This is a genomic window from Halopseudomonas sp. L-58, assembly GCF_056859475.1.
The window spans coordinates 1-50430 of record NZ_JBSXON010000074.1 but is presented as its reverse complement, the minus strand read 5'-3'; the positions used below and the strand labels follow the sequence as shown (position 1 = coordinate 50430).

The window sequence follows — 50430 nt, the reverse complement described above, 5'->3', positions numbered from 1 at the left end:
TATAGCCTTGGTCGACGACCAAGGCCGCTGCATCATGTTTGAACTCGACCGAAAAGGATCGACGTTGTTTGCTCATTGAACACCTCGCTGATGGCGATTCTACCGCCTAACTTGGTGTCCGGGATTAGTAGACCACTACAGGCAGACCATTCTGGGTCATACACCCCTTTGACGCTCAGTCCTTTACCACCGGATAACACGCATCGCCCCACAAGGTATTCGGGTTATCCAGCATGATCTCGATCACCAGCGGAACCAGCTGGGACAAAATGGCAACACAGTCACGCATCTGTTCTCGATTGACCTGACTATTCCAGGTCGCTCCACCGTGGATCAGTTGGTTGCGCAGGGTGTAGAGTCGGCTGAATACCACTGCGAGCACGGTTGCTGTGTCTCTTGACCCTAGCGCCGTTTTCGCTCTGTGTTTTCCGGCACTGAAGCGTTGCTGCCATTGATCGTGCGTGAGCTTGCCGCTCTGGTAGTCCCAAAAGCTTTGGAACACATATGGGTTGTCCAGCAGTACTCGGATGCTGTTCGGAAAAGCCTGCCACACCAGTTTCTCCAGTGTGTTGTTCTGGTCTAGCTGACAGAGTTTGTTGAGAAACGCTTTGAAGGTTTCCTGTTCGCTGAGGCGCAGGCGTTCGTCAATTTCGGTGGCGTAGGCCGCATTGAACGCGATCCACAGAAATATGAATTGGCCGTCCAGATCCTCGGCTTGCTCGGCGCGGTTGAGCCAGCTGAGCGAGCGGTGGGTGCGCAGGGCGAGGTTCTCGTTATGCGTATGGCGTTCGTCTCTTTGGCGCTGTTTCAGTTCCTTGTAGTTCATGCTTGTGTCTCCTCGGCGGCCTTGTAGCCATTCGCCTTTGCATAGGCCAACACCTTTTCCGCGTCTGCTGCCAAGGCGTCTCGCCACTCGGCAGGCTGCTTCACGTTGAATTCCGGCCCCAACCCGCGTATCCACCACAGGGTTTGTTTGTCGTTAGGCACGGTGGCGCGTAACTCAACCCAGTCCTCTGAGTTGGGCTCCGATAGTTGCTGGTCTGCGCTGATAGGCGTCTCTGAAAGCACCCGGGCCCGATCCTTGGTGATGTCGGCAATCAGTTGCACTGGTTGGGCATTTATTGGATAGCCAAAATTACCTCCTTGCACATAGTCCTGAATGCTGAAGTCTGGGTTTTGGCGGTATGGCTTGGCGCTCTGGGAGACGGTTTGAAATCGGTGCAGGACTAGTTGCAGTATGTTGTCACGGTCACCTACGGTGGCCAGTACGTAGCTGATTGGGCCACGGATAACCAAGCCTTGCGGGTGAACGGTGTAGTGCTTGAGCGTACTTTCATAGCGGTTGAAGTAGGAGACATCAATTGCATGCTGGTTGAGCAGAGCGTCGGATATCGCTTCCCAGATCCCAGGTGCAACCGTGGGGGCGATCAGCTCCTTGCCCTCCGGAATGCTGGCGACACGTTTTTCCCAGTGCGCCAGGTCGTTGGTCTGCAGATGATCCAGGTGCTGACGTGCTCGAGAGAAGCGGTGTCTGATATGACCCAAAGCGGCTGGTGGAAGCGCTTTGGTAAGGCTTTGTTCGGCCATGACCAATACCAGAGCTTCTGCGGTGTCCATCGCCGGAAGGTCGCTCGCAAACCCCGCCACATACTGCCAGCGGTAGGGCTTGCTGGAGGTGTCACAGACCAGCGGGTAGCGGACCGAGAGGTTTTGCAGGTCTCGCTGCAAAGTGCGTTCGGTGAATTGAAAGCCCTCTTCCTTTAGCTTCTCGTACAGCGTGCCGGTGTCGCGCTTTCCGGGCGCGCGCGGGATGAGATTCAGCAAGGCCAATTGGCGCTGCACGGTATCGTGTTTGCTCATGACAAATCCTTTTGTTTGATGGCTGCGACATAAATCGTCGCATGCTGTCGTTATGCTGTCACCTGGTAAATGCAAAGGAGCGCAGCATGACGGTATATACGCAGTGCGGGTCTCAATCAGGTGCTTTCACGCGCACAGACATGGAGCTGTCGTGCCTTGGCGATGACGACGTCTGTGGTCAACGCCAGTCGCTGTGGAGCTTAGCTGGGCAAGCTCGGTCTCAGCGCCAGACGATTCCTGCCGGGTTATCGTTGTCGGCCGAGAGGGTGCTCGGCTGCCTGCTGGCAGGTGCCGCTGGTGACGCGCTAGGAGCGCGGGTCGAGTTCATGTCATGGGATGAGATTCGTCGGGGGTTCGGTAACTGGGGCATCCGCTCCATGGCACCGATCTATGGTCGACGCGGTGCAGTGACCGATGACACTCAGATGATGCTGTTTACTGCAGAAGGGCTGCTGCGGGCCTTTGTACGTCAGCACGAAACCGGTAGCTGCCACGTGCCAGCGGTTATTCACCACTCACTCCAGCGTTGGCTGCTTACCCAGGGTGTCGAGCCGGCGTTGAGCCCGTGCCGTGATGGCTGGTTGATCGAGCAGTCTGCTCTGTGGTCACGGCGTGCACCGGGTAATACCTGCCTGTCCGCGCTGATGGACAGTCGGGTATTCGGTGAACCAGCGGTGAACGACAGCAAGGGCTGTGGCGGCGTCATGCGTGTTGCGCCCTGCGCCTTTTTGTTCAATGCGTTCGATGTAGCCAGCGAGTCAGCCCGGTTGACCCATGGTCATCCTACCGGCTACCTGGCCGCAGGGCTGTTTGCCGACATTCTGAACCGTTTATGGCGTCAGGCTCTGCCGTTGGCCGAGGCGACGGTGATTTCCCTGCAAGCGCATGGCGGCAAAGCCGGCATGCAGGAAACCCGCAGGCTGATTGAATACGTACTGCGTATGCACCAGCAGGGAGTGCGCCCTAATCCTGATCGTATCGCAGATTTGGGTGGTGGTTGGGTTGCAGAGGAGGCACTGGCTATCGGGTTGTGGTGCGCTCTGGCGGCCGAGAGCCTCGAGGATGGCATCATCATGGCGGTAAATCACAGCGGTGACAGCGACAGCACCGGGATGATTGCTGGCAACCTGCTAGGTTTGATTTTCGGCCCACAGGCTATTCCCGAACTTTGGCTGGAAGACCTGGAGTTGCGAGATGTGATTACGCGGATTGCTGTCGATCTGACGAGTATCCCCAACAGCTATGCGGAGGGTGTGGATCTAGCGAAGCAGAAGGTCGCGCGAGAGACGTACCCTGGGTGGTAATCACCAGTGGACATGGTGTCAGAACACGAAATTGTCATTGGGAGGGGAGAACAAATGCGCGACATCTTTGAGTTGGAAAAACATACCCAAGTCGACCGGGAGCAGTCCTACATTCGGTCTTATCCGCACCTGCTTGCGTGGTTTGCAGAGCGGGAGCGGCTGGCTGGCGCTGATGTTACCTGCGCCGCACATATGGTCTATGGCTGGATGCCGACGATCCTTGAGCTGCACGCTACCGATGGGTTTGGTGTTGATGATGCAGCTGTGCTGCTTAATACAGCTCGGAGTGAGGGGTGTTTGAATGACCAGGCGATTACCCAGTTGGCCGGGTTGGTCAATCACTCGGTTGTCGGCGCATCGAAACTGCTGCACTTCCTGTGTCCAGATACTTTTGCTATTTGGGACTCCCGGATATACCGCTTCCTGTACCAGAAGGCGCCGCACCAGTATCGAGTGAACAACGTCCGTGAGTATCAAGACTACCTTGAGTTGCTCAGGAATCTGCAGCGGGATGCTCGCTTCCCGGCTTTCCATGCATCGGTCAACGAGAAAATGGGGTATCCCGTTTCTGCTCTCAGGGCAATTGAAATCGTAATGTTTCAAAATGCTGTACTGAGCGAGATTCCTGCCTCTCTGGGTGATTTGTAGGCGGCTGTTTGAAGGAATTCGTCTGATGGATCCTTGTAAAACCAAGTTTGACCCAGGCTTCGAATCCCTGCGCCTTGGGATGCTGCTCCGGCAGTTTCCGGAGCTTGCGGATGGTCGCTGCGAGGTGCACTTTGCTGCCGATGAGGGGGCTCGCCTGAGCCATACGTCCTGGTCCACCGATGTTGCCTGGTTTGTTCAAGCAGGTGACTCAGGCTTCAAACACTACCTGATGGAGCTGCTGGATAGCCTAATTCGGTATCGTGCACAGTGCCGTCAATCTTGCTGGAAAAAGGGTATCGTGCGCATAAGCAAAGGCGCCATGAGCATTGACTGGCTAGTTGACGACGAATTTGAAAATGGATTGAGGACGTAACGAATGGATGCATTGAAACAGGAATACGTGCGCATTCTGCAGGGGCTGCAGATTGACCGGTTCAACCTGGCTGAGGACAAGTACTCGGGTGTGTTTCTGCCTGATCCGTTTGAGGAGTATTGGGCCGCTGAGACGAAAGTCATGCTGATCGGTCGTGAGACGGCAGGTTGGAATACTGATAACGACAAGAATACGATCAAACGGGCTGCTGGGCTGGGCAGTGTTACGGTCGCCCAGGTAGTAGATGAGTCCTTTGGACGCTACAGAACTCACTTCAAATTGAAGGGCAACAAGGTCGTCGATACGTCCAGAAGCCGTTTTATGCAGTATTACTTCCGGCTGGCTAGGGAGCTGGGTCTGGACCCCAGAGCAATGATCTACGCGAACCTGTTTGCCTGGGACTATGACAAGAAGAGCCCAAGAAATCGCCCAGCTAGCGAGTTCAATGAGATCGCATCAACGTCGCAGCAGTTACTTGCCGCGCAGATACGCCGTTTCAAGCCGCACTTCATTGTGTTCGCTTCAGGCATCAGAGGCGCTGATGGGCCCATTCGGAGCCTGTTTAATGATCATTTCGGCGGATACCAGACCGCTAAGGACAAGCTGCTTCCGGGCAAGCTCTGGGAGTTCGAGGCGGCCGGCGCCACCTGCTACCGCATAGCGCACCCGCGTGCTGAATATGGGCATGCGGAGTTTCGGGACCAGGTGATCGAACGCATCCAGGCCAGCGTTGCTTCGAGCGCATCGGCATAAGGGCTGTTACTAAGGCACGACATTGGTCTTGGTTATTGGTAGGAGGTATCGCGGCATGGGGATTCTGATTAAGTACCTTTTCAATGCCAGCATCCTGATGCTGCAGCTGGCGACCATGGGCTACGGGCTTTGGCTAGGTGTGACAGAGTCCTGGGGAATGGGGTTGTTCATGTTCGCCGTGGCGTTGTTGCTCGGCGCCGCGGCGTTCTCTGTACCCGACCTACCTGACCCACCGTCGGAGGCCTGATGACTGCGCAGATCGGTGACCTGCTTTTCTATCAGGGCGATCGGCTAACCATGTGTGACGCTCCACTCGGCGCCTACTTTCGGTTGGTCGGTGCGTATCCTGAGTTTGAACAGAGCTCCACTGCACTCATTCGCGGTTATGTCGCTACCTGGGAGCTGCTGGACGACAGGCTCTACTTGATCGCAGTCCAGGGCTGGCTGAGTGATGGGACTGATGCGTCATTGGAGTCCGTGTTCCCGGGGTATCCGGAGCGGGTATTCGCGCATTGGTACTCCGGTCGAGTCCGGGTCCCACGCGGCAAACTGCTGAAGTACGTGCATGCTGGTTATGCGAGTGTCTACGAGCGTGACCTGCTGCTCGACTTTGAGCGTGGCGTGCTTGTTGCCTCGACGGAGAAGCGCAACGGCGTATCGGATAACCCCAACGCTCCAGAGGGATATGGCGTGGGTGCGCTGACGGTGTTTACCAGGCCAGGCCCGCAGCAGGAGGCTGACGATTGACCTATCTCTACTTGTATCTCGGCATTGGCTTGCTGGTCGGGATTGGGTTCAGCGTTCGTGGCGCGCGTGCCTACGCTAAGGCCCCACCAATAACCGAGGTGGCAGCGCAGGCCCTTGACCCAGACTGGCAGCCGCCGAAGCGGCGCTGGTTACCCCTGATTCTGGTCAGTAGCCTGATTTGGCCGATGCTGCTCCTGCTTATTCTGGTGGATCGACCGTTAAAGCCGGCAGCCCCGATGCCCGAATTCGCGGTGACCTCACAGCATCTGCAGGAGGCTCTCTCCGTGGTCGAGATCGAAACTCGAGAACGGGTTTTCGATCCGCTTGGCGCGGCACCGGACCTGCCATTCGGTCACCTGAATACGGCCTGGCAGGATTTTCTCGTGCAGTGCGAGGAGGGGGCTGAGTTCAGGCGGTTCGCGGCTGATTGGGACGCAGGTTGGTGCAGGGAGCGGCGCGAAGGTTACGTCGAGATAGTTCAGGGTCAGCCGGGGCGGTTCTTTATGACGGTGTGCAAGACGCTGCCGGAGGAGTAACCGGCAGCAACCCGCGCTTAACCCCAGAGGTTGTTGCAAATGCGCTGCACCGCAGCATTGGCGGCCCTGCAGTCAAATACCGTCGGATCAAAGTGACCACCGGCCCAGGCCAGCGCCTCTTTGCCTTCGTCACTGTCTGGCCGAGCAATCGCCTGCAGAAAGTCCAGATACCCTGGTACGCCGCCCACATCCTCTGGCGGACAGGCGCCGGCACCATCGAGTACCTCGCACCAGGTGCCGGATACATCGCTCGGCTCCTGTGCTTCCAGCGCAATCACGTGTTGCCAGCTGTCGCCAAAGTCATAGGTGTAGCGCACACGATCCACATGCTTGAACGCCTTTGTCAGCTTGATGCGTCGGTCATCCTGCGCATCGCCCTGCAGGTCGGCAAACTCTGGGTCCAGCGGCGTATAGTGATTGAGGCCGACCTGAAACTCATGCAGGTGGCAGCTGTGCCAGCCGAACGCCGCCTGGATGAAGTGATGGAGCTTGCGTAGCGTGCAGTCGCTGTTTACCCGGATCCGACGCCATACGGGCGGCTCGATTTGCAGCGGCTCCAGTTGGATAAACAATGTGTACAGCGCGGGTTTGGTTGCCATCGGCGATCCTTGGGTTACTTGTAAAACCACGGCTGCAGCTGCTCGAGATTACCGACCACAATCTGCTGGGCTGTGGGCTTGGCGTGCACCTTGGTTGGGTCGATCTGGTAGCGCTGCAACACATACTGCACCAATGCGCCGCGGGTCTGGATCTCCAGTTGTCCGCCGATCATGCCGTAGTCCGCCTCCACGATGGCCCGCTGCTCAGCCTTCAAGCGTGAGTCTGGCTCAATGATGACGGCGACTCGGGTATTCCAGCCTGTATCCGCCTCGCGCGTATTGTCAGACAGGTCATCCATCAACTCAGGCACACCTCGGAACCGACTAAGCACAAAGTCGCGGTAGTCCCCGTTCTTCTCGCAGTAGGCGCGCACATGCCAGCGCATACCGGTAAATACCAGCGTGTGCGGTGCGATCAGGCGCGTCTCTCCATCGGGCGTGGTAAACGACACATACTCACATTCAAGTCGCTGACCTTCGCGACAGGCCTTCAGCAACGGCCGCAGCACCTCCGGACGCACCGACCTGTCCGGCACATCCAGCACCTCGGTATGGGCATAGGCCAATGCCAACCCTTCAATGTGCGGCGCGCGGTCGTGGCTTTGATTAAGCAAGTGCAGGTAGGCGCTGGCGCTGTCATCAATAAAACGCGGCTGGAAACGCTTGCTTGGTACATAGCCCTTCAGGCGCTTGTCGTACTCAAGGTTCTTCGGGGCATGCTCGGTGATATAGGTGTTGATGTCTTTGGACGCTTGCTGACGGCTGATGCCGAAGCTCTGCATCAGGTGCTGTGTGGTCAACCGACCTTCCCACCAGGCCACCGTCTCGATCAGACGATAGCGAAGGGCAAGATCCCAGCGGACGGATTCGGGGGTGTTGCTACGTTTCATGGTGTCCTTACCTGATTGAAAAGCTGACACATAAGCGTCGCTTGTGAAGATGTGTCAATCAAGATGGCATGTTGATTCGGGTTGATGCAAGGATGATTGCTTTGCCGAACAGCTCTCGTTGCCAGGTGGCGGCCTGGAATCGGCAAAACCGCTGCCTGCCTCAAGCTGCAACCAAGTAACCGACTAAGTAAGCGACCAAGTAGCGCACCTCTAGGAGCTATGAGTAAGTTCGCGCACGTGCCTGAAAACTTGACCTGTATGCATGACCATTATTGGTCTGTCAGCTAACGCGACATATCATCCAACTGTGCCCGCTGGGAGTGGGCAGGGATGGATCCTCGGTCAGGGATGACCTCATTTAACAACCGGGATGAGCATGCAGCTACGGCCAGCGTCAACTGCTTTACCCGTTGCCTTGCGGTAGTTAAAGTGATCTTCCTCAAATTTGCTAGTAGCAGTCATTGTGGCGTCAGATTGCGGCGCTGCTCGTATGCAACGAAACTTAAAAGGGACTTTATATGCGCATACTCATTGCGGCACTCTCCGGCCTATTGATGGCCTCTCAAGCGGCTTTTGCAGAGCAACCCAAGCTATTTAAAGATTGGGCTTACAAAGCCCCGATGGCCTCATTTAGCCAAGAGCTAGGCTTCTACGACTGTGCGGCAGATTTTGGTGCCAAGGCTGTTTGCATAGATGATGTCGAGTTTCTGGGGTACCCCTTCGGTGCTGTGCTGAGTCCGACGGAAGGCTCCCTGGCGGAGGTCATGCTTGTTGCCGAGTTTGACTATGACCTGTATGTCAAGCTCATGGGAGCCTTGGCAGGTGGGTTTACTCTCATATCGATGCGCGGCGCTAACGATCAGTTGGACCTGCTAGAAGCCCTTCAATCGAGCCGAAATACGCAACAGTTTCAGAGCCGCCTGAACGATTATGAAACCCTGGGACTCAGCCAGGGCCAGCTGACCTACACGTTCATAGAACAACCTGGTGATGTTGTTCGTCGGTTCAGCACAGCTAGTGCTGCTGCGTTTGCTGCTCCCGAAACAGCTCGGCTGGCTGAGCTGGTTGTATATGAGGACGAGTATGAGTCAACGCTACTGGTCAAGTTTGCCCTGCCGACACTTTCTCGCGAAAGTGCACGCGAAAGTATGCAAAGAATGCCCATAGAAGATTTCTGAGCGCTGTGCCCGTATGTCGCACTCGAACATAGGGGCGATTCACTGGGAGCTATTTTTGAAGGGTGGCGTGGAATTTGACTGCATCTTTAACCTGGTTGGACCTGACCTCAGCGGATCGCGATAAGGTTCGCCAAATCCTTGATCTGTTCAAGGAGCAGGGCACTGTTGACGAACTTGGCCTCGGTAGTCTCCGCGATGCCCTGTCTGATGCACTGTTCCCAGGGACTTCTGTACTGCATACACGTTTGCGCTATGTGCTGTTTATCCCGTGGATTTACAAGCGTCTCGAGCAAACGGGGAGTGGAGGGGATGTCGCCAGAACTGCGCGATCTAAAGAGGTGGAGTTGATCTCCCATCTTGCGGATCAAGGCAATGATGGCGTGATCGGCATCCAGGCGCGGGAATCCCTGGCTCGTCTGCCAAGCAGTGTGTATTGGGCCGCACTGTCGCGTTGGGGCATTTTCGAGCCCCGACATAGCCTGAGCTGGTATCACACCCATTTTGATGAGCTGCGCCGCCAGGTTCGACGCCCTGAGATATCGGCAGACGATCCTGGGTTGCTCTTGACTGGTCGGCATACTTGGCATCCCAGGTTGCCGCCAGCACCGGCTGGATTCCCTGTAGGAGCAGACTTTTCTCTTAGTCGTGAAGAGTCAGAGTTCGTTCAGGCTCAGATCCGTGCCAACTGTAATGGCTCTTTGCTGGGTTGGCTGGCTGATCATAATCTTGCCGAGCAGGCTCATAAGCTTTGGGACGTTCACCTGCCACCTGACGCTCCCTCCCAGATAGCTTCCACACTCGAGTTGGCTCGCCAGTTTTCATTGGTTATTGAAGGTGCGCCGCTCCTTTACAACCTGATGTTGGCGGAGAAGCGTGGTAAGACCAATCAGTCGGAAGCTGATATGGCAGCAGCTGACTACTACCGTCAGGAGTTTTCCGAATGGCTGGTTCTGGCCAAGGCAGACCTGCAGACCTTCCAGCCAGAGGTCTTGTGGGCTTTCGTGGTGCGTCAGCAGGCGCGTAGTCCGGAGCCTCAACGCCGTTTTGTAGAGCGTTGGTTGCAGTGTGTCAGTCATGGAGATGTTGAACGAGCGCTTAATGATCAGGGATTACGGTCCCTGATTGAAATGCGAGAGCGGCAGCTTAAAGGTCCCAAGCGGGCGCGACTTGCAAATGCCGGCCGGTTGGCAGATTGGAGTGGCCGTGTAGGTGTTGGTCGTATGGAGTTTCGCTGGAGTCAGGTGCGCCGGATGTTGATGGATCTACATGAGGGGCTGTCGCACTGATGTTGTCTCCCGATTCCCGTGCTGTGGCGATGGATTTGCTCAAGCCTCCACCAGGTTACCGAATTGATCGCACTGTACTGACGACATACAGCATGGATCTGGAGGTTCTGTTGGCTCTGCCGCTGGCAGTATTGGCTCAGACAGATGCTGGAGTAGAGCAGCTCTTGCTGGATCCGCTGATGTTGCTCGAGGCGATTCGCGAGGCAGGTGAGCGTATACAGGTGTTTGTCGACGAGGCCGGCATTGCCGTACCCGCCAACGGTCGGGCTCTATATGGGGCGTTGGAATCCAGCGTCCATCCGGTAAAAGCGCCTAACGGTGGGGTATTCCATCCCAAGGTTTGGGTGGCCCGTTTTGTTCGTGATAATGAACCACCGCTGATTCGTGTATCTGTAGCTTCTCGCAATTTAACCTTTGATAGGTCTTGGGATATTGCCCTGACGTCGGAGGCGACTCCTGGGAAAAAAACAATTGCAGCAAGCAAGCCGCTGTCTGACTTGCTGCGTCGATTGCCAGGGCTAGGAGATGAAACACTGGAAGACGCTGTCATTGCAGACATTAAGCACCTGGCGGATGAAGTGCAGCGGACCGCGTTTCCGGCGCCGGAGGGATTCGATAGCGGTCTTGAGTTTTATGTGTTGGGTCTTGGTAAGCAGAGGGCGCACTGGAGTCCAGTCGAGCAGGCAACCCGCATACTGGTCATAGCTCCCTTCCTATCTGACAAGGCACTGCAAAAAATCGCCAGGCTGGCATCGAGTGAGTCGCTGTTGGTTAGTCGTGCAGACCAGCTCTCGCAACTTGAAACGGACTTGGCCAACGATTGGAGCGTCGTACAAGTGCTGAGTTCGACGGCCGATGTAGAAGCAGAGGATGAATCTCAGTTACGGCCATTTGGCCTGCATGCCAAGCTGATGGTATTTGAGTGGGGGCATCGAGCCACCTGGTTTATCGGCTCAGCCAACCTGACTGATGCCGCTTTTACCGGGAGAAATGTTGAGCTGATGGCGTCGGCCTCAGGCCCTAAAGGACGTCCGGGGGGCAAAGGAATTGGCATCAATCTGTTTATGGAGTCGGGTTTTCAGAGTCTGTGTGAAGACTATCAGCCTGCTGAGTACGCGCCTGAGGAAGAAACAGCTCAAGAGGCCGCAACCAAGCTCAAACAGGCTCGAGAGGCATTGCTGGGCGCGGAGTTGCGTGTCAGCTGTCGACCAGCAGAAGGCGATTGGCAAATGGCCGTGCAGGGTGGGATTGCCCTACCTCAAGGCGTCACACTAACCGCTTGGCCCTTATCGGTTGAAGGGCATCAGGCTAAGGAGTGGCAGGACGGTGTCAGTTGGTATCTACCAATTGCCCGGCTGACGGCATTTATCGCTTTCAGCATCGCCGTGGATGGACATGATGAGAGACTCGATCTTGCCATCAAGCTGCCTGTAGAAGGGATGCCGGAGGAGCGGATCCATCATGTGTTACGCACCCTGATCGATAGCCCTGAGCGTTTCATGCAGTTCCTGCGGGCCTTACTTGGCGGGCTAGAGGAGATTGCCGGGCTCATCGGGGACAGTTCCGGGCAAACTTGGAATTTTGCCGGAGGCCAGGGACTCCGAGGTGAGCCATTGCTGGAAGACATGCTGCGCGCCGCCTCAAGGGACCCGCAGCGGCTGCTCCCGGTAAGACGGCTGATTGCTGATTTGCGCCAGTCGGAAGAGGGGCGAAAGATCGTGCCCGATGATCTTTATGTCGTATGGCAAGTAGTTGATTCAGTACTGAATGACATGGAAGCTCAATGAAACGACCAGATATCGACAGTGTTCTGGCCCCGCTGAAGACTTTCCAGCGGCGCACAGTGGAGCATGCTTTCTATCGCATGTTCCATGCTGATGACAGTACGGGCCGTTTCCTTGTTGCTGATGAAGTAGGCCTTGGTAAGACGCTGGTCGCCCGAGGTGTGATCGCTCGCGCAGTAGACAAACTCTGGCAGGATGTCGATCGGATCGACGTGATTTATATCTGCAGCAACCAGAGTATTGCCCGCTCCAATCTACCGAAGCTGCGGATCACCGGTGACAACCAGGTCAGTTTTTCCCTTGCTTCTCGCTTGACCATGCTCGCTACTGAGCTTGCCCCCCGTGAGGGGCAGCTGGGATTGGCTGGTAGCAAGCTGAACTTTGTCAGCTTTACCCCAGGTACCTCCTTTGACATGGGGCGTTCGACCGGGATGCGGGATGAGCGCCGGTTACTGTTTCACCTCCTCGACGGTGTAGTAATGCCACGAGTGGGGTTGATGAACTTACTCCAGGGAGCGGTCCAGAGCCGTGAGCGCTGGCGTCAGCAGCTCAATGACTGGCCACTGCCGCTGGAAGAGGGCATTGCTGCACGTTTCCGGGAGCGATTCCGGGATAGTGGGCGTCTGCAACAGGATGTAATTGACGCCGCAACCCGCTACTTCGCTCGTTATCGGGAGTCCTACCCGCCGGATGCTGGTCATTTGCGTCGACGCTTGATCGGTGAACTACGTCAGTTGCTGGCTGAGGTTTGCGTCGAAGCGCTGGAGCCGGACTTGATAGTGGTGGATGAGTTCCAGCGCTTCAAAACACTTCTGGATCCAGAACAGGCCGAATCTGATCCTTCGGCAGAGATTGCTCAGGCACTGTTTAGCGCTAAATCATCGGAGGGAGTCCCTGCGAGGGTGCTGCTGCTCTCCGCAACTCCGTACAAGCTGTTCACCACGGACGCAGAGATTGAGCAGGAGGACCACTATAAGGATTTCATTGCTACTACCGCCTTTCTGCTTGGGCATGACGAGAAGCGGGGCGCTCGTCTGAAGTCTGCGATTACCGAATTTGGTCGCGGGTTACGTCGTGCAGCTAGGGGAGAAACGGATCAGGTCTTGCCAGCGAAGCAGGAGCTTGAGCTCTGCCTGCGAGAGGTGATGGCTCGCACCGAGCGCGTGGCAGCCACAGAAGAACATGACGGTATGCTGGTCGAGCCTTGCAATACCGTAAAACTGCAGCCTGAGGATGTACGCCAGTATCTGTCGGCCGATGCGGTATTTCGTGCGGTAGGCGAGCGAGATCCAATGGTTTACTGGAAGTCCGCCCCCTATCTCGCCAACTTCATGCATCGCTACAAGGTGGACAAGCGGATACAGGATACGCAGCAGCGCTTCCCTGAAAAGCTGGCCAAGGTCATCACCGAGCACCAAGACAGCATGCTGTCCATTGATGCAGTTTCAAAGCTCGAGCCTGTGCCGGATGCGCATGCAAAGCTGCGTGACTTGCGAGAACGCTTGATCGACAGTGGATTGTGGAAGCTGCTTTGGATGCCACCGACCGTACCATACTGGCCGTTGGCTGGAGCCTATGAGGGACAGCATGGGCAGAGCAAGGCGCTGTTGTTCTCTGCCTGGAACATGGTTCCCGATGTAGTCAGTGGTCTGCTCAGCTATGAAGCCGAGCGGCGAATGCTGGGGCCTGATTTTGAGAGTTACCACGAACCGGATCGTCGCCAGAGCGCCCTGTTGCGCCTGACTGAGACAGGTGGGTCTCGAGCTCGGCATCGCCTGTTGCTGCTGCTTATGCCCTGTCTGACACTGGCAGATAAGGCTCATCCTCTTGCTGCTCCAATAGGTGTTGACCGGCGCGAATGGGTACGTGGTCAGGTGGCTGAGCTGCTCCAAACCTTGCCTGATCCTGAGGATGCTGCGGTAGATAATCGTTGGGAATGGGCGGCGCCGTTGCTGCTGGATCCTGGCATGCGGGAGTTTTTGTCTGACTGGCCGCATGACTGTGCAGCACCGGAGTATCGACCCAATCCTGAGTATTTGCCTGGCTACGTAGATGACCTGCTCTCCTTGGATATCAGCACCCTTGGACGCCGTCCTGATCACTTGCTTGAAACCCTAACTGATGTAGCGCTTGGCTCGCCGGCTGTGCTTGCTGCGCGCATGCTTGATGTGCCTGGATTGTCGCCGCTGGTACGTCGGGAGCTAGCTGCTAGGACCGCCTATTCATTCTGGCGTTTATTCAACCGCCCGGCATCGATTCGCCTTATCCGTCAGCTGGACTCCACCGGTTCTGATTCCAGCGATGAAGATGCCTACTGGCATCGTGTCTTGCGCTATTGCCGTGACGGGAACTTGCAAGCAGTTCTCGACGAAACCTGGCATCTAGTGTTCGAGCAGCATGGTTGGGCGGCAGGCCAGGAACTCAACTCCGTCTGCCGTGACTGCGTAGCCGATGTGGTGGAAATGGTAGAGCCACGGCCTTCACGAGTGCTGGCTCGCTGCTATCGGGTTAAGGGTAAACAGGTTGAGACGGAGGAGCTGCATCTGCGGATGATGTTTGCTCTGCGCTTTGGGCATTTGCAGTCAGAGGAGGGCGGTTTGACTCAGGACGCAGTACGAAAGGCCTTCAACAGCCCATTCCGGCCATTCCTGCTCTCGAGTACATCAGTGGGACAAGAGGGGCTCGACTTCCATCCGTGGTGTCATCGGATTGTTCACTGGAACCTGCCGGGTAATCCGGTGGATATGGAGCAGCGGGAGGGGCGGGTGCATCGGTATAAGGGGCACGCAGTACGTAAGAATGTTGCCGCCCGCTTTTCCTCCGAGTCACTGTGTAACTGGCGCCCCGGTCAAAACCTCTGGCAAGAAATATTTGTGCGGGCTGATCGGGAAGCGCGCGCGCAGGGCCGCAGCGAACTAGTGCCTTATTGGGTCGCACCGGGAGAGGCTCGGATCGAGCGCCATGTGCCGGCATTGCCTTACACCAGCGAGGTTGAGGCCTTCGCCAGGTTGAAACGCCAGTTGGCTGCTTACCGGGTGGTCTTTGGTCAGCCACGACAGGAAGAACTGCTTGATCTGCTCGATAGCTCCCAAGTATCGCAGGGACAGTTGGAGGCTTGGTCTATCGACTTGATGCCGACGGTGTGAGTCCTTCAATGCGACCTGAACCGCTCCGGGTTCTTCGGGGCATGGTCGGTGATGGAGGTGCTCATGTCCTTGGAGGCCTGCTGGCGACTGATACCAAAGCTCTGGATCAAGTGCTGCGTGGTCAGCCGACCTTCCCACCAGGCGATGGTCTCGATCAGACGATAGCGTAGGGCGAGATCCCAACGGACGGATTCGGGGGTGTTGCTGCGTTTCATGGTGTCCTTACCTGCTTGAAAAGCTGACACATAAGCGTCGCTTGCGAAGACGTGTAAATCAAGATGGCATGTTGGTTTGACTTGGCGCAAGTTTCATTGCGCTGTCAAACGGCCCTCACGAGCATCTGACGGCCTAGAATCCGCAAAATCGCTGCCCCACAGCAAGCCGCGACTAAGTAACCGACTAAGTAACCGACTAAGTAAGCGGCCAAGTAGCGCGCTCAAGAAGCGATGCGCAGGTTCCAGCATCCGCCTGAAAACTTGACCTGTATGCATGACCATTATTGGCCTGTCAGCTAACGCGACATATCATCCAACTGTGCCCGCTGGGAGCGGGCAGGGATGGATCCCCTCGGTCATGGATGACCAACTCTGTTTAGCTGTTCCTGGCAATACACCGCGGGAGACAACAACCGCTTTACCCTGTGCTTGTCGCTGGCTAAAGTGATGGCCATCACACTTTGCCGCAGGTCACAGGGGTGGACCGCTCGATGCAGTCTGCTGTTCTCCTCCTTGCACGCCTTTGGTAATACGATTTGTTTTGCTGCTAAGTCGCGGTGGCTCGCAGGAGTTCTGTTTTATATGGTCAAGGTCGCCCAGTCGTTGCTCAGTTACGGGCAGCAAATGCCAGCCAGGGGATGCGCGCTATGGCCGAATGACAATCGATGGATTGCGGGGGCGCAGAGATGACGGAGTTGGTGCCTGGTACTAAGGTTCGCCTAAGAGATAACCCCAGTCGATATGGTGTGGTGGGGGTAGGCTGCGAGGGCAGCGGACGGCGGCTGAGACTGCAGGTGCACCTCTTTGACGGGCAGGAAGATCACTTTCCGCCTAGTGCTCTGGAGCGGATGCCAGAGACCAATAGTCCCGAGGCTTGCTTCAGGTCAGGCGCGTACTCTCTGGTAAAGAATCTGCGAACGGCGATAACCCATCATCGTTTGAGTGGGCGTCTCGCCAACCTAATTTACAGCTTGAACACCACCAATACGGATTTCTATCCGCACCAGTTCAAGCCTGTGTTGCAGTTTTTGGAGTCGCCCAGCAACGGCATCTTGATCGCGGATGAGGTTGGGCTCGGCAAGACAATCGAGGCGGGCCTGATCTGGACCGAGCTTAGAGCCAGGTTTGATGCGCGCAGGTTGTTGGTGGTGTGCCCAGCGGTGTTGCGCAACAAGTGGCGTGACGAGCTCTTGAACCGGTTTGGTGTCAAAGCAGAGCTGGTTAATGCCGACGAGCTGCGACAGCGGTTGGAAACTGTCAGAGGTAAGCCGAGGCAAGAGTTTGCCCTGATCGCCAGCATGCAAGGGCTGCGTCCGCCCAGTGATTACGAGAACCTGCAAAACAAACAGGGTGCTGCCAAGCTAGCTAGGTTACTCGATGACACGGACATCTCTGGGGAGCCTTTGCTAAACCTTGTGGTGATAGATGAGGCTCACTATCTCCGAAACTCCAGCACAAAAACCAATCGGCTTGGCCACCTGCTCAGGGCGCATGCAGAACACTTGGTATTGTTGTCCGCTACACCCATCCAACTGGCTGACAGCGATCTATTTAGCCTGTTGAAGCTGCTTGACGAATCTGCCTTCCCGCATGAGTACCTGTTTGATCAGAGCATGGAGGTAACCCGTCCGATCATCCAGCTCCGTGACGCCGTGCTGGCCGGGAGTGTCAGCAAGCTGGAGTTTTGTGACGCCATTCGTGAAACCATGGCTAATCACTTTCTGGAGGATAACGCGCAGCTTGCGTCCATGCTCAAGAGGCCACCTACCGAGAAGGAACTGAAATCGCCGGATAGTCGCTCGGAGATCGCTGATCGACTGGATCGTGTGCACCCGCTTAGCAAGATCGTCACGCGCACCCTCAAGCGAGATGTGCAAGCGAACAGGGTGGTGCGCGAACCCTTTGCTATACGCGCGCCGCTAAGTGACGTGGAGCAATCGTTCTACGAACAGGTCACAGCACGGGTGCGTGAATACTGTCAGGAGCACGGTCTGCTGACGGGCTTTATCCTGACAACTCCCCAGAGGCAGATGGCCAGCTGTATGCCGGCGGCCTGTAAGGCCTGGCAGGAGAAGCTAAGCACTGGTCGGATTGCGGGGCTAGACGAAGCCATGTACGAGCTGGCAAGCGATGAGAGTGATGATGAGGTGGTGGAGCCCAGTGCCCTCGGTAGCCTCGTTACCCAACTTGTCGAGATAGCTCAGAGTGTTGGCAACTATGAGCAGCTGCGGTTGCACGATAGTAAATATCAGCTGCTACGTGATGAGCTGCGAAAGTACTTTGCCGCCCTGCCAGAGAAAAAGGTCGTACTGTTTTCATTTTTCCGCCAGACGCTCGCCTATCTTAAAGAGCGCCTGAGCGAGGACGGCATGTCATGCATCGTGCTTCAGGGGGGCGATGACAAAGATGAAGTCCTGCGAGCCTTCAAAGCGGATTCCGGCCCGCAGATATTACTGTCCTCCGAGGTCGGCTCGGAGGGGGTAGACCTCCAGTTTTCTTCGTTGCTGGTGAACTATGACCTGCCATGGAACCCGATGAAAATCGAGCAGCGTATCGGGCGTATCGACCGCCTTGGACAGCAGGCTGACAAAATCGTCATCTGGAATCTCATGTATTCCAATACGATTGATGAGCGAATTTATGACCGGTTGCTAATGCGACTGGATATTTTCACGCAGACGCTCGGCAGCATGGAGTCGGTGATAGGGCGAGTCATTAGCAACATCACCAAGGAGTTGTTCAGTCACCAGCTCAGTCCCGCTGAAGAAAACCAGCGTATCGAGCGAAATCAGCAGGCTCTAGCTGAGGTCAGGCTGCGGCAAACCCAGCTTGAAGCTGAGGCCCCAAATCTGATTGCGCATGGCGACTTCATCATCAACAAGGTAAATGCGGCGAAAAATCTCGAGCGCTACGTGCGTTCCGAAGACCTCTACGCCTACGTCACGGACTATGTTCTGGACAATTATCCTGGCACGCGGTTTATCCCGTTTGAGCACGAGCTGGAACTCTATAGCGTTGAGCTGGCAATGGAGCTGCGCGTCCAGCTCAGTCAATTTGTCCAAGAGAAGGGGTTGCACGGGCAAACGCGCTTGCTGGATCTTAAGCCTCTGCCGGTGCTTTTTGAAAATTGCCATCGTGCGCCTTCATCCAGTTATGAGCGTGTAGCGCAGGATCACCCCTTAGTGCGTTTTGTCGCATCACGTCTGGCCAGTCATGAGAACGCCAGCCAGCGTCACCCTGTCAGCGCAGTGCGGTTACCAAGCTCGTTGGCAAAGGGGGCCAAGCCCGGTTGTTATGTCTTTACCGTTGCGCGTTGGAGCTTTAGTGGAGCGCAGACAACGGAAAGACTGGTTTATGTCGTCAAGATGCTGGGGGGTGACACTCCCCTTGACGCCGAGCAGGCGGAGCAATTGGTGAACCAGGCGGCATTGGCGGGGGATGACTGGACCGCAGCCAGAAACCAGCTGGAACCCGACTCAGTGATTGATGCCTTTGATGAGTGCCGCGGGCAGATAGCCGACCAGTTTTATGACGTGCGTCAGGCGATGCGTGATGAAAACGACGATCGCATCAACCTGCAGATCAAGCTGGTCAGAGATCGCTGCGAGCGCGACGTCCTGCGACTCAGGGACCAGATGGTAAAGCACAGGGAGGCGGGGCATGAACGGGCGATCAAGCTTAAAAAAGGCCAGATAAATAAGAGATATACCCTAAGGGATCAACGTATCGCTGAGTTGCGCCTCAAGCAGCAGCTTGAAGCAGACAATCAGTTTGTTACCGCTGGAGTGATCAGGGTCGATTGACAGGGAGGTTATATGAAGCTTGGGGGATTATTACGTGAGGCTTTTGATAAGGCTGGTGTAGCGCTTCCAGAGAAGCCACGAAAAAAAGCGCGCCACAAAAGCGGGAAGGGGAAGAGCAGAGGGGACGCAAAGCTCGCGCAGCAGAAAAAGCCCCAGCCCCAGGCGGAAAACGTAAGGTCTACTCCTAAGCAGGCTGAGGTCGTAAAGTCATCGCAACCCGAAAAAACGGTCACGGTAACGGCGAACGGTACGCGCATTACACGCTGGTCCGCTCCCGAGCCAGCACCAAAACCGGTGCGCGTAACCAAGCAAACATCCGTCCCCGAGCCGCAGCAAGATGCTGTAGAGCCTTGCTTAACAATCAGGGCAAGTGCTGACGCCCGGGTGACTTGGCACACGCTGAAAGCTGCGAAGCCCGCACCCATAGAGACATGGCCTCGGAGTGGGCACGAAATTCATTTGCGTAATAGCTCAGACGAAAAGCATCTATATCTCGGTCTGGACTTTGGTACCTCATCGCTCAAGGCGGTTATCAGCGACCGTGAGCGGCAGCTTACCTATGCCGTTCCCTTTCGAGATATACAGGGCGTGGCGCGCTACCTTCTGCCTTGCAGGGTTTATCGTGACACGACTGACGCAGGAGTGGAGAGTTATAACCTGGATAGCCATGGTGTGGCGTTCCAAGACCTGAAGCTTGCTTTGTTGTCTGCTCCCGATTCGCATGAAGCTCAGTTGAATGTGGTGGGCTTTCTTGCTTTGGCGCTCAGGTTGATCCGTGGCTGGCTGCTGAGTACCCATGGAGCAACCTACGGCGGCGAGATTATTTGGGATATGGCTGTCGGGCTGCCGTTTGCCAATCGTGAAAATGAAAAGCTTGTAAGCCTCTACAAAACGCTCAGCACTGCCGCATGGATTGCGTCAACCAAGGAGCAGTTGACGCCGGCTGTCGTGCAGCAGGCGATAAAGCGGGCCGAAGAGCTCTCCGCTGGAGCTCCAGTCGACACTGGAGTCGAAGACGTTGAAGACATTGCAGTTGATGTCCACCCGGAGATTGCTGCGCAAATTCACGGTTTTGTCAGCTCCGGCGCTTACGACCCTAACGCCAGCAATATTTACCTGTTGGTCGATGTTGGCGCAGGGACCTTGGACGCGTCTGTTTTCCGGGTCAAACGCGAGGCCGGCCAGAGTAAGGACAGTTTCGCCTTCTTCACAACCTCGGTTGAGCCCCATGGCGTTATGAATCTGCATAGACAGCGAACAGGCGCGTTGCAGAAGGCCCTAGCCGACCAACTGCCTGACCGCGCAGACTTGCTGCAGGCCGTAAAAAGTATTAGCCAACTGACTGATGCCGAAGAGGCTTTGCCAGAGCAAATTGCAGACTATTTCCAGGGAGTTAACGCGCAGTTTCAGGGAGAGACGATTGATAGGCAATTCTACAAGCGGGTAAAACATCAGGTAGCTCAAGAAACATACGCCAAAGTGGAGGCTGATAAGCTCCTTAGTCAGCAGCAAATGCGAGGTATGGATATGTTTATATGTGGCGGCGGCAGTCGCTCTGGTTTTTACCAGCAACTTAATGCAGATATGCAGTCGTCTCCCGGTTGCAGTTGGTTTGGGGTAACCCCCAAATCTTTGCAGCGCCCTCGTGGGCTGCAGGCTCCAGGATTGCCTCGTTCGGACTATCATCGCCTGTCGGTTGCCTACGGTCTTAGCAGGTTAAAGCTCGGCGAGGTGGTTGCTCAGGTGCCTGCATTGGATGTCGAGAACAGGCGGATAGATTTCAGTGACCGCTACATTGATAAATGACGACTGTCTGGACACGAGTCGGGTGGTTCGCTGGCTACTATGCTGCCAAGCCAATGGATCTATAGCCACGGAGTTGCATGGTTTGAGCCCCCCGACGCTTCCCCGAACAAGCAGGATACCGCATCATTGGCCCTGTGATGTAGAAACGCCACATGCGACATGGGATGTCGCCCCCATCGGTCAACATCCCGCCTATAACCATAAGCTGTAAGCAGGAAGTACCGATGTCTGCACTCTACGCCCCCGGCGCCCGTGTTGTAATCCGTGACTGTGAGTGGATCGTGCGCCGCGCCGATCCCTCGGATGACGGTGGTTACGTACTCACGGTGGATGGCCTGTCTGAACTGGTCAACGGCAAGAGCGCCCGGTTTCTTACCCGGCTGGAAGAGCAGGCCGATGCTATTCGTGTGTTGGACCCGGCGCAGACCCGTTTTGAACAAGATCTGTCTCCGGGCTTCGAGAAGAGCCGCCTGTTCATCGAAACCCAGCTGCGCCAGATCACGCCGGCTGACGACAAGATTCACCTGGGCCACAAGGCCGCGATGGACCCGGTGCCCTATCAGCTGGACCCGGCGCTGCAGGCGCTTAAACAGAACCGCCAGCGCATTCTGATTGCCGATGCAGTGGGCCTGGGCAAGACCCTGGAAGCCGGCATTCTCATGACCGAGCTGATGCGCCGTGGCCGCGGCAAGCGCATTCTGGTGCTCACGCTGAAAAGCATGATGACCCAGTTCCAGAAGGAAATGTGGAACCGCTTTACCATCCCGCTCACCCGGCTTGATTCGGCTGGCTTGCAGCGTGTGCGCAACCATATTCCCGGTAACCACAACCCGTTCTACTACTACGACAAGTCGATCATCTCCATCGACACCCTCAAGCAAGACAACGAATACCGCCGCCATCTGGAGCAGGCCTACTGGGACATCATCGTCATCGACGAAGCCCACAACGTCGCCGAGCGTGGCTCCAGTTCGCAGCGAGCCAAACTGGCGCAATTGCTGGCAGGCCGCTCCGATACCCTGATCATGCTCTCGGCTACGCCCCACGACGGCAAGGCCAGAAGTTTTGCCAGCCTGATGAACATGCTCGACCCGACGGCCATCACCGACCCGGACGACTACGCCCGCGATGACTTTAGTGACAAAGGTCTGGTGATCCGTCGCTTCAAGAAGGACATCCGCGATCAGGTAAAGCAGGAATTCAAGGAACGTGTGGTCAACGACGTCTACTTGCACGCCTCACCTGAAGAGGAGGCGGCCTACCAGTATCTGCTCGATGTGCCCTTTACCTACCGCGGCGAACACAGCCAGAGCCGCAACGGTCAATTGGTACGCATTGGACTGCAAAAGGCCATTTTCAGCTCACCGGTGGCAGCTCAGGTCTCGGTTCAGCAGCGCATAAAAAAGCTGGAAAGCAAGCCTGATATCAGCCCAGACGAGAAAGTTGAAGTGCAGAGCCTGCACAGCCTGCTGCTGGCGCTGGCCAAGATCACACCCCAGCAGTTCAACAAATACCAGCACCTGCTGACGCTGCTCGGCAGCAAGGCGTTTGGCTGGAAGAAGAACGATACCGACGACCGCCTGGTGATCTTCAGTGAGCGCATTGAAACGCTCAACTGGCTGCACGGCCAACTGCAACAGGATATCGGTCTGAAAGACGACGCCGTTCGCATCCTCCACGGTGGCATGTCCGATATTGAACAGCAGGAAATTGTTGAAGCCTTCGGCAAGCCAGAGAGCAAACTGCGCGTCCTATTGTGTTCAGACGTAGCCAGCGAGGGCATCAACCTGCATTACCTCTCGCACCGTCTGGTCCACTTTGATCTGCCCTGGTCGTTGATGATCTTTCAGCAGCGCAACGGCCGGGTAGACCGCTACGGTCAAGAACAGACGCCAATTATCACCTACCTGATCAATCAGAGCGACAATCCGCAGGTGCGCGGCGACCAGCGCATTCTGGAAATCCTCAAGGACAAGGACGAACAGGCCTACAAGAACATTGGCGACCCGGCCACCTTTATGAAGGTGCACGACGCCGAGGCCGAAGAAGCACTGACCATGGACGCCATGGCTGCTGGCACCGCCGCCGCAGACTTTGATGCCCAGTATCAGGCCGATGACAGTAACGAAGGCGACGATCTGCTGGCGCTGTTCCTCAACCCGGACGCCGCGGCACCTGTCACCTCTGAGCAGGCCGAGCAGCACACCGTTGAACGATACAGTCTGTTCGATAACGACTTCGACTTTGCCCGTCAGGCCCTTGAGGCATTGAATCGCGAGCAGCAGGTGGTCAGTTGCAGCATTAATCGCGAACGTCAGACCATCACCCTCACGCCGCCGGATGATCTTGAGTACCGCTTCCGTTTTCTGCCGCCTGAAATCAGCCCGCAAGACGGCAGCCTGGTGCTGACCGCCGACAAGCAGCGCTTTGAAGAAGAAATTCGCCGCAGCCGGCAGGACGAAGATGCTTGGCCCAAACTGCATTACCTCTGGCCGCAGCATCCGGCCATCCAGTGGCTGCAGGATCGTCTGTTGGCGCAAGTGGCGCGTCATAGCGCGCCGGTGCTGGCCCTGCCGGAAAGCCCGCAAGTCACTCAGGCCATGCAGGGCGCTGACAGCGTTTTTCTGGTCAGTGGCCTGATTCCCAACCGCAAGGCCCATCCGGTGATCTGGCAATGGTTTGCCGTTCGTTGCAGCGCCGTTGCTGTGCTCGACGTACAGCCAGCGGAAGACTGGCTGAGTAACCTGCAGCTCAACACCCGACTACCCAACCGCGCCGAACCCATCAGCCTGGCGCCGCTCGAGGCCTTGCGTCAGCCGGTAATCAGTGCCGTCAGTGCGCAGATGGCGCAGTTGCAGCAAGCTTTCAGCGCAGCCCGTCAGCCAGAGCTGGAGCAGCAGCTTGCAGGCCTGCAAGCCCTCAAAGGCCGACAACTGCAGCAGCTGGACCTGCAGTTGCAGGGCTCTGGGCAGGCCGAGCACTTCAAGCTCGCGCGCCGTGAGGAGCGCAGTGCCCGCATTGAACAGATTTTTGCCGACTACCAGACCTGGGTGCGCGATACCCTCAGCATTGAGCCGGTGCCCTTTATTCAGATCATCGCCGCCTTCACCCGCGCAAGCGCCTGAAGCCCAGGTTAATCAGGAATACTCGTATGGCAGTACAAGACAGCGCCGCCACCTTTATCGGCCTGAGCAATGAAAACGAATTTTTCAGCGCCCATTACCTCGCAGAGGTGTTTGAGGGTGATCTGGCCGATACCATCCGCGACTGGGAGGCCCGTGAAGAGCAGGCCCGCGCAGAGGGACACGACTACAGCACACCGCACCGCGGGCTGCGTAACCTGAACCAGAGCTATTTCGCCCTGCGCCACAAGCTCAAGACCGAACGCACCGCCGCTGAGCGGGTGCGCCTGCAGCGCCAGTTCTATGCCGACCTGATGCAAGTACTCGGCATCGCCTGCCAGCCAGAGAACCGCCTGCTCGCCGCCAGTCAGGAGCTGCCGGTACTCGCTGCGCTGGGCGATCAGCTCTGGGTGCTGGGAGCGCTGGATCAGGACAACGAAGGTCTGGACCCGCTCTCGCTCAAATTGCACGCCAGCCAGTTCATTGGCCCCGGCCCCCATGCCGACGCGCTGAAAAATAGCGACTGGTACAGCATTCTCGATCAGGCCGTCTTCCGTCAGGACAACCCGCCACGCTGGGTGTTACTGCTGTCTGATCGTCAGGGCATTTTGATCGACCGCTACAAGTGGTCACAAAACCGCATGCTGCGCTTTGACTGGGAAGACATTCTCGGCCGCCGCGACGACAAAACCCTGAAAGCCACCGCCGTACTGCTGCATCGCGATAGCCTCGCGCCCAGCGAAGGCCAATGCCGCCTGGATAGCCTGGACGAGAACAGCCACAAGCACGCCTTTGCCGTTTCCGATGACCTCAAGTACGCCCTGCGCCAGGCCATCGAGCAGCTTGGCAACCAGGCCGCGGAGCAGCTGGTGGCGCAGGCTCGCGAGCGCAAGGAAGGCATCTTCAGCGGCGACAATGCCCTGGATGCCGATCAGCTCTCCAAGGAATGCCTGCGTTACATGTACCGCATTCTGTTCCTGTTCTATATCGAGGCCAGGCCCGAGCTGGGGTATTTGCCCACCACCGATGAAACCTGGCGCACCGGTTACAGTCTGGACAGCCTGCGCGATCTGGAAATGGTCCGCCTGACCACCGACGCCAGCCGCCAGGGGCGCTACTTTCACGACAGCCTGCAGCGCATGTTCAGTCTGATCTATCAGGGCAACAGCATCAGTCGCCAGCACGACCAGCTGCATCAGAGCAGCGCCAACGCCTTCACCCTGCAGGGGTTGGATAGCCACCTGTTTGACCCAGCCAAAACGCCGCTGCTCAACCGCGTGGTGTTCAGCAACGAGACCTTGCAGCAGGTCATCCGCAGCATGTCGCTCACCCGCCCGCAGAAGGGCAAACAGCGCCGTGGCCGGGTGAGTTACACCCAGCTGGGTATCAACCAGCTAGGCGCCGTGTATGAAGCGCTGCTCAGTTATCGCGGCTTCTTCGCCACTGAAGACCTCTACGAGGTTGCCCCCAAGGGCGAGAACATCAACCCCAACGAGCTGGAGACCGGTTACTTTGTTAGCCAGCGTCAGCTCGACGAGTTTGCTGACAACGAGCGGGTGTATGACCTGGTTAACGGCAAGAAGACCCTGCGCGTGCACCCCAAGGGCAAGTTCATCTACCGCATGGCTGGGCGCGACCGGGAGAAGAGCGCCAGTTATTACACCCCCGAGGTACTGACCAAAAGCCTGGTCAAATACACCCTCAAGGAACGTCTGAGTGCAGACGTAACCGCAGACGACATCCTCAACCTCACCGTCTGCGAGCCGGCCATGGGCAGCGCCGCCTTCTTGAACGAAGCGGTAAATCAGCTGGCAGAGGCTTACCTCACCCGCAAGCAGCAGGAGCTGGGCCAGCGCATCCCGCACGAGGCGTATCAGAGAGAGTTGCAGCGGGTGAAAATGCACATCGCCGATCACAACGTCTACGGTGTGGACCTCAACCCCATCGCCGTTGAGCTGGCTGAAGTCTCGCTCTGGCTCAATGCGCTGTCTGGCGGCCATAACGTACCCTGGTTCGGCTATCAGCTGTTTAGTGGTAACAGCCTGATCGGCGCCCGTCGTGAGGTGTACCCGGCCATCGCGCTGAAAAAACAGGCCAAGGACGGGCTCTGGTATAACCAGCCGCCGCGCCGTCTGGAGCCGCGCACCTTGCTGGAGCCGAACGGCGAAGGCGGGCGTCGTGAGCAAGACATCTATCACTTCCTGCTGCCTGACCCCGGCATGGCGGATTACGGCGACAAGGTCGCCAAGCAGCTGCGCCCAGACGCCTTCAGGAAACTGAAAGAGTGGAAAAAGGACTTCTGCGCCCCGCTGGAGGCCAGCGAGATCAGCCTGCTGCAAAGCCTCAGCCAGGCGGTAGACCGTCTCTGGCGCGAGCACACCCAGATGCTCGCCCAGCACCGCCAGCGCACCGAAGACACCTACCCGCTCTGGGGCCAGCAGGGCGTGCAGGAGCACCACACCAGCACCCGCGAAAAAGACGACCTGCGCGCCCGCGGCATCTTCAACACCAACGCCCGCATCGCCTCACCTTACCGCCGCCTCAAGCTGGCGATGGACTACTGGTGCGCCCTGTGGTTCTGGCCGCTGGATCAGGTAGACCAACTGCCAGACCGGCAGAAGTGGCTGTTCGACCTCAACACCATTCTCAACAGCGCCGGCACCTTTACCTTCGCCCCCGAGCAGGAAGGGTTGTTTGCTGCTGAGCAGCCGCCAGCCGATCAGGCGAGTGGCGGGCTTGCCCCGCCCACCGCGGATATGTTTGCCGCGGAGCAACCCCAGCTTGGCCTGCGCGCAGAGACCCGCGCCGCCCGCGAGGTGAGTACGCCCCAGGGTGAGCTGAACCTGGAAAAACTGTTCAAGAACCCGTTCTACGCCACCCTCAAGCTGGCCAACCAACTGGGTGAGCAATACCGCTTTTTCCACTGGGAACTGGCCTTTGCCGATGTCTTCGCCAATCGTGGCGGTTTCGACATTACCCTGGGTAACCCGCCCTGGCGCAAAGTGGAATGGCAGGAAGGCGGCATCCTTGGCGACCACAACCCGGCTTTTGTACTGCACAAACTCAGCGCCAAGCAACTGACCGATGAGCGTGAAGCTGCCTTTGAGCGCAACCCCGAACTGGAGCAGGCCTGGTTTGCCGAACTCGCGGAAGCGGAAGGCTCGCAGGCGTTTCTGAATGCCACTCAGAACTATCCGCAGCTCGCGGGCCAGAAAGCCAACTTGTATAAATGCTTCCTGCCGCGCGCCTGGGCCAATGTGAACAAGCAGGGCGTTAGTGGGTTTTTGCATCCGGAGGGGATTTATGACGATCCCAAGGGTGGGGCGTTTCGCCGTGAGGTTTATCATCGACTGCGTGCGCACCACCAGTACCAGAATGAGAGGGCTCTGTTCCCGATCGGTAACCGTAACAAATTCAGTGTGAATATATCGGGGCCTTATCGTGAGGAAGTAAGCTTCGACAATATTGCCAACCTGTTTATGCCGCAAACTGTCGATGGCTGTTATACAGATCCTGTTGGAAGACGGGTCGGTGGCATAAAGAACGAGCAGGATGAGTGGAACTTGGAGGGGCATCCGGACCGAATAATAGAAGTAAGCAGGCATGAACTTGCCCTGTTTGCTCAACTCTACGATGAAGCTGGTACTGATGCATTGGAGGCACGCCTGCCAGCTCTTCATGCGCGTCAGCTAATGACTGTGCTGGATAAATTTGCTGTGCAGCCTCGTCGGCTTGGGGACCTGAAGGGGCAATACTATTCGACTCAGCACTGGAACGAAGTGAATGCCCAGCAAGACGGCACAATCAAGCGAGAAACCCAGTTTCCGCAGACCCCGGACCAATGGATACTCTCCGGCCCGCATTTCTTCGTCGGCAACCCGTTCTACAACACCCCCCGGGCGGTGTGTGACACGCACAAGGCCTACGACAACCTCGACCTGCAAACCCTGCCGGACAATTACCTGCCGCGCACCAACTACATCCCCGCCTGCGACCCCGCCATCTACCGCGACCGCACCCCAACAGTGCCCTGGGTGGAAGAGGGCGAGCATCGGGCGCGGTTGGTGACGGAGTATTATCGGTTGTTCTGTCGCAGGCAACTGAGTCAGTCAGGTGAGCGGACCCTTTTAGGGATGGTTGCTCCGAAAGGGGCAGGCCACATCCATCCTGTTATCTCCACCACCTTCAAAGATCAGACTGCGATGCTGGATTTTGGAGCAGCTTGTGCTTCTTTGGTCTTTGATTTTTGGTTGAAAACAACTGGGAAAGGAGATCTATACGAGTCTGTTCTTCGGCTTATGCCTCTAGTCAGTGATGGGCGCGTCAGGTTCCGTGGGCTGCTGTTGTACTGCTTAACCAACCACTACGCTGACCTCTGGCAATCCAACTGGCAAGACAGCTTCCGCCAACAACGTTGGGCCATCCGCGAACCCATCGCCGCGCTGCTGCAGGACTTCTTCGCCAACCTCACCCCCGAGTGGCAACGCAACAACGCCCTGCGCAGCGACTACGCCCGCCGTCAGGCGCTGGTCGAAATCGACGTGCTGGTTGCCCAGGCCCTCGGCCTGACCCTGGAAGAACTGCTCACTATCTACCGCGTGCAGTTCCCGGTCATGCGACAGTATGAAGCCGACACCTGGTACGACCAGCGCGGCCGCATCGTCTTCACCCCCAGCAAGGGCTTGGTCGGCGTCGGCCTGCCACGCAAGGCCAACAAAAAAGAGCTCGACGCCGGCACCCACTACTCAATCGACTCCCCCGAGCGCACCGAACACAACATCGCCCTCGGCTGGGAAGACATCCAGCACCTGCAGCAAGGCACCGTCCGCAAAACCCACCAGGACGACACCCTGCCAAACGGCCCCTGGGAAACCACCACCGAATACCACGCCCCCTTCTTCAAACCCAACCGGGAAGAGGATTATCGGGTGGCATGGGAGGTATTTGAGGAGATTCGCTAGTGGGCTTCTTAAGTAGTCTTTTCACCGCCTTGTTGGAAAATTCTGCACGGTCTACTCGGCCCAAGCGTCCTGCAGCTTCTTATTTTGGTTCGGAAAGTAGCGGAACTACCTCGCGAAGTAGCCAAACTGCCTCGCGAAGTAACGTCACTTATAGCCCAGGGCAAGTGATGTCGGGAAAAGTGGATTACGTGGGGCCAAAGTTTGCAAAGGTGGCGTCGGGTGACCTGACTGCGGTGGTGTTTCTTGGCGAGATAGCCAATAACAGGGTGTCTGCTGCCAGCGACTTATTGACTGTTGGGCAAACTGTAGAATTTGTGCTGGTTAAGAATGATCCGCGTGGTTGGCAAGCCAGTATCAGCGCTGTCCCGGAAGCTCTGATAAGGCAGGCGCTCGGGAGTGTGCGTGAAGGTTCGCTTGTGACGGGGTGTGTCATAGATTTAAAGACTACTGGTGCGGAAATCGATGCGGGAGGATTCAGAGCGTGGGTTCCATTGTCTGAACTGGCTTGGCGCTGGATTGAACATCCTGCTGATGTGGTGTTTCTTGGTGAGAAGATTCAAGTACAAATTATTCGTATCGAAACGCCCGACGGTTGGCTGTCGAATAAACGGCAGAGGAAGGCTCGAGCAATCGCAAGCCTCCGGGCGTGTATTCCTCAGCCTGTGTCGCCCACTATCGCTGTTGCCTTCAGCGGCCTGCCTTTCAAAGTCTGGGCTGTTGCCAAAAAACCACGCAGTTTTGATGCCGTAACAAGCTTCGTATTGGAAGAGCTCGCTGAAGGTAAGAATAGAGAAGCGATTGCCTCGACTACAGGGCTTGATCGGGCCACGCTAGAAGATATTCACACGTATCTCGTAGAGGAAAAGCTTGCCAGCGACTGGGGACTCAGTAGAAAGGGTAGGGATTTGGTAGAAGCCTTAGCTCTGGTTCTTGACATGAATGCAAATCCGGTACGTGGGGTATATTCAGGCGCTGCTCCTGCAAATTCCCAGTTGATCGCTATTGATGAGCATCGCAAGCAGCAGGCATTGCCACGTGGTTGGCCGCGCCCTCCCTATGACAAGCGGGCCGATGATAGCTTTTTGCGTGCAGCGGGCGAGGCCTTACCCGAAGAAATTCTCACTACGCTGGTGTCAGGTGAGTTGCGCGAGAAGCTGAAGAAGGTAATGGAAGACAGCCGGGTCCAGATATTTCTGCGCCGCGATGGTGAAAGCCCCTGGAAAACTGTATTTGTTGATACCTCTGAGAATTGGTTGCTGGCCGGTCTTTGGCATGTATTTACGCCATTTGCCGGTAAACCCTTCAGGCCTGCGAGCGGAGAGGAGCGATGCAGGAACTTTCTGATGCTACGCTGCCGAGCTGAGTCGTCGGAACCCGAGGGAGGGGCGGTCGAGACTGTATATTATGAACCAAATACCCAAACGCTTTGGATCCTCAAAGATGAGCAGCAGGTGAGAATCAATGATGCCAAAGGTGAGAACTTCCCTGATCTGCCTGCGGAGTTGGACAAGAATATAGATTCGGGTACAGGGCATATAGTATTTGCATTTCAGCTAGAGTCATGGTGCCGGGTTAAGGTGTTTTAGGGTATGTCTATTCGAATACCGAGACAGGCGCTTTTATTGCTGAAAAATACGGTTGTTATGGCTAGTAAATACGGGCTCAAGAAAGGGATGGCGAAAGCCGCTGTAAAAGCCAACCCTGCTTTGTTGCTGTTGGAGGCAGCCGTGTCGGTTGCGGATGCAGTGAACTCCTATATAAATCTTAAGGAGGCCCGCTTACATCGTGATGGGCTGACACGATTTATCCAGCATGAGGGCAAGAGGCTTGAGCTTGAGCGCCAGAAGCTGGCCGATCAGATTGCTCTGGCAAAGCAGGATCTTAGCAATAATCGCAAGGTGCAACAGCGGTTGGGTGAGCTGGTGCTGGCCTGCTCAGCTGCGTATCGCCTTGTTTGGGATGAATTGCATGCGATACGCAGTTCGGACCTGCCTGATCTTGAAGCTTTTGATACACAGCTAATCGAGCTTGAAGATGTATGGAGAGAACTGCAAATTGCTCTGCAATATTACAATGAAACCAGTGCTTAGGAGATGAAAGTGATGTCTGATCAAAAGCTGTCAATGTCTGACGAGTTGCTTGCGAAAGTTGCAGCGGTTTCGGCGACTAAGAGTGCAACAACTACTGTGGGTGAGCAGACTGAAATACTAAAAAATGAGCGTGCCACTATAGAAGGGAACACGAAAGTGAAGGTTGCTCAGCTTCAAGTCGCAAAGGAAGCGATAGAAGCACTTAAGGGCGTTTTTGAGGTTTTTAAGTCTCGCAACCAGCTGCAGGCAACCATTGCAGAATGGCAGGGACGTATCACGCAAGTAGAAAACGAAGTTAAAAAAGCAGAGGTTGGTCTTCAGATGACCAAGGAGAATAACCGGGTCAGGACTGAGGAGCTGGATCTGACAAGAAGGGTACTAGAGGCGCCGTTAGAACTGTTTGATTACACCATGCAGGAGATGAAGGGGCTGGACTGTTCAAAGGAGGATAAGGCAAAGCTACGCGCGGAGCTGCTGCGCATTTCTGATCAGTTAATACAGCTAAAGAAGTAGTAGGGAATCCGTGTGATTCATCTATTTGTTATAGCGGGTATCAGCCTCACAGCTACCGGTATCAGTTGGTGGAATGGTCGGCAAACCAGCGATGTCCAGAATCAAATCAAGGTGTTGGAGGGTCAGCTCAAAGGTCTCTGTGCAGCGGATGAAAAAGAAAGACGCACGCTACTGATCAGCTACGTTGAGGGGCTTGAAAAGCTTATCGCCCTAGAGCTTGATATGCGTAATCAGGTTGCGACCGAGCTAACGGCAAGTCACGCCAAAGCAAAAACGATTTTGGGCAAGCGGCTGGGTAGTCGAGAGAGCGACACATTTCATCAAGTAGTTCTAGAGCTTGAACTCGGCTTGAGCCGTGTTCATGCTGAGCGGGCCCACCTGCGCCTGGTCAGTGAGTGTCTAGCGGAATTTGTGGATGGGGATCATTTCAACGTGCCCAGCCCATCAGAGCTGCAGCTACCAAATGATTTTCCGCGTGAAGGCGGGTTGGTGCATTTTGAAGGGACAGTACCGAGCAAGCTCCATGATTATGAGCTACAGGTGCAAAACTGGTCGGAAGAGCTTAATGGCCGAGCGATGCTGTTTGATGTTGATCATGAAAGACGAGTCGCGAAAGTCTCGACGCCGAGTGCGGGGCTCTTAGAAGCAAACTTGACGGATGGCGGCGGTGCAATGCTCGCCAAGGTTATCCGGCGTGACCACCAGGGGGTTCATCTGGATTACTTGGGGGTAAGCTTGCTGCTGCAGGCAAGGCCTCAAGAATATAGTCGTTTGAGCCCTGAAACCGAGATCGAGGTGTACCCGCAGGTCTGGTTGTTGAGCCAAATAAGCGCGCTGAATCAGAACAATCCACTGCTGGTCAGACTGACGCCTAGAGTCGGGGGTAGTCGAGAGTTTTGGTCACCTATCTTGTTGTCTGTTCCAGAAAGCAAATTGGCAGACCTAGTGGATGCTTATGAAGCCATTGGTCAGGTTAGCCAAGCATCACCTTGGCGGGTGTTTCTTGTCGGGTCAAGTAAAGTTGGTTTTATGCTGGGTAACGTGACTTTGCTGACTACAGCCAGCAATGAAGAGAAGGCTTTCGTGTTAGATGCGGTAATCTTTGATTACGACATTCCCTCTTCTTCTATTCGTTTTCATGCAGGGCTAGCTGCTTTTGTACCTGGCTCCGATGACGATATTAATGCGGATCGTTCGGTTTTTTTGCCTTTTGTGGAAGCGTTAAACTCTGAGCTTACGGGCCAGAAACAAATGTTGCTTCAGCGTAAAACGGCTCTAAGACTGCGTAAGCTGTCGCTTATTTATCAGGATCAACAGGAGCATATCCAGACGGAGGGGGGCTGCGGTTTTTTACCTGGCCGCGTTGATAAGGGGGGGAAGGTTGTTATTGGTACCGTTACGACCATTAGCCGCCCTAGCTGGCTTGATGAGGCAGCCTCTGGTGATGGCAAAGTCCGACTGCAGGTCACTGGGCATTCTGAAACATGGAAAATCAAGCGAGCTGCTTGGGTTGATCTGAAGCTCGGCATAATGCGTTTGGATTTGGACGTACACTATCAGGCTGATTTTCACGAAATTAACCCCTTTGGGCTTTCCCGCATCGAACGCATTGGGGAGGGCAGTCAGCAGCAGATTTTGAGCAAGGCCCTAGAGAAGGCAATCCTCGGAAGATTTGTGTCACCCAGAGTACATGAAGCTCTGCTCGGTCTTGCGGGTGACTCAATCTCTAATACTAATTTGAGTCGAGCCAGTGTTGAAGGGTTGCTGGGTTCTGAAGAGCCGGTTGTATGTGTATGGGGGCCTCCGGGTACCGGTAAAACGACGCTTTTGGTTAATTGGTTGACGGGGCTTTTTACTAACTCAAACAGACAGAATTGGCCGAGCATTCTGGTTTGCGCTCCGACTCACGTTGCTGTTACCAAGTTAGTAGTGGATCTGCTGGAAAAGATTCCTGAATTGAGAGACGAGGTCGTGCGATATGGTAGTCGCGACAAAGTCGAAGGTACTGAACTTGAGGCAGAATGGCACGAGAAACGCTTGTTGATACTGGATCCAGAATATAGAGAAAGTCTCGATTCAGATGAGGCAACGCAACGCTGGAAGGCGCTATTGGCTAGCCGCGAAGGGCGGGAGTCGGCAGCTAAATGGCTGTTAGGATCAAAGCGCATTCACGCAGCCACTTGTACGGGTATGGCAAGAGTCGATTATGGGTTATGGAGTCGCGCCTTCGATATTGCCATCATCGATGAGGCAGGAAAGGCCTTTGGTGCTGAGTTGTTGATACCTGCATCGGTCGCAAAAAGAGTTGTTTTGGTCGGAGACCATAATCAGCTGCCACCGACCGTGACGACAGATATGCTCGATGACAGTATAGGCTATCGTCTGTCGGTATCCGAGGTGGAGGAGCTGTTACGCCGTAACACGTTTCACGACATTTTTGAACAGCTCCCCGCTTCAAGCAAGGGCATGCTCACGACTCAATACCGGATGCACAAAGACATTGGTGATATAGTAAGCGAGATGTTTTACCAGAGCTGTCTTGAGTCTGCCAGAAGTGAAGAAGGGTGGCGGCTTTCTAGTCATCGGCTTGCTTTTGTTGATTTTAGTAATGTCCCCGATTATAGGCACCGAAAAGCAGGTATCTCTAAGTCTATTGAAAACCCAGTTGAGCGGGCCGCAGTTAATACGCTATTAAAACGCATGGATGACTCAGGTAGGTTTGGAGAGCTTAGCATATTAGTGGTGTGCCCTTATAAAGCACAAAGAAACGCAGTCGAGGTAGCCATCAGGGAGCGCTCTTATAATCTCGATCTGGAAGTAACAACAGTGGATGCAGTTCAGGGAGGTGAAGCAAATATTGTCATATTGCTTATGACTCGAAACTCTGGTCAGGTTGATTTCTTATTGGATAAGCATCGGCTGAACGTAGCTCTTTCAAGAGCGCGGGATGCTGTATTCATTTTTGGCCATGTAGAATGTCTGACCAAGAATGCTGGCAGTCCAGTCGCGAAGCTTTTGGATATAGGTAATAGAAATGGAACCTTGAAATTGATGAGGCTTGAGCCTAACGTGTCCTTTAATCGGCAGCTGGGTGGGCTCGTCAAGTGAGGCTTTCTGTGGCGCTGCCCAGCGCGCTATCACAGAGCTTGATGCCGGCTTTCACTACGCATCCTAGACGGCTGAGGTGCTCAAAATTTGGGCATCGATACCCATTTTTAATGGTTAAAGCTCTTTCCTGCATCAGGTCGCTACATCGTTTCAATCCCTCTTGCGCGCTGCTAGACTCGGTTAAGGTAAAAACTTTTATATTAGGTGGCGGTGGTGGCTCAAAGCGCGGAGTGGCGGTTCTATGGCAGACATCTTGAGCTGGAGCAGATGCAGCGAATTCTGGCGCGTAGGCGCTGGTTTTTTCTGCAGATTTCCGGGCGGCGGCGCATCGGCAAGACCGCTCTGATCCAGCAAGCGCTGAAAGCGCGCGGCCAGAACAAGACGCTGTATATCCAGATACCGGACTCTGATGCCGTTGGGGTAGTGGCTGCCTGCAATGGCTACTTGGAAACCTTCGGTCTGCAGCGACGGGTGAAAAGCCTTGCGGATATTGCCACCCTGATCGAAGAGCTGGTTCGCCAGGGCTATGTGGTTGCTCTGGATGAGTTTCAGTACTTTCACCGCAAGCAGTTGAGTGATTTCTGCTCCTACCTGCAGGCCGCGGTGGACCGTCTGGCTGCGGCTGAAGCCAAGGACGTTTCCGGTGGGTTGATTGTGCTGGGTTCGCTGCACGCTGAAATGACTGCCTTGCTGGAGGATCGCGATGCGCCGCTATTCAACCGGACGACTGACACCATAGAGCTGACCCATCTGGATGTGCGCTCCATCCTTGAAATCCTTGAGTCGCATGCAGATACGGATCCCGACAGGTTGCTGTTTCTCTGGAATCTGTTTGAGGGGGTACCCAAGTTTTACCGGGATGCTTATGAGCAAGGTGTTCTGTCGGCCTCACGAAGCGAGCTGCTGGCGCGGTTGTTCTTTGCCAGCTCTTCGCCATTGCGCAATGAGGCCGACAACTGGTTCCTGCGCGAGCTGCGTGGGCGCTATGACATGGTGCTGCAGTATCTCTCGGCTCATCCCGGTTGCAGCAACGCCGATATCGAGGCGGCCTTGGCGGATATTTCGGGCCCGGGCGAGGTGAAGCAGGTGGGCGGGTATCTGAAGGTGCTGGCTGAGCGCTACCAGATGATAGAGCGGCGTTTGCCGGTCTTTGCGCGAGCCAAGGCGCGTTCAGGGCGGTATTACATCAAGGACAACTTCCTGCGTGCCTGGTTAGGCGCTTTGCAAAAGCCGGTAGCTGCTTCGGCCTTTCGCCCGCTTGAGCAATTGATCAGTCAGGCGGATCAACGGCTCTGTGAGGTGGAAGGGCATGCCCTGGAAGATCTGGTGGCACAGATTTACGAGGAGCACAGCCGACTCGGCATTGGCTCCTTTCCGCTGACTGAACGGGTGTCGGGTTATTGGGATCGGGCCGATGTTGAAATTGACCTAGTGGCCATGAACGAGGATGAGCGTTGCATCCGTTTTGGCAGCTGCAAGCGTAATGCTGACAAACTGCCAGGCTCGATCGCAGGGTTAAAACATGCCGCGGGTCGATTTCTGGCGGTGCAAAAACGTTTTGCAGGCTGGTCGGTTGAATATGCAGCTATTGCACCCACCATCCCGGACGAGCTGAGACGACAGCTGGAGGCAGAGGGTGTGGTGCCCCAGAGCCTGTCGGACTTGATTGCGGTTTATCACACCTGATACGGAACAACGAATAAGGATATTTCATGATCCCCGGTTTGCTGGCCACTGAAGTTGCCGCCGCCCTGCGCGAGTTTATTGTTACCGGTTTCGAGACCGAAACCGAGCCGTTCCGCGGTGAGTTTCGTCGGCTGGTTGAAGAACAGCAGGACGGAGAGGCCTTCATCAAGGGGCCTTACGTTTCCATCGGGCTGCCGTTTCTTGCTGGTTCGGCGGGGCGGGATTTTTTCAGCAGTTTTGAAACCGAATACCCGCCCTATGCTCATCAGGAGCAGGCTTGGCAGCGGCTTGCCTCGGACAAGCAGGCGGCCAACACGCTGGTTGCCACCGGCACTGGCTCCGGTAAAACTGAATGTTTCATGTATCCGGTGCTGGATCACTGTCAGCGCCATGCCGCGCCTGGCATCAAGGCCATCGTTATCTATCCGATGAACGCACTGGCTACCGACCAGGCGAAGCGCTTTGCCAGGGAGATTCAGCGCCAGCCTGCCCTAAAGGGCGTTCGCGTTGGCCTGTTTGTTGGCGGAGATAGTCACGGTACCAAGGTAATGGGGCCGGAGCAGGTGATTACCGACAAGGAGACCCTGCGAAACAGCCCGCCCGATATTCTGCTGACCAACTACAAGATGCTCGATTATCTGTTGATGCGTCCGCAGGATCAGAAACTTTGGACGCATAACCAATCGGACACGCTTAAGTACCTGGTCGTCGACGAGCTGCATACGTTTGATGGCGCGCAGGGCACGGACTTGTCGTTGCTCATTCGGCGTTTGCGAGCGCGCTTTGACATGCAGCCAGAGCAGTTGGTCTGTGTCGGTACCTCTGCAACCTTGGGTGGTGAGGATAGTGTCAGTGGCTTGCTGCACTACGCTGCTGATATTTTCTCCAGCCCTTTCACGCGCGACGCGGTGATTGCCGAGCAGCGGCAGAGCGATGTCGAGTTTCTCGATAATTTGGGGTTTCTCAATCTCAATCCCCAAATTGGCCCCGGCGAGTTGGCGCAGGCCCTTGCTGAGGGGTTGCAACCGTATTTGCTGGCGGCTTACCAGTTGTACTTCTGCAAGCAGCCTGAAGTCGATTTGGCCACCAAGGCCGGAAGGGTGCTGTTGGGCAGGGAGCTCAAGCAGCATGGGCAACTGGCCAATCTGCTGCGGCAGTTAAAACTGCTGGGCGGTACGCCGCGCTGTCGTGAGTTGCTGGGCAAGTTGGCGGGGCAGGTCCCCAAGCAATTCGAGCGTCAGCCGGAACAGGTGCTGATTGCTTTGCTGGCGCTGATGGCGCATGCGCGCAGCGAAGTGGGTTTGCCCTTTGTGCAGTTGCGCCTGCAGCTTTGGTCTCGCGAGCTGCGTCGTATCGTCGGCACGCTGCGGGAGCCGGGCTCCGCGCCTGTTAATGGCGACGATGGCAAGGGCCTGCAGGCAACCCAGCCTCCGTTATTGGCGTTTGGTGATGACAAGCCGCCAAAGGATCAGCAGCAGGTACGTTTACCCCTGGTGCAGTGCCGGGAATGCCATGGCACAGCCTGGCTGACCCGCATGGAGCTGAGTCATCCGACTGACCAGTTTGTTGAGACGGAGCTGCAGAGCATCTACAGCAGCTTCTTCGGCCAGCATGCGGAAACCGCGTTGCTGATGCCGTGGCATGAAGGCGCTCGCCAGTCTCCGGCGGGCCTGCATCTTGATCACTTCAAAGTATGCCGTTGTTGTGGTCGCACCGCTGGGCTCGATTACCGAGGTACCTGCAAGGGCTGTCAGGCAAGCAACGACATGCTGGTGCGTGTCAGCAAACCGCACCTGCTGAAAGAGGTGACCTGGGATAACGTGAACCGGGTGGTTCATGAGCACAACTGTCCTTATTGCAGCGCCAGTTCTGCGTTGGTGGTGTTTGGTGCGCGGGCCGCGAGCCTCAGTGCGGTGGCTATTCATCAGCTTTTCAGCAGCCGCGATAATGATGACCGCAAGCTGCTGACGTTCAGTGACTCGGTTCAGGATGCTACCCACCGTGCCGGCTTTTTCGCTGCCCGAACCTGGCACAACAACGTGCGTATGGCATTGACCCAATTGCTTGCCGCCCAAGAGGGGGCGCTACCGGTGCTGGAGCTGCCCGATGCATTCGAGGCCTATTGGCTGAATCATGATGGGCGCAATGGTCGGCTGGCGTTGCCGAAGTACCTGCGTGAGTTCATGCCGCCTGACAAGCGTTTCAGTGCCGATTTTGAACAGTTCGAGCAGACGGGGGGGGTGAGCAAGCCAGAGCGCCTGCTGAAGCTGATACGCGAGCGTATGTTGTGGCAACTGCTCGAAGATCTTGGTTGGCGTGCGCATGTCGGGCGCTCCCTCAACCGGTTGGGTATTGCCGCTCTGGACTGGCCGGCAGACAGCATTGCCACGGCGGCGCAGCAATGGCGGGCTACTGTAGCCGATACTCTGGGTTACCAGCTGGATGCCGAGGCAGCGTCGGGCGTGATGCTGGGCCTAGTGCAGCATCTGGTGTATCTGGGCGCGTTCGGCCTGAAGGATCTGGAATCTTATAGGCTGAAGTCGGGTAAGGCCTTCTTGCTCTCCTTTATCGATTACGTGCCCCTTCTGGGGCCGGGATCTCCTAGACCGAAGTATCCTGCCCTGGCCAAAGGTGATGGCTACGAACAGATCGGTAGCAGCAACGCATCCCGTTCCTGGTATGAAAACTGGCTTGCCTGTCTGAACCCGGATGCCTTGGTTGATCGCATGCAGGCTGAGCAGGTGCTGGTTGCCGCCCTGGATGCATTGTGCTCGGTTGAGATAGCGCAGTCTGAGGTGAATGAGAAAGGGGGAAGGCTCTGGTCGCTCCGGCCTGAAGGCCTGACGGTGACGACCGATGTGCAGGCTACCGAGTGTGCCGGGTATCGGCCGCAACATGTGGCTGCAGGTCAGGCGCGCAACTGGCTAGGGTTGCCGCTTATCAGTGCTGCCGCTCCGGACCTGCTCTATGAAAATTTGCTGCCGGTACGTGACAGTCTCTATCGCAACCTGTATCGCAACGGCGAGATTCATCGGGTGATCGCGCACGAGCACACGGGGTTGCTGAGCACCAGCGAGCGGGTGCGGGTCGAGAACAGCTTTATCAAGGGTGAGAAACCCTGGGAATACAACTTGCTGTCGGCTACACCCACGCTTGAGATGGGTATCGACATTGGCGACTTGTCCAGTGTGCTGCTGTGTTCTGTCCCGCCGGCGCAGGCCAACTATTTGCAACGTGTGGGGCGTGGCGGCCGCAAGGACGGTAATTCCTTTGTGCTGACGGTTGCCAATGGTCGCCCTCACGATCTGGTTTTCTACGCCGATCCGGCTCGAATGCTGGACACGCCTGTGGAACCACCGGCGGTGTTTCTGAAGGCTCGGCATGTGCTAAGGCGCCAGCTGCTGGCGTACGGTATGGATTGCTGGACACTGATTGCCAAGGGCGATAACCAGATTCCGCATACGATGCAGCCTGTGCTGGACGCGGTGGAAAAGGAGCAGGAAGACCGCTTTCCGTACACGTTGCTGAACTATCTCAAGCACAACATGCAGGAGATCTGGGACGGTTTTAGCGGGCATGTGGCTACAGAACTTAGTGGCGCTGACCTTGAGTTGTTGCGACAGTATTTGTTTGGTGGGCCGCAACACCAAGATGATCACTTGCGGCTGTACGTTCTTGGGCGGCTGAAAGTTGTGGCCGACGAGCGCAAGGCCATGGCCCTCGCTATCAAGGAGCTTGAGCGCCAGATTGAGAAGCTGAAAAAGCAGCCGCAAGACGAGCCGACGATGGAAGAGTTGGTCGAATTAGAGCGTGAGGCGGCTGGCTACCGCACCATGCGCACGCGGTTCAATAAACGTGAGGTTCTGAACTTCTTCACTGATGAGGGGTTGCTGCCCAACTACGCCTTCCCGGAGGAAGGTACTACGCTGCATTCGGTCATCTTCCGCTCCGACAAGCCGGTTAAAGATGGCGCAGAGATCGAGTTCGTAAAGCGCGAATATGAATACCAGCGGCCCGCTCAGGCGGCGCTGACCGAGCTGGCACCTGAGTCGATTTTTTACGCGGGCAACCGCAAGGTCAAAATCTCGCGGGTAGAAACCGCCAAAGGGCGAAATATTCAGGATTGGCGTTTCTGTCCACGTTGCCATTATTCCGCTGCGGCAGACGTTCCGGGCTCCGGGTTTTCGGAGAAGACATGCCCCCGTTGCCATACCAGCCAATGGGGCGATGCCAGTGCCCGCACCAAGATGTTGAAAATGACGCAGGTCTACGCGTTCACCAACCTTAAGGATGCGCAGCTGGACGACCGCTCGGATGATCGGGAGCCGGTGTTTTTTAACAAACAGATGCTGATCGACTTCAAGCCGTCTGATGTCGCAATCACCTGGGTCCTTGATGACAAGGACCGACCTTTCGGTTTTGAGTTTATTCGGAGCTGTGACTTCCTGGAGGTGAACTTCGGGCGTCGGCAAGGTGAAGAAGTATTTTTTGACGTCGCTGGCGAGCATATCCAGCGCTCGGGCTTTCCGATTTGCCGTGAATGTGGCTCGGTGCAAAGCAAGAAGGCTGCCTCTGGCAAAAAGGAAGCGGTCCACCTCAAGTCCTGCAGTTACTCGCGCGGGATCAAAAAGACCGCCGACGGCAAGGAAGATAACGGGTTGGAGAACTGCCTTTATCTGTATCGCCGGTTTTCGTCTGAAGCGCTGCGCATATTGTTGCCGCGGCTGTCTACCGGGGGCACTGACGAGCAGGTCAACTCGTTTGTTGCCGCGCTGCAGCTAGGCCTCAAGCGCCGATTTGGTGGCAAGGTTGACCACTTGCGCGTTGCCTACATGAGCGAGCCAGTGGGCGAGACCGACGAGCGTCGACACTTCATCGTGCTCTACGATTCTGTGCCCGGCGGAACCGGTTATTTACACGAGCTACTCAGCCGAGCTGAAAACATGCAGTCGGTGTTTCGCATGGCGTATGACGTCATGAAGGATTGCGACTGTTACGGCAACACGATGGATGGCTGTTACCGTTGTTTGCTGGAGTATCGAAACGCCTACGGGATGGATAGCACCAGCAAGGCTTTGGCGCTTGAAATGCTTAAGGATGTGGTTGAAACCCAGGCAAGCTGGGTGCAAGACGACGAAGGGCTGAGCGCACGAGCAAGCAACCCCTGGGTGGATAGTGAGCTGGAGGCTCGATTCCCTGAAGCGCTTGCGCGTTTCACCGGGCAGGACTGCGTGGCCGGGCAAAAGGTTGCCGTTTTCCAGGATGTGGTGCGTGGCAAGCACGGTTATCGACTGAGCATTGGCGATGTTGCTTACGAAATGGAACCGCAGGTAGATCTGGGTATGGCCCAGGGGGTGCAGTTTGCCAGCCGGCCGGATTTTGTTTTGTGGCCTGTACGCAAAGGGCTGCGAGCGGTCGCAGTGTTTCTGGATGGATATAGCTTCCATGCGGAAAACGTCAGCCAGGATCTGCTCAAGCGTCAGGCGCTGATGCGTGCGGGTTTTGTCGTCTGGACGCTCAACTGGTATGACATTAATCAGGCGATGGGTGACAAGGCCATGGATGTGCCTTTGCCTACCGGACTGACAACGCCGGAACAACACCACCAGGCTATTGCTGGGTTGCTTAAACTGGCCGGCGCACAGAGTAAAGCACTGTTTCTCGGCATGACTCCATTTGAGCTGCTTTTGTGTTTCCTTGCTGACCAGGACACAGCGTTGCTGGGGCAGCAGGCGCTGTTCTTCGTACTGCAGTGTTTACCAGCGAAAGGCCTGGCTGACACCGGCGTCAAAGAAGACGTACTGCAAAGTCTGCAGGGGTTGCCGGCCAGTTTTACCGATTTGCTACCGGACCCCGTTGCACTGGCTGGCACCGTCCAGTTTGCGAATGAGCAGCGAAGTGCTTGCCTCTCTATAAGCTTGCTGGCGGGGGCGGATTTGGTCCGCTCGGTTGACATGGGCAAGGCGATGGTTTCCGTCTGCTACGACGTGAAAAAGGGAGCAGAAGAGTCTGCACGCTACCAGTGGCAGCGTTTCTGGTGCGTGGTCAATTTCCTGCAGTTTTTGCCGGTTATGTACGCATGGACTCCGGATTCAAAGGCGAGTGGTATTGCTGCTGGTTTGATTTGGGAGCAGCACACTGCGTCTGCCGCTGTGCCGGAGCTTAGGCCAACAGGCACGCCTGATTGGTTTGCGTTGCTGGAAGAGGAGCTTCTGCAGCAATTGCTCGCTGTTGATATTGACTGGCCTGGGGATGTGCAGGTCGCCGAGGAGGTTCTTGCTGGCGACCCGGAGGCTGTCGTGGGTGAGGCTGAGCTGCTGTTTCCTTCACAAAAAGTCGCGTTATTGCTACCCGACGTAGAGGACCAGGTCGCAGCTGGCCCTTATCTTGAAGCAGAAGGTTGGCAGATCTGCCATTCGGTAGAAGAGCTGGCTGGATTATTTGAACAACTGAACTCGGGAGCTTGATATGGCCAGCGTTGCATTCTCGGAAAAGTACTTTGAGAGCCTGCTCAAGTTGACGCCGAACGAACAGAGTCAGGCTAATAAAGCGGTCATGCTGTTTCAGCAGGATCGCAGCCACTCTGGCCTGAATTACGAGAAGTTGACTGCATTCAGAGACAGTAAGCTTCGCTCCATCCGAGCGAATCAGGATGTGCGGATCATTCTTGCTGCTGCAGAGCAGGACGATCTGTATCTGATGTTGTACGTCGATCATCATGACTCGGCGTATAAATGGGCTGAAAAACGCAAGGTAGAGATCAACCCTAATACCGGCAGTATTCAGGTGTTTACCGTCGAGGAGTCTACCCTGGCGGCGGCCCCTGGCGCTTCTGATAGCGCTGCAACCGGCGTTTTTGATGGTTTTCGTGATCGTCAATTGCTCCAGCTCGGCGTGCCGGAGGAAGCGCTCGGACTGGTACGCACCTTTCGATCGGAAGGTGATCTTGAGCAGGCTCTGGCCACTGAGCAACTGCCGCGTGACGCTCACGATGGTCTGTTCATGTTGATGGCCGGGGCGAGCTTTGAGGAGGCTTATCAGGAGGTCGTTCCCAAAGCACCCGATGCGGTCGATACCGAAGACTTTGCAGCCGCACTGGCGCGTCCGGAGTCGCGAGCTCACTTTACGGTGGCCGACAATGAAGACGCTTTGCAGCAGGTTCTGAGCCAGTCTATCGAGAAGTGGCGAGTGTTTTTGCATCCGGCTCAGCGACGTTTGGTCGAGGGGAACAAGAGTGGGCCTGTTCGTGTTTTGGGCGGCGCTGGTACTGGCAAGACGGTTGTCGCGATGCACCGGGCCAAATGGTTGGCGGAGCATGTGGCATCAGACAGTCGCAAGGTTCTGTTTACCACCTTTACTCGCAATTTGGCGGCTGACATCCAGCACAATCTGAACAAAATCTGCAGCAGTGAAGAGCTGGCACGCATCGAGGTGCAAAACCTGGATGCTTGGGTCATGGGTTTCCTCAAAAAGCAGGGCTATGACTATGGACTTCTCCTTGACGCACAGCTTGAGCGTCAGCTGTGGGAGGAGGCTTATTCGGAGAAGCCGGCTAGCGCAGACCTTACCATGGCGTTTTTTCAGGAGGAGTGGTCCAGAGTTATTCAGCCACAATCAGTGTGTAGCCTGGATGAATATAAAAAGGCGTCTCGTATCGGCCGCGGCACTCGGCTGAATCGTCAGCAGCGGGTCGATATATGGCCGGTATTTGAGCGCTACAGACATCTGCTGGGAAGTAATCACCTCAAGGAAACTGACGACGCCTATCGCGATGCGCGTGAATTGTTGACGCATAACGCTGAGCTGAAGCCGTCGCTGTGCAGTGTGATTGTGGACGAAGCCCAGGACATGGGCTCACAAGCGTTCCAGTTGCTGCGGGCTTTGATTCCTCCTGCAGAGAATGACCTGTTCATTGTCGGCGATGGACATCAGCGGATTTATGGCAAGAACAAGGTGGTGCTGGGGCAGTGCGGCATTGATATCCGTGGGCGCAGCGCTCGTCTGAAAATCAATTACCGAACCACGGATGAGACTCGCAAGCTGGCGGTGAGCATTCTGGAAGGAGTTGACGTAGATGACCTTGATGGCGGTCTCGATTCCCATGCGTTTTATCACTCACTTGTGCACGGACCAGCGCCTGAAGTCCGCTGCTTTAACAATTCGGAAGAGCAGGTAAAGCAGGTGCTGGCGGACCTCTTGAGCTGCGGTCTTGCAGCCGATGCTTGTTGCGTCATAGCGCGAACACGTAAAGAGCTGCTTAACCTCCAGGCGCTGTTTGAGGCGAACCAGCAACCCTGCCACTTGATGGATGGTCGCAGCATGAAAACGCCTGAGGGCAGCTTGAATCTGGCGACGATGCACAGGGTAAAGGGGCTGGAGTTCGACGGGGTGTTTGTGCTTTCGGTCAACAAGGGAGTGGTTCCCCTTGAATATTTGCTTGAAACAGCAGCGGACCCAGTTACCCGACGACAGCGCGAAGATGAGGAGCGTGCGCTTCTCTACGTCAGCCTGACTCGTGCGCGAAAACTGGCCTTCGTCTATGGATATGGCGTTATGAGTCGTTGGTTTTAGTGCTGACGCCAAAGGCCCGGCCTGAACGCATAGCCAATCTGTCCGCTATGCAGTATTGCATGCTGCTAGTCGCGGCTTTTGATGCTTTAGGCCGGTTCTAATGGTGTGACGGGTGGCTCGCTACTCTTGAGTCATTGATGCGTGTACTGCCAGCCCGTCAACTACTCCCAGAGACGCATTGGCTGGAGCGAATTGGCAATCCGGAAATACCTGTTTTACTGCGGCGATAACATAGGTGGCCTGTGACATGCCTCCCGTAAGGAACAGCACTGGTCTATTGCTATGCAGTTCTTCGTTAACCTGGTGGAGTAGCGCCACGAATGAGCGCATAAATTTATCTGCGCCTTGTGCCAACTCAGCTTGCGTCGCTCGCGCCACTAAAAGGGGCTCGATGTAGTCAATCGCGCATTCAGATTGATGGTTTTGGCTTAGCTCGATCTTCAGTCTTTCAACGTCACGGTTTAGGCGAACGGTCATTCCTGGTTGTTGCAGCGCCAACAGACGCGATGCATAGGGTGGATCTATGTGCCTGAATTTGCGGTCGCGGAAATTTTTCTGCCTATTAAGATCACTCACCGATGCTGCATCTACAAAAACGGGTGCTAATAGCTTGGCGCAAGTCCCATGGCCAAATAGTGGCATCACGGTGCGCAGCGATAGCCCAAGGTCGACGTCCGTGCCGCCCTTTGGCTCACCCCACGTTTTCAATATGGTTGGACTTGGAGTGTTGCCGCCGACCTCCGCTAATGCAATGTCGGTTGTCCCTCCACCGATATCGATAATTAGGGCTGTATGCGCAGACGGTGATCGCGCATGGTACCCAACAGCCGCCGCGGAAGGCTCCGGTAGAAAGTCTACGTTATCAAAGCCGGCTTCTTTGGCTGCCTCTTGGAGAATTTGAACTGCTTGCTCTCCCATTGAACCCCTAAAACGGACGGGTCTGCCCAGGGTTGCTTGAGTTATCTGCTGCCCCAATTGTTCGCTGGCCTGCTCCCGGATGTGTTTGAGTATGCGTGTCACTATCGAGGTGATATAGCTACGTTGAGGTTTTGCTAAGCCAAAGCCAAGCATCGATTTTGGAGATTGAACCAACCTGCCTGACTCATAGATAAACAATGCATCAATAGCTTCCTCTCCAAATATGGCTGTATCCAGTTGAATGTCAGCGTCTTTGGCACTTGATATCTTGTCGCTAAGCCATTGGCGCTTGATGGCATTGATAGCTGAATTGCGAAGGTCTTGGTCGCTGCTTAAACGGGGCTTTGCAATCATCGCGCGCCGTTCAGCGAGATCGCTAGCATCGCTCTGTTCATCAGCTCTCGCTAGAGCTTCGATGGTTGCTATATCGCGTCTGTATTCTGCGAGCCGTTTGGCATATGAGGCCTTCGCTGCGCGTATAGTTTCAGAAATTTGCTGCTCATGACGTGCGGTAAGTTGAAAGCCCGTAAGGTCGACTGCCTTATCAGGAAAGAAGACGGAAGTCCGAAATTGTGTTTGATCGCTGAACATAATGTGTTCGATTTGGCCGTTTTTTACAGCTGCGGCGCAAGAGTAGCTAGTGCCGAAATCGATCCCTATCTTCATAAATGCATCCTTTCCTAGCAGTGCGATAAGGCGCCAATTTACCAAATAACCTATGATGATGCCGCGCATTTTGATAGTTGCGATAACTCAAGATTCTGGTTGCGGGCTAGGCTCTGTTTGGTGAGTAGTCATGCGACAGATCCTGCCCCAAAACTTTACCTGTACGAATAACCAATCTGGACGTCCCGGCGGTTGTTGCATAGGGTTCATGCTTGGCCAAATAGCCAGTAGGGTTTCGCCCGGCTGGCGCCACCCGCAGCAAGGAGAGCAAGAGGCTCATGGCTAGGATATTACACACCGCTGATTGGCAGATCGGTCGGCAGTACAGCAGATTCGAGGTGGAGGACGCTGTCGTGCTGGCTGCGGCACGTACCTCTACGGTTGAAAAAATTGCAGCGCTGGCTGTGGCTGAAAATGTTGATGCGGTGCTTGTGGCTGGGGATGTTTTTGATGCGCAGGGCGTCAGTGAGCTGACGATTCGGCGTTTATTCAACGCCACTGCCGCCTTCACCGGTCCTTGGGTAATGTTGCCCGGAAATCACGACGCAGCTCTGGCTGAAAGCGTCTGGGATCGGGCTGAGCGCATCGGTGCCATTCCAGCCAATGTGCATGTAATCAAAGACCCGGGTGTGCTGGTGCTGGAAGAACAACGCATTGCTGTTTTGGGCGCGCCATTGACCCAGCGTCAGACATACGATGATCTGACTGCCTGGTTTGACAGCGCGCAGACCCCAGCAGGGCTTCTACGAGTCGGGCTGGCGCATGGCAGCGTGCAGGGCTTGCTGCACGAGGATGTCGATTCCCACAACCCTATTGCTGCTGACCGCGCGGCAACCGCGCATCTTGATTATTTGGCTTTGGGCGACTGGCACGGATTCAAGCCGGTTGACCAACGCACGGTTTACAGTGGCACTCCGGAGCCCGACCGCTTCAAGGACAATGGGTCAGGTCAGGTTGTGTTGGTTGACTTGCCGGCCTTGGGCGAGCCACCGGTGCTGTCTACAAGGCAGGTAGGGCAGTTTATCTGGCTCCAATGGAGTGCTCACCTCGAAGTCGCCAGTGACTTGGATGTGCTGATCGAGCGCCTTCAAGAGCTGGAGCCCAATTCAGTGCTCAGTCTGAAAGCTTCAGGGCAGACCGATCTTGCTGGTCAGGCTCGTCTTCAGCGTGCGCTCGCGATCGCGCAGGCTCGCTGTCGTAGCGTCGACTGTGATGTTAAAGACTTGCGTCTTGAGCCCACAGACGAAGATATAGCCGCGTTGAGCGCAGACGGTTACCTAGGTGATGTTATTGCGGAGCTACGGGGCCGCGAGGGTGATTCCCAAGCCGCGAAGGATGCCCTCGTGCTGCTGGCCAGCTTGCTGAGCAAGGACGCGGAGGTGCAGGCATGAAGGTTCAATCCATACGTGTTGAGCAGTTGCGGCAGTTTCGCCAGCCGCTTGAAATTCGTGACCTCGGACCTGGGATCAACCTGTTCGTTGGCCCTAATGAGTCAGGCAAAAGCACTTTGGTTCGCGCGATTCGAGCCGCGTTTTTCGAACGATACAAGTCCAGCAGTGTTGAGGATCTGAGACCCTGGGGTGACTCCTCGGCAGCACCTGAAGTGGCGATCGAATTTGAGTGGCAGGGCGAGCACTGGAAACTCAACAAACGCTTTCTGCGGCAAAAACGGTGTGACTTGCAGATCGGAGGTCGATCTTGCAGTGGTGAGGAAGCGGAAGATCAGCTAAGTACTCTGTTGGGCTACGAATTCGCAGGCAGCGGTGCAAGCAAGCCTAAACATTGGGGAATTCCCGGTCTTTTGTGGGTAGAGCAGGGGCAGGGGCAGGAGATTGACGACGCGGTAGACAGTGCCGAGGCGCATTTGCAGTCGGCCCTTGGTGGGAATGTAAGCGAACTCACCAGCTCCATCGGCGATGCCATATTTGAGCGAGTGCGGGAGGAGCGCAACAAGCTCCGGACCGCGTCTACCGACAAGCCAACCGGTGAGCTTGCCAAGGCGATCAAGCAGGTTGCGGACCTAGAAAACTATCATGCTGAGCTACTAGACAAAGTTGATAGCTACCGCTTGCAGGTTGATCGTCTAGGGGACCTCCTGATTGCTCAAAAGCAGGATGACAGTAAACCTTGGTTGGCCTTCAGGGCCGATGCCAAGGCGGCAATGCAGAAGCTCGATGCAATTAAGGCTATGCAGAGCGAACAGGATCGAGAACGCCGTGAGTTGCAGCAGAATCAAGAGAGCCTGCGACTCTGCAGTGAAAGCCTGCAACACGGTTCCCAGCGCCAGGCGCTGCTGGTGGAGCGCCAGCATGAGCTAAGCGGTGCTACTAAGTCGCTGGCAGACAAACAGGCCCTAGAGCCATCTCTGTTGCAGCGTTTGCAGCAAGCGCAGAGTCAAAGCCATGCGGCGGGGGAACGGCTTAGGTTGGCCCGGCTGCAAGAGCAGCGTTGTGAACGGCAATCTGCCCTGCTGCTGCTTAAGAGCTCCTTGCATGATGCCGAGCAAAAGCTGGAGCAGGCGAAGTCTGAGACCGCGAGCTTGCTGCAGCAACGCGCGCAGCTGGCAGCCCTGGTTGTTGAACCGGCCGCGCTGAAGCAGTTAAAGGTGGTAGCGCAAGAACTGGATCGATTACAGATTCTGCAGCAAACAGCGGCTACTAGGTTGCGCTATCAATTCCATGCTGGGCAAGTTGCGAAACTTAATGGCGTAGCTCTCGAGGGCGCGTCGGAGCAGCTTTTGTCTGTTCCGGGCATATTGGAAATTGAAGGAGTTGGCCGGCTGGAAATATACCCGGGTGGCACCGACCTCGCGGTTACCGCTGAGCGTAAGCGGCAATACGAGCAGGATCGCCTTGCCCTCCTGGACCGGCTGGGGGCAGCGGATCTTCAGCAGGCTGAAGACAACGCGGTGCTGGCACAGAGGCTAGAGGGCGAAATCGGTAGTCTGCAGAAGGCTATTGCACAGCTGGCCCCCGATGGTATCGACGCATTGGCGCAAACAGTGCAATCCCTGCGGGAGCGTGCAGAGCACGCGCAAAACCAGCTTGACCAGATGCCCTCTGCAAGTGACAGCGACACCACTGTCGACCTGGCGCAGGAGCAGCTGAGCGATGCGACAGAACGGTTGAGCAGTCTCGAGTCAGCCTTGGTCGATCAGCGCCGTGAGGTCGCACTACTTGCGCAGCAGGTACAACACCTCAGCGGCGAGTGTGAGCGTCTACAACGCGAGGTGGATGACCCCGCAACCAGAGCTCGAGAAGAACAACTGCTTCAGCAATTGGGTATGTTGAAACTTGAGCAGCGGCGTCTGGAGCAGTCGCTGGAACAGCGTAGCCAGGAAATTCACGCAGCCCGTCCGGATATTTTGGAGCAGGACATCAAGCGGCTGGAGTTGAGTGCAGACGCCGCGGAGCACGCCAGCCGTCAGCGCGATAGGGAAATTCAGGACCTCAGGGTGCGTCTTGAAGTGATGGGGGCTGAGGGGCTTGAAGAGCAGAGCGCCGAAGTCCAAACCACGCTGCAAGCCGCTCGGGGGCGACTGGATGAACTCGAGCGCAGAGCGGATGCGCTTTCATTGCTGCAACGCTTGCTTCAGGAGAAGCGCCAAGAGTTAACTCAGCGCTTGCAGGCACCGCTGCAGAAACACCTGAATCACTATTTGCAGCTACTGTTTCCACAGGCCTCGCTGGTTGTCGATGAACACCTGAAACCTGTTCAGCTAGCACGTTGAACCGCCCCGGGTTTCGCGGAGGCTTCAACTCCTGAGAAGATGAAGCCATGAACAAGACAAACAAGTTTTCCCCTGAAGTCCGTGAACGAGCCGTGCGGATGGTGCAAGAGCATCGCGGCGACTATCCCTCGCTGTGG

29 protein-coding genes and 1 pseudogene are annotated in these 50430 nt (G+C 56.0%); 24 read left to right on the top strand and 6 right to left on the bottom strand.

The annotated features are described in order from the left end of the window. Positions 1 to 175: 175 nt before the first annotated feature. Together AC13EY_RS14400 and AC13EY_RS14395 are read right to left on the bottom strand one after the other, a co-directional pair. On the bottom strand, positions 176 to 826 hold the full coding sequence (locus AC13EY_RS14400; RefSeq protein ID WP_482877772.1) for a hypothetical protein: 651 nt from the start codon (positions 824 to 826) through the stop codon (positions 176 to 178). After that, positions 823 to 1860, bottom strand: coding sequence for a helix-turn-helix transcriptional regulator (locus AC13EY_RS14395; RefSeq protein WP_482877770.1), 1038 nt, complete (start codon positions 1858 to 1860; stop codon positions 823 to 825). The genes AC13EY_RS14400 and AC13EY_RS14395 overlap by 4 nt, the downstream gene beginning before the upstream one ends. Positions 1861 to 2000: 140 nt before the next feature. On the opposite strand from AC13EY_RS14395, the gene AC13EY_RS14390 reads away from it, so the two are divergent. The 7 genes from AC13EY_RS14390 to AC13EY_RS14360 are packed head-to-tail and all read left to right on the top strand — an operon-like array spanning position 2001 to position 6221. Beyond that, positions 2001 to 3164: an ADP-ribosylglycohydrolase family protein gene (locus AC13EY_RS14390; RefSeq protein ID WP_482877768.1), complete on the top strand. Its 1164-nt coding sequence runs from the start codon at positions 2001 to 2003 to the stop codon at positions 3162 to 3164. Between the two features lie 54 nt (positions 3165 to 3218). After that, on the top strand, positions 3219 to 3812 hold the full coding sequence (locus AC13EY_RS14385; RefSeq protein WP_482877766.1) for a hypothetical protein: 594 nt from the start codon (positions 3219 to 3221) through the stop codon (positions 3810 to 3812). A 25-nt stretch (positions 3813 to 3837) separates the two neighbouring features. Beyond that, on the top strand, positions 3838 to 4185 hold the full coding sequence (locus AC13EY_RS14380; RefSeq protein ID WP_482877764.1) for a hypothetical protein: 348 nt from the start codon (positions 3838 to 3840) through the stop codon (positions 4183 to 4185). A 3-nt stretch (positions 4186 to 4188) separates the two neighbouring features. Beyond that, a complete protein-coding gene (locus tag AC13EY_RS14375; protein WP_482877762.1) occupies positions 4189 to 4938 on the top strand; it encodes a hypothetical protein in 750 nt (249 codons plus the stop codon). Positions 4939 to 4993: 55 nt separating this feature from the next. Continuing rightward, positions 4994 to 5185, top strand: a complete 192-nt coding sequence (locus AC13EY_RS14370) for a hypothetical protein (protein ID WP_285676586.1) — start codon at positions 4994 to 4996, stop codon at positions 5183 to 5185. Continuing rightward, on the top strand, positions 5185 to 5685 hold the full coding sequence (locus tag AC13EY_RS14365) for a hypothetical protein (protein ID WP_482877760.1): 501 nt from the start codon (positions 5185 to 5187) through the stop codon (positions 5683 to 5685). The genes AC13EY_RS14370 and AC13EY_RS14365 overlap by 1 nt, the downstream gene beginning before the upstream one ends. Continuing rightward, positions 5682 to 6221, top strand: coding sequence for a hypothetical protein (locus tag AC13EY_RS14360; RefSeq protein ID WP_482877758.1), 540 nt, complete (start codon positions 5682 to 5684; stop codon positions 6219 to 6221). The genes AC13EY_RS14365 and AC13EY_RS14360 overlap by 4 nt, the downstream gene beginning before the upstream one ends. A gap of 17 nt (positions 6222 to 6238) precedes the next feature. On the opposite strand, the gene AC13EY_RS14355 is transcribed toward AC13EY_RS14360, so the two are convergent. Together AC13EY_RS14355 and AC13EY_RS14350 are read right to left on the bottom strand one after the other, a co-directional pair. Beyond that, positions 6239 to 6820, bottom strand: coding sequence for a plasmid pRiA4b ORF-3 family protein (locus AC13EY_RS14355; RefSeq protein ID WP_482877756.1), 582 nt, complete (start codon positions 6818 to 6820; stop codon positions 6239 to 6241). A gap of 14 nt (positions 6821 to 6834) precedes the next feature. Then, positions 6835 to 7710: a helix-turn-helix transcriptional regulator gene (locus AC13EY_RS14350; protein ID WP_482877754.1), complete on the bottom strand. Its 876-nt coding sequence runs from the start codon at positions 7708 to 7710 to the stop codon at positions 6835 to 6837. Between the two features lie 518 nt (positions 7711 to 8228). On the opposite strand from AC13EY_RS14350, the gene AC13EY_RS14345 reads away from it, so the two are divergent. The 4 genes from AC13EY_RS14345 to AC13EY_RS14330 all read left to right on the top strand — a co-directional run bounded on the left by AC13EY_RS14345 (position 8229) and on the right by AC13EY_RS14330 (position 15104). Next, positions 8229 to 8888, top strand: a complete 660-nt coding sequence (locus AC13EY_RS14345) for a hypothetical protein (protein WP_482877752.1) — start codon at positions 8229 to 8231, stop codon at positions 8886 to 8888. A gap of 74 nt (positions 8889 to 8962) precedes the next feature. Then, positions 8963 to 10174 (top strand): DUF6361 family protein, encoded by a 1212-nt coding sequence (locus AC13EY_RS14340; protein ID WP_482877750.1) that lies wholly within the window; start codon positions 8963 to 8965, stop codon positions 10172 to 10174. Then, positions 10174 to 11961 carry a phospholipase D family protein gene (locus AC13EY_RS14335; RefSeq protein WP_482877748.1) on the top strand — a complete coding sequence of 596 codons (1788 nt, stop codon included), beginning with the start codon at positions 10174 to 10176 and terminating at the stop codon, positions 11959 to 11961. The genes AC13EY_RS14340 and AC13EY_RS14335 overlap by 1 nt, the downstream gene beginning before the upstream one ends. Next, entirely contained in the window at positions 11958 to 15104 is a 3147-nt protein-coding gene (locus AC13EY_RS14330) for a C-terminal helicase domain-containing protein (RefSeq protein ID WP_482877746.1), read from the top strand. The genes AC13EY_RS14335 and AC13EY_RS14330 overlap by 4 nt, the downstream gene beginning before the upstream one ends. 29 nt (positions 15105 to 15133) lie before the next feature. Here AC13EY_RS14330 and AC13EY_RS14325 read toward each other — a convergent pair. Next, positions 15134 to 15319 (bottom strand): annotated as a pseudogene (locus tag AC13EY_RS14325) (BrxR family helix-turn-helix transcriptional regulator); the annotation flags it as partial. An 848-nt stretch (positions 15320 to 16167) separates the two neighbouring features. Here AC13EY_RS14325 and AC13EY_RS14320 point away from each other — a divergent pair. The 11 genes from AC13EY_RS14320 to AC13EY_RS14270 all read left to right on the top strand — a co-directional run bounded on the left by AC13EY_RS14320 (position 16168) and on the right by AC13EY_RS14270 (position 44979). Next, positions 16168 to 19122 carry an SNF2-related protein gene (locus AC13EY_RS14320; RefSeq protein ID WP_482890422.1) on the top strand — a complete coding sequence of 985 codons (2955 nt, stop codon included), beginning with the start codon at positions 16168 to 16170 and terminating at the stop codon, positions 19120 to 19122. Positions 19123 to 19134: 12 nt separating this feature from the next. Beyond that, the gene (locus AC13EY_RS14315; RefSeq protein ID WP_482877742.1) at positions 19135 to 20928 is read left to right on the top strand and encodes a hypothetical protein; all 1794 of its coding nucleotides are present in this window, start codon (positions 19135 to 19137) and stop codon (positions 20926 to 20928) included. Positions 20929 to 21152: 224 nt separating this feature from the next. After that, positions 21153 to 24053: a DEAD/DEAH box helicase gene (locus AC13EY_RS14310; RefSeq protein ID WP_482877740.1), complete on the top strand. Its 2901-nt coding sequence runs from the start codon at positions 21153 to 21155 to the stop codon at positions 24051 to 24053. Between the two features lie 26 nt (positions 24054 to 24079). Further along, on the top strand, positions 24080 to 29011 hold the full coding sequence (locus AC13EY_RS14305) for an Eco57I restriction-modification methylase domain-containing protein (RefSeq protein ID WP_482877739.1): 4932 nt from the start codon (positions 24080 to 24082) through the stop codon (positions 29009 to 29011). A gap of 167 nt (positions 29012 to 29178) precedes the next feature. Next, positions 29179 to 30597 (top strand): S1 RNA-binding domain-containing protein, encoded by a 1419-nt coding sequence (locus AC13EY_RS14300; protein WP_482877738.1) that lies wholly within the window; start codon positions 29179 to 29181, stop codon positions 30595 to 30597. Between the two features lie 3 nt (positions 30598 to 30600). Then, positions 30601 to 31101, top strand: coding sequence for a hypothetical protein (locus AC13EY_RS14295; protein ID WP_335614040.1), 501 nt, complete (start codon positions 30601 to 30603; stop codon positions 31099 to 31101). 12 nt (positions 31102 to 31113) lie between these two features. Further along, the gene (locus AC13EY_RS14290; protein WP_482877737.1) at positions 31114 to 31614 is read left to right on the top strand and encodes a hypothetical protein; all 501 of its coding nucleotides are present in this window, start codon (positions 31114 to 31116) and stop codon (positions 31612 to 31614) included. A gap of 12 nt (positions 31615 to 31626) precedes the next feature. Next, the gene (locus AC13EY_RS14285) at positions 31627 to 34722 is read left to right on the top strand and encodes a DEAD/DEAH box helicase (protein WP_482877735.1); all 3096 of its coding nucleotides are present in this window, start codon (positions 31627 to 31629) and stop codon (positions 34720 to 34722) included. A gap of 213 nt (positions 34723 to 34935) precedes the next feature. Beyond that, complete coding sequence (locus AC13EY_RS14280; protein ID WP_482877733.1) at positions 34936 to 36408, top strand: ATP-binding protein; 1473 nt, start codon at positions 34936 to 34938, stop codon at positions 36406 to 36408. Between the two features lie 26 nt (positions 36409 to 36434). Continuing rightward, positions 36435 to 42875 (top strand): DEAD/DEAH box helicase, encoded by a 6441-nt coding sequence (locus AC13EY_RS14275; RefSeq protein WP_482890421.1) that lies wholly within the window; start codon positions 36435 to 36437, stop codon positions 42873 to 42875. A 1-nt stretch (position 42876) separates the two neighbouring features. Next, positions 42877 to 44979 carry a UvrD-helicase domain-containing protein gene (locus tag AC13EY_RS14270; RefSeq protein ID WP_482877731.1) on the top strand — a complete coding sequence of 701 codons (2103 nt, stop codon included), beginning with the start codon at positions 42877 to 42879 and terminating at the stop codon, positions 44977 to 44979. Between the two features lie 120 nt (positions 44980 to 45099). On the opposite strand, the gene AC13EY_RS14265 is transcribed toward AC13EY_RS14270, so the two are convergent. Continuing rightward, positions 45100 to 46563, bottom strand: a complete 1464-nt coding sequence (locus tag AC13EY_RS14265) for an Hsp70 family protein (RefSeq protein WP_482877729.1) — start codon at positions 46561 to 46563, stop codon at positions 45100 to 45102. Between the two features lie 278 nt (positions 46564 to 46841). Here AC13EY_RS14265 and AC13EY_RS14260 point away from each other — a divergent pair, with 278 nt between their 5' ends. Together AC13EY_RS14260 and AC13EY_RS14255 are read left to right on the top strand one after the other, a co-directional pair. Beyond that, on the top strand, positions 46842 to 47954 hold the full coding sequence (locus tag AC13EY_RS14260; protein WP_482877727.1) for a metallophosphoesterase family protein: 1113 nt from the start codon (positions 46842 to 46844) through the stop codon (positions 47952 to 47954). Beyond that, positions 47951 to 50293 carry an AAA family ATPase gene (locus AC13EY_RS14255; RefSeq protein ID WP_482877725.1) on the top strand — a complete coding sequence of 781 codons (2343 nt, stop codon included), beginning with the start codon at positions 47951 to 47953 and terminating at the stop codon, positions 50291 to 50293. Before AC13EY_RS14260 ends, AC13EY_RS14255 begins: the two co-directional genes overlap by 4 nt. Positions 50294 to 50430 lie beyond the last annotated feature (137 nt).

Bases quoted from the DNA above. Each gene is read 5' to 3' on its own strand.
- AC13EY_RS14395 (WP_482877770.1), bottom strand. From the start codon at position 1,860: ATGAGCAAACACGATACCGTGCAGCGCCAATTGGCCTTGCTGAATCTC.
- AC13EY_RS14270 (WP_482877731.1), top strand. From the start codon at position 42,877: ATGGCCAGCGTTGCATTCTCGGAAAAGTACTTTGAGAGCCTGCTCAAG.
- AC13EY_RS14375 (WP_482877762.1), top strand. From the start codon at position 4,189: ATGGATGCATTGAAACAGGAATACGTGCGCATTCTGCAGGGGCTGCAG.
- AC13EY_RS14265 (WP_482877729.1), bottom strand. From the start codon at position 46,563: ATGAAGATAGGGATCGATTTCGGCACTAGCTACTCTTGCGCCGCAGCT.
- AC13EY_RS14350 (WP_482877754.1), bottom strand. From the start codon at position 7,710: ATGAAACGTAGCAACACCCCCGAATCCGTCCGCTGGGATCTTGCCCTT.
- AC13EY_RS14290 (WP_482877737.1), top strand. From the start codon at position 31,114: ATGTCTGATCAAAAGCTGTCAATGTCTGACGAGTTGCTTGCGAAAGTT.
- AC13EY_RS14295 (WP_335614040.1), top strand. From the start codon at position 30,601: ATGTCTATTCGAATACCGAGACAGGCGCTTTTATTGCTGAAAAATACG.
- AC13EY_RS14300 (WP_482877738.1), top strand. From the start codon at position 29,179: ATGTCGGGAAAAGTGGATTACGTGGGGCCAAAGTTTGCAAAGGTGGCG.
- AC13EY_RS14320 (WP_482890422.1), top strand. From the start codon at position 16,168: ATGCCAGAGACCAATAGTCCCGAGGCTTGCTTCAGGTCAGGCGCGTAC.
- AC13EY_RS14310 (WP_482877740.1), top strand. From the start codon at position 21,153: ATGTCTGCACTCTACGCCCCCGGCGCCCGTGTTGTAATCCGTGACTGT.
- AC13EY_RS14335 (WP_482877748.1), top strand. From the start codon at position 10,174: ATGTTGTCTCCCGATTCCCGTGCTGTGGCGATGGATTTGCTCAAGCCT.
- AC13EY_RS14260 (WP_482877727.1), top strand. From the start codon at position 46,842: ATGGCTAGGATATTACACACCGCTGATTGGCAGATCGGTCGGCAGTAC.
- AC13EY_RS14380 (WP_482877764.1), top strand. From the start codon at position 3,838: ATGGATCCTTGTAAAACCAAGTTTGACCCAGGCTTCGAATCCCTGCGC.
- AC13EY_RS14385 (WP_482877766.1), top strand. From the start codon at position 3,219: ATGCGCGACATCTTTGAGTTGGAAAAACATACCCAAGTCGACCGGGAG.
- AC13EY_RS14315 (WP_482877742.1), top strand. From the start codon at position 19,135: ATGAAGCTTGGGGGATTATTACGTGAGGCTTTTGATAAGGCTGGTGTA.
- AC13EY_RS14365 (WP_482877760.1), top strand. From the start codon at position 5,185: ATGACTGCGCAGATCGGTGACCTGCTTTTCTATCAGGGCGATCGGCTA.
- AC13EY_RS14355 (WP_482877756.1), bottom strand. From the start codon at position 6,820: ATGGCAACCAAACCCGCGCTGTACACATTGTTTATCCAACTGGAGCCG.
- AC13EY_RS14275 (WP_482890421.1), top strand. From the start codon at position 36,435: ATGATCCCCGGTTTGCTGGCCACTGAAGTTGCCGCCGCCCTGCGCGAG.
- AC13EY_RS14330 (WP_482877746.1), top strand. From the start codon at position 11,958: ATGAAACGACCAGATATCGACAGTGTTCTGGCCCCGCTGAAGACTTTC.
- AC13EY_RS14370 (WP_285676586.1), top strand. From the start codon at position 4,994: ATGGGGATTCTGATTAAGTACCTTTTCAATGCCAGCATCCTGATGCTG.
- AC13EY_RS14345 (WP_482877752.1), top strand. From the start codon at position 8,229: ATGCGCATACTCATTGCGGCACTCTCCGGCCTATTGATGGCCTCTCAA.
- AC13EY_RS14390 (WP_482877768.1), top strand. From the start codon at position 2,001: ATGGAGCTGTCGTGCCTTGGCGATGACGACGTCTGTGGTCAACGCCAG.
- AC13EY_RS14400 (WP_482877772.1), bottom strand. From the start codon at position 826: ATGAACTACAAGGAACTGAAACAGCGCCAAAGAGACGAACGCCATACG.
- AC13EY_RS14255 (WP_482877725.1), top strand. From the start codon at position 47,951: ATGAAGGTTCAATCCATACGTGTTGAGCAGTTGCGGCAGTTTCGCCAG.
- AC13EY_RS14305 (WP_482877739.1), top strand. From the start codon at position 24,080: ATGGCAGTACAAGACAGCGCCGCCACCTTTATCGGCCTGAGCAATGAA.